57 protein-coding genes and 3 pseudogenes (2 of these 60 running past the window's edge) are annotated in these 57671 nt (G+C 42.7%); 44 read left to right on the plus strand and 16 right to left on the minus strand.

Annotation, left to right across the window (positions count from 1 at the left end; genetic code table 11):
• The 7 genes from KNQ08_RS16825 to KNQ08_RS03580 form a co-directional block, all read left to right on the plus strand.
• On the plus strand, positions 1-598 hold the 3' portion of the coding sequence (locus KNQ08_RS16825) for a DUF2716 domain-containing protein (protein ID WP_251133609.1). 407 nt of this gene lie to the left of the window's left edge; only the last 598 of its 1005 coding nucleotides appear in the window; its start codon lies off the left edge, out of view; its stop codon occupies positions 596-598.
• A 5-nt stretch (positions 599-603) separates the two neighbouring features.
• The gene (locus tag KNQ08_RS03555; RefSeq protein ID WP_251133610.1) at positions 604-1368 is read left to right on the plus strand and encodes a hypothetical protein; all 765 of its coding nucleotides are present in this window, start codon (positions 604-606) and stop codon (positions 1366-1368) included.
• A 57-nt stretch (positions 1369-1425) separates the two neighbouring features.
• Entirely contained in the window at positions 1426-1836 is a 411-nt protein-coding gene (locus tag KNQ08_RS03560) for a hypothetical protein (protein ID WP_244290126.1), read from the plus strand.
• 175 nt (positions 1837-2011) lie between these two features.
• Complete coding sequence (locus KNQ08_RS03565; protein ID WP_214804746.1) at positions 2012-2626, plus strand: hypothetical protein; 615 nt, start codon at positions 2012-2014, stop codon at positions 2624-2626.
• A 57-nt stretch (positions 2627-2683) separates the two neighbouring features.
• Positions 2684-3301, plus strand: coding sequence for a hypothetical protein (locus KNQ08_RS03570; RefSeq protein ID WP_214804748.1), 618 nt, complete (start codon positions 2684-2686; stop codon positions 3299-3301).
• A gap of 31 nt (positions 3302-3332) precedes the next feature.
• Positions 3333-3728: a hypothetical protein gene (locus tag KNQ08_RS03575; protein ID WP_214804750.1), complete on the plus strand. Its 396-nt coding sequence runs from the start codon at positions 3333-3335 to the stop codon at positions 3726-3728.
• A gap of 45 nt (positions 3729-3773) precedes the next feature.
• On the plus strand, positions 3774-4154 hold the full coding sequence (locus tag KNQ08_RS03580) for a DUF5412 family protein (RefSeq protein ID WP_214804752.1): 381 nt from the start codon (positions 3774-3776) through the stop codon (positions 4152-4154).
• Between the two features lie 95 nt (positions 4155-4249).
• Here the strand turns inward: KNQ08_RS03580 and KNQ08_RS03585 are convergent, their stop codons facing one another.
• Positions 4250-4672, minus strand: coding sequence for a hypothetical protein (locus KNQ08_RS03585; protein ID WP_214804754.1), 423 nt, complete (start codon positions 4670-4672; stop codon positions 4250-4252).
• An 86-nt stretch (positions 4673-4758) separates the two neighbouring features.
• Here KNQ08_RS03585 and KNQ08_RS03590 point away from each other — a divergent pair, with 86 nt between their 5' ends.
• Entirely contained in the window at positions 4759-5466 is a 708-nt protein-coding gene (locus tag KNQ08_RS03590; RefSeq protein ID WP_251133611.1) for a hypothetical protein, read from the plus strand.
• Positions 5467-6169: 703 nt separating this feature from the next.
• Here the strand turns inward: KNQ08_RS03590 and KNQ08_RS03595 are convergent.
• Positions 6170-6769 (minus strand): DUF624 domain-containing protein, encoded by a 600-nt coding sequence (locus KNQ08_RS03595; RefSeq protein ID WP_035408312.1) that lies wholly within the window; start codon positions 6767-6769, stop codon positions 6170-6172.
• A gap of 30 nt (positions 6770-6799) precedes the next feature.
• Complete coding sequence (locus KNQ08_RS03600; RefSeq protein ID WP_047395681.1) at positions 6800-7924, minus strand: GntR family transcriptional regulator; 1125 nt, start codon at positions 7922-7924, stop codon at positions 6800-6802.
• 372 nt (positions 7925-8296) lie between these two features.
• On the opposite strand from KNQ08_RS03600, the gene KNQ08_RS03605 reads away from it, so the two are divergent.
• The 13 genes from KNQ08_RS03605 (at position 8297) to KNQ08_RS03665 (ending at position 23051) form a co-directional block, all read left to right on the plus strand.
• Positions 8297-9640, plus strand: coding sequence for an ABC transporter substrate-binding protein (locus KNQ08_RS03605; RefSeq protein ID WP_156358989.1), 1344 nt, complete (start codon positions 8297-8299; stop codon positions 9638-9640).
• 67 nt (positions 9641-9707) lie between these two features.
• Positions 9708-10604 carry a carbohydrate ABC transporter permease gene (locus KNQ08_RS03610; RefSeq protein WP_214804756.1) on the plus strand — a complete coding sequence of 299 codons (897 nt, stop codon included), beginning with the start codon at positions 9708-9710 and terminating at the stop codon, positions 10602-10604.
• 72 nt (positions 10605-10676) lie between these two features.
• The gene (locus KNQ08_RS03615; protein WP_082478680.1) at positions 10677-11519 is read left to right on the plus strand and encodes a carbohydrate ABC transporter permease; all 843 of its coding nucleotides are present in this window, start codon (positions 10677-10679) and stop codon (positions 11517-11519) included.
• Positions 11520-11592: 73 nt separating this feature from the next.
• Positions 11593-12990 (plus strand): arabinan endo-1,5-alpha-L-arabinosidase, encoded by a 1398-nt coding sequence (locus tag KNQ08_RS03620; RefSeq protein WP_035408304.1) that lies wholly within the window; start codon positions 11593-11595, stop codon positions 12988-12990.
• 278 nt (positions 12991-13268) lie between these two features.
• Entirely contained in the window at positions 13269-14960 is a 1692-nt protein-coding gene (gene araB / locus KNQ08_RS03625; protein ID WP_056060963.1) for a ribulokinase, read from the plus strand.
• Complete coding sequence (gene araD / locus KNQ08_RS03630; protein WP_214804758.1) at positions 14954-15655, plus strand: L-ribulose-5-phosphate 4-epimerase; 702 nt, start codon at positions 14954-14956, stop codon at positions 15653-15655. Before araB ends, araD begins: the two co-directional genes overlap by 7 nt.
• Positions 15656-15685: 30 nt before the next feature.
• The gene (gene araA / locus KNQ08_RS03635; RefSeq protein ID WP_047395662.1) at positions 15686-17173 is read left to right on the plus strand and encodes an L-arabinose isomerase; all 1488 of its coding nucleotides are present in this window, start codon (positions 15686-15688) and stop codon (positions 17171-17173) included.
• A gap of 43 nt (positions 17174-17216) precedes the next feature.
• Positions 17217-18743 (plus strand): alpha-N-arabinofuranosidase, encoded by a 1527-nt coding sequence (locus KNQ08_RS03640; RefSeq protein WP_214804760.1) that lies wholly within the window; start codon positions 17217-17219, stop codon positions 18741-18743.
• A gap of 1 nt (position 18744) precedes the next feature.
• Complete coding sequence (locus tag KNQ08_RS03645) at positions 18745-18984, plus strand: DUF6171 family protein (protein ID WP_158513336.1); 240 nt, start codon at positions 18745-18747, stop codon at positions 18982-18984.
• Positions 18985-19001: 17 nt separating this feature from the next.
• A complete protein-coding gene (locus KNQ08_RS03650; protein ID WP_214804762.1) occupies positions 19002-20000 on the plus strand; it encodes an aldose epimerase family protein in 999 nt (332 codons plus the stop codon).
• Positions 19997-21166, plus strand: a complete 1170-nt coding sequence (locus KNQ08_RS03655; protein WP_214804764.1) for a sn-glycerol-1-phosphate dehydrogenase — start codon at positions 19997-19999, stop codon at positions 21164-21166. Before KNQ08_RS03650 ends, KNQ08_RS03655 begins: the two co-directional genes overlap by 4 nt.
• On the plus strand, positions 21163-22110 hold the full coding sequence (locus KNQ08_RS03660; RefSeq protein ID WP_214769668.1) for a glycoside hydrolase family 43 protein: 948 nt from the start codon (positions 21163-21165) through the stop codon (positions 22108-22110). The genes KNQ08_RS03655 and KNQ08_RS03660 overlap by 4 nt, the downstream gene beginning before the upstream one ends.
• Positions 22107-23051 carry a glycoside hydrolase family 43 protein gene (locus tag KNQ08_RS03665; protein WP_214769672.1) on the plus strand — a complete coding sequence of 315 codons (945 nt, stop codon included), beginning with the start codon at positions 22107-22109 and terminating at the stop codon, positions 23049-23051. The genes KNQ08_RS03660 and KNQ08_RS03665 overlap by 4 nt, the downstream gene beginning before the upstream one ends.
• A gap of 152 nt (positions 23052-23203) precedes the next feature.
• On the opposite strand, the pseudogene KNQ08_RS16830 reads toward KNQ08_RS03665, so the two are convergent.
• A pseudogene (locus KNQ08_RS16830) lies at positions 23204-23338 on the minus strand (methyl-accepting chemotaxis protein); the annotation flags it as partial.
• A gap of 87 nt (positions 23339-23425) precedes the next feature.
• On the opposite strand from KNQ08_RS16830, the gene KNQ08_RS03675 reads away from it, so the two are divergent.
• From KNQ08_RS03675 to KNQ08_RS03695, 5 genes are all read left to right on the plus strand, one after another.
• Complete coding sequence (locus KNQ08_RS03675) at positions 23426-23611, plus strand: hypothetical protein (RefSeq protein ID WP_035408297.1); 186 nt, start codon at positions 23426-23428, stop codon at positions 23609-23611.
• 788 nt (positions 23612-24399) lie between these two features.
• On the plus strand, positions 24400-26073 hold the full coding sequence (locus tag KNQ08_RS03680; protein ID WP_214804766.1) for a DUF6044 family protein: 1674 nt from the start codon (positions 24400-24402) through the stop codon (positions 26071-26073).
• A 24-nt stretch (positions 26074-26097) separates the two neighbouring features.
• The gene (locus KNQ08_RS03685; protein WP_231496861.1) at positions 26098-27054 is read left to right on the plus strand and encodes a glycosyltransferase family 2 protein; all 957 of its coding nucleotides are present in this window, start codon (positions 26098-26100) and stop codon (positions 27052-27054) included.
• A complete protein-coding gene (locus KNQ08_RS03690) occupies positions 27051-27428 on the plus strand; it encodes a GtrA family protein (RefSeq protein WP_052169496.1) in 378 nt (125 codons plus the stop codon). Before KNQ08_RS03685 ends, KNQ08_RS03690 begins: the two co-directional genes overlap by 4 nt.
• Positions 27429-28208: 780 nt before the next feature.
• A complete protein-coding gene (locus KNQ08_RS03695; RefSeq protein ID WP_214804768.1) occupies positions 28209-29444 on the plus strand; it encodes an MDR family MFS transporter in 1236 nt (411 codons plus the stop codon).
• Between the two features lie 222 nt (positions 29445-29666).
• On the opposite strand, the pseudogene KNQ08_RS03700 reads toward KNQ08_RS03695, so the two are convergent.
• The 3 genes and pseudogenes from KNQ08_RS03700 to KNQ08_RS03710 all read right to left on the minus strand — a co-directional run.
• Positions 29667-29825, minus strand: a pseudogene (locus KNQ08_RS03700) (ATP-binding protein); the annotation flags it as partial.
• A 154-nt stretch (positions 29826-29979) separates the two neighbouring features.
• Entirely contained in the window at positions 29980-31023 is a 1044-nt protein-coding gene (locus tag KNQ08_RS03705) for a Fic family protein (RefSeq protein WP_251133613.1), read from the minus strand.
• A gap of 283 nt (positions 31024-31306) precedes the next feature.
• Positions 31307-32146 carry a helix-turn-helix transcriptional regulator gene (locus KNQ08_RS03710; RefSeq protein WP_214804770.1) on the minus strand — a complete coding sequence of 280 codons (840 nt, stop codon included), beginning with the start codon at positions 32144-32146 and terminating at the stop codon, positions 31307-31309.
• A gap of 118 nt (positions 32147-32264) precedes the next feature.
• Here KNQ08_RS03710 and fabF point away from each other — a divergent pair, with 118 nt between their 5' ends.
• Positions 32265-33503 carry a beta-ketoacyl-ACP synthase II gene (gene fabF / locus KNQ08_RS03715; protein WP_214804772.1) on the plus strand — a complete coding sequence of 413 codons (1239 nt, stop codon included), beginning with the start codon at positions 32265-32267 and terminating at the stop codon, positions 33501-33503.
• 220 nt (positions 33504-33723) lie between these two features.
• Here the strand turns inward: fabF and KNQ08_RS03720 are convergent, their stop codons facing one another.
• On the minus strand, positions 33724-34599 hold the full coding sequence (locus KNQ08_RS03720; RefSeq protein ID WP_214804773.1) for a LysR family transcriptional regulator: 876 nt from the start codon (positions 34597-34599) through the stop codon (positions 33724-33726).
• A gap of 149 nt (positions 34600-34748) precedes the next feature.
• Here KNQ08_RS03720 and KNQ08_RS03725 point away from each other — a divergent pair, with 149 nt between their 5' ends.
• Positions 34749-35879 carry an NADH-dependent flavin oxidoreductase gene (locus KNQ08_RS03725; protein ID WP_251133614.1) on the plus strand — a complete coding sequence of 377 codons (1131 nt, stop codon included), beginning with the start codon at positions 34749-34751 and terminating at the stop codon, positions 35877-35879.
• Positions 35880-36798: 919 nt separating this feature from the next.
• Here KNQ08_RS03725 and relB read toward each other — a convergent pair.
• From relB to KNQ08_RS03740, 3 genes and pseudogenes are all read right to left on the minus strand, one after another.
• The gene (gene relB, locus KNQ08_RS03730) at positions 36799-37017 is read right to left on the minus strand and encodes a type II toxin-antitoxin system RelB family antitoxin (RefSeq protein ID WP_251133615.1); all 219 of its coding nucleotides are present in this window, start codon (positions 37015-37017) and stop codon (positions 36799-36801) included.
• A gap of 500 nt (positions 37018-37517) precedes the next feature.
• Positions 37518-38177, minus strand: a pseudogene (locus KNQ08_RS03735) (DUF2268 domain-containing putative Zn-dependent protease).
• Between the two features lie 533 nt (positions 38178-38710).
• Positions 38711-39262 (minus strand): hypothetical protein, encoded by a 552-nt coding sequence (locus tag KNQ08_RS03740; RefSeq protein WP_214804774.1) that lies wholly within the window; start codon positions 39260-39262, stop codon positions 38711-38713.
• 76 nt (positions 39263-39338) lie between these two features.
• Between KNQ08_RS03740 and KNQ08_RS03745 the strand changes: the two genes are divergently transcribed.
• From KNQ08_RS03745 to sstT, 12 genes are all read left to right on the plus strand, one after another.
• Complete coding sequence (locus tag KNQ08_RS03745) at positions 39339-39671, plus strand: hypothetical protein (protein WP_023468073.1); 333 nt, start codon at positions 39339-39341, stop codon at positions 39669-39671.
• 250 nt (positions 39672-39921) lie between these two features.
• A complete protein-coding gene (locus KNQ08_RS03750; RefSeq protein ID WP_214804775.1) occupies positions 39922-40179 on the plus strand; it encodes a hypothetical protein in 258 nt (85 codons plus the stop codon).
• Between the two features lie 43 nt (positions 40180-40222).
• Positions 40223-40867 carry a hypothetical protein gene (locus tag KNQ08_RS03755; RefSeq protein WP_214804776.1) on the plus strand — a complete coding sequence of 215 codons (645 nt, stop codon included), beginning with the start codon at positions 40223-40225 and terminating at the stop codon, positions 40865-40867.
• The gene (locus KNQ08_RS03760) at positions 40839-41525 is read left to right on the plus strand and encodes a hypothetical protein (protein ID WP_214804777.1); all 687 of its coding nucleotides are present in this window, start codon (positions 40839-40841) and stop codon (positions 41523-41525) included. The genes KNQ08_RS03755 and KNQ08_RS03760 overlap by 29 nt, the downstream gene beginning before the upstream one ends.
• 134 nt (positions 41526-41659) lie before the next feature.
• Positions 41660-42679 (plus strand): LacI family DNA-binding transcriptional regulator, encoded by a 1020-nt coding sequence (locus KNQ08_RS03765; RefSeq protein WP_214804778.1) that lies wholly within the window; start codon positions 41660-41662, stop codon positions 42677-42679.
• A gap of 115 nt (positions 42680-42794) precedes the next feature.
• Positions 42795-45008, plus strand: a complete 2214-nt coding sequence (locus KNQ08_RS03770; RefSeq protein WP_214805700.1) for an alpha-galactosidase — start codon at positions 42795-42797, stop codon at positions 45006-45008.
• Positions 45001-46248 (plus strand): extracellular solute-binding protein, encoded by a 1248-nt coding sequence (locus KNQ08_RS03775; protein WP_069940528.1) that lies wholly within the window; start codon positions 45001-45003, stop codon positions 46246-46248. The genes KNQ08_RS03770 and KNQ08_RS03775 overlap by 8 nt, the downstream gene beginning before the upstream one ends.
• Positions 46249-46267: 19 nt before the next feature.
• Positions 46268-47140 (plus strand): carbohydrate ABC transporter permease, encoded by an 873-nt coding sequence (locus KNQ08_RS03780; RefSeq protein WP_029341502.1) that lies wholly within the window; start codon positions 46268-46270, stop codon positions 47138-47140.
• Positions 47141-47150: 10 nt separating this feature from the next.
• Positions 47151-47978: a carbohydrate ABC transporter permease gene (locus tag KNQ08_RS03785; RefSeq protein ID WP_058705285.1), complete on the plus strand. Its 828-nt coding sequence runs from the start codon at positions 47151-47153 to the stop codon at positions 47976-47978.
• A gap of 146 nt (positions 47979-48124) precedes the next feature.
• Positions 48125-48433, plus strand: a complete 309-nt coding sequence (locus tag KNQ08_RS03790; RefSeq protein WP_214804780.1) for a hypothetical protein — start codon at positions 48125-48127, stop codon at positions 48431-48433.
• Positions 48434-48744: 311 nt separating this feature from the next.
• Positions 48745-49986, plus strand: coding sequence for an MFS transporter (locus KNQ08_RS03795; RefSeq protein ID WP_214804782.1), 1242 nt, complete (start codon positions 48745-48747; stop codon positions 49984-49986).
• Between the two features lie 302 nt (positions 49987-50288).
• On the plus strand, positions 50289-51560 hold the full coding sequence (gene sstT / locus KNQ08_RS03800) for a serine/threonine transporter SstT (RefSeq protein WP_214804784.1): 1272 nt from the start codon (positions 50289-50291) through the stop codon (positions 51558-51560).
• A gap of 77 nt (positions 51561-51637) precedes the next feature.
• Here sstT and KNQ08_RS03805 read toward each other — a convergent pair whose 3' ends face one another.
• The 3 genes from KNQ08_RS03805 to KNQ08_RS03815 form a co-directional block, all read right to left on the minus strand.
• Positions 51638-52024, minus strand: coding sequence for a hypothetical protein (locus KNQ08_RS03805; protein ID WP_149427223.1), 387 nt, complete (start codon positions 52022-52024; stop codon positions 51638-51640).
• Positions 52025-52184: 160 nt separating this feature from the next.
• Positions 52185-52961, minus strand: a complete 777-nt coding sequence (locus KNQ08_RS03810) for a phosphatidylserine decarboxylase (protein ID WP_214804786.1) — start codon at positions 52959-52961, stop codon at positions 52185-52187.
• Positions 52962-53091: 130 nt separating this feature from the next.
• Complete coding sequence (locus KNQ08_RS03815) at positions 53092-53403, minus strand: DUF2834 domain-containing protein (protein ID WP_214722968.1); 312 nt, start codon at positions 53401-53403, stop codon at positions 53092-53094.
• Between the two features lie 206 nt (positions 53404-53609).
• Here KNQ08_RS03815 and KNQ08_RS03820 point away from each other — a divergent pair, with 206 nt between their 5' ends.
• The gene (locus tag KNQ08_RS03820) at positions 53610-54434 is read left to right on the plus strand and encodes a hypothetical protein (RefSeq protein ID WP_214804788.1); all 825 of its coding nucleotides are present in this window, start codon (positions 53610-53612) and stop codon (positions 54432-54434) included.
• An 81-nt stretch (positions 54435-54515) separates the two neighbouring features.
• A complete protein-coding gene (locus KNQ08_RS03825) occupies positions 54516-55076 on the plus strand; it encodes a TetR/AcrR family transcriptional regulator (protein ID WP_214804790.1) in 561 nt (186 codons plus the stop codon).
• Positions 55077-55100: 24 nt separating this feature from the next.
• Here KNQ08_RS03825 and KNQ08_RS03830 read toward each other — a convergent pair whose 3' ends face one another.
• Positions 55101-55679 carry a LysE family transporter gene (locus KNQ08_RS03830; RefSeq protein ID WP_214804792.1) on the minus strand — a complete coding sequence of 193 codons (579 nt, stop codon included), beginning with the start codon at positions 55677-55679 and terminating at the stop codon, positions 55101-55103.
• A 129-nt stretch (positions 55680-55808) separates the two neighbouring features.
• On the opposite strand from KNQ08_RS03830, the gene KNQ08_RS03835 reads away from it, so the two are divergent.
• Positions 55809-56690 (plus strand): LysR family transcriptional regulator, encoded by an 882-nt coding sequence (locus KNQ08_RS03835; protein WP_214804794.1) that lies wholly within the window; start codon positions 55809-55811, stop codon positions 56688-56690.
• Here the strand turns inward: KNQ08_RS03835 and KNQ08_RS03840 are convergent.
• Positions 56682-56933, minus strand: a complete 252-nt coding sequence (locus KNQ08_RS03840; RefSeq protein WP_251133317.1) for a hypothetical protein — start codon at positions 56931-56933, stop codon at positions 56682-56684. The genes KNQ08_RS03835 and KNQ08_RS03840 overlap by 9 nt on opposite strands.
• A 76-nt stretch (positions 56934-57009) precedes the next feature.
• Here KNQ08_RS03840 and KNQ08_RS03845 point away from each other — a divergent pair, with 76 nt between their 5' ends.
• Positions 57010-57671, plus strand: the 5' portion of a protein-coding gene (locus KNQ08_RS03845) for an alkaline ceramidase (RefSeq protein WP_214804796.1). Its footprint extends 610 nt past the window's final position; 662 of the gene's 1272 nt are visible here — the first part of the coding sequence; the start codon lies at positions 57010-57012; the stop codon falls past the right edge of the window.

Below are 57671 nucleotides of genomic sequence, written 5' to 3' on the forward strand. Positions count from 1 at the left end.
AGCCATTGCACTAATTTTTGAAGAAATGAAAGCACGCGATGTACAAGACGAACCAAAAATTGCAGTACAAGAAGGAGAAGCGTACACCGTTCTATACCCTGAAGGAGCGACGTTCGATTTGATTGGTGAAGGTAAACCATGGAGCTGGGTTCCGATGACGCAAGCGGAGGATGAGAAGGTATGGCATGTCATTGATCAACAATTTCAGTTCACACCGAGCACGACAGTTTTCCCCTCATACCATGCCCCGAGTCCGTTCATTACATACGAAGTGGATTATGAGAAACGCGAAGAAATCGAGCAAACGTTAAAACTTATTCTGACCGAGCTGACTGTTGAAGGGGAACGTGTCATGGCACTCGATTGGAATCATCAAGGGTACTGGATTGATCCAAGACGTCCGTTTCTTCGAGACGAAGAAGGAGACTGGATGATTCCAGCAGTTCCAGATGGCGATTATTCCTTTTTCATAGCTCGTGATTTCCGTTGGGGATACCTCGGTCACCCGTGGGAGGGTAGCATCACGTTATTTGGAGAAGATCTGATTTCTGCGTTCCAAGGGACGGAGAGTTTTACGAATGAAATCCGAAGAGGGTGAGTAAGATGAAAATGACATTTCGACGAAACGACTGGATCGATGTGTTCCGGGAACTGCTACCACGCGACGATTGGCAAGACCTCGTCCGTCTTCAAGTGAGTCAGTATTCGTATCCGGTTGAAGTAAAGTTTCTGGAACGACCACTCAAGCAGAATCCACATATCGACGATTTTTCAGATTGGACGGTCCGATCTCACATGATTATGACCGACGACTCACAGCTTGAAAGATTTCTCGAACACCTTGTCATCGAACAGCAGGAAATGGCGATTGAAGCAGAAGTGACGCTCATCATCCAAAAACAAGGACAAGGAATCGTCCGAGTCACGAACGATTGTGTCTCGATGTATGGAGTCGCATATGAAGAGCTCGATAATGCAGGGACAGAATATGAGAACTTTTTCGATGCGATTTTACCGCATGCCACGTTTCCGGTCGAAGTCGTTTTTTGTGGTCGGGATGTTTTAGAAAATGATGATTCGATTCACGTGATGACGTTGCACGATTCCAATTGGCAAGCGGTGTTGGAAGAACATGTATTGCATTTGCTGAATCGCAAGGAAGTGACGTCAGGATTATTTTCGAAAGATGCACGTCCCGCACGGCAAACGCTTGAGGACTTCATGTCTGAATTTTCATTATTGATGCCCTATAACTTCATCGTGACCCGCGATGCAACAAATCGATTTGGCATGCTCGATCACTTTTGTACGAATGGAAAGATCGCGCATTTTGGGAAAATGGACGATCGAAAGACGTTTTTCAACTAACGATGGAAACATCATACATAAGGAGGAAGCACAATGAGCTTAGCATCATATATTTGTATGGAGAGACAAATTCCTGAACAGTATCTCAATTTAGATGAAAAAGATGAAACTGTTCCTTTATATATCGGTCCCTGTTTTGCGGATGAAGACTGTCTGTATGAAGTAAAAACGAAGCATTTTCATAAATGGTATGTATATGAAATTTCGAGTCACTGGGGCATCGAGATCGTTGAACCTTTTGATTCCGAAATTGCACTGGAATCGAAAGAAAAGCTGCGTTATTTGTTTACGCTCATGAACGAGTTCTTAGACGAGGGTGAATCGTTTGAATTGTATACCTGTTGGATTGGGGAAGAATCCGATCCGCAAGTGAAAAGTATGAAGTTATCATTGGCACTTGATCAGTTAGAAGACATTGAGATTCCTGAAAGAACGCATATTTTGATCACGAAACAGAGTGAAAACTAAAAAGCCGCTGATTCATAGCGGCTTTGGTTTAAGAGGTTCACTTTGAAGTTTGAAATGACAAAAGTAAGACGGTGGTTAATTAAAAAAAGAGAGTAGTGCCAGTAATCGAATAGAAGCACTGTTTCCAGAAGATGAAATCGAGCGGTAATAAAGTGATTGAGGGAGGAGTGGAATCGTGTTATATGTCTATTTTGAGAAGCATATGAATCACGCACAAGTGTTTAAGGATAGATACTTGTACGTTGATCGACCAGAACGTATCGACTTCATCTATTCAATAGGTTGTCTACCGGATATGGAAACTAAAAGAGACTATCAAGGCGATTCAAATCGAGTCTTAAAACAATTTTTGACGCGTCTCAATCGCTACCCGATTTTCGTCACGTTCGGTGGAGGTTTTACGGACGAGGAGGTCGAGCCGTTTTTTCAAAAGCACGATCTATCGTATACAAAGGTTCGACCAAATAAGAACTTATACTATAGCGTTCAGGTGCATGATGCGAGCGAACTTGAGCTGTTGCTAGATGAGACCTATTGGTATGGGGCTGTGAACGAAAACTTCTTTATATCGTTTACGAATCTCTTGACGTTTGAGCTGAGAATGGTCAAAGGATGGTTTTTCAAAAAAGAACGTACCGTTCCCGTCATTCGTGCGACGAAAGAGATGTCGTTCATCACGATGGAGCATGATTTCATGGGCTATTATCTGTTTTCGAATGAAGCCTGTTTTAATACCGAGGACAAGGTGAAAGCCATCTTTCCTGACGATGGTACCATTGAATTCTATTGATGAAACAAGCAGTTGAATTATGTAGATGGATCTAGCAGAATACGTGGAGGAATTTTTATGTTATATATCTATCTCGATGAACATACGAATCATGCAAAAGTGGTCAAAGACCACTATCTCGATATTGATCCACCAGGTGCTGTTAAGTCGATTTATTCGATGGGATGTATTCCGAATGACGAGAAACGTGACTATCAACATGACTCCAATGAAGTACTGAAGCATTTTTTGACGCGTCTGAATCGCTTTCCACTATTCGTTACGTTCGGCGGTGGTTTTACCAATGAAGAGGTGGAACCATTTTTTCAGAAGGAAAACCTATGCTATACAAAGGTTCAACCAGATAAGAGCAGTCCTTATTATAGCGTTCAGGTAAACTATATAAGCGAACTTGAGCGTCTGCTGGACGAAACGTATTGGTATGCAGCTGTGAATGATTTTTACTTCCTATCCTTTACGAATCTCCTGACGTTTGAACGGAAAATGGTCAAAGGATGGTTTTTCAAAAAAGAACGTATCGTTCCTGTCATTCGTGCGACAAAAGAGATGTCATTCATCACGATGGAGCATGATTTCATGGGCTATTACCTGTTTTCGAATGAAGCTTGTTTTGATACTGAAGACAAGGTAAAAGCGTTTCTTCCGAAAGGAGACGGCATCGACTACTATGATTGACATCCGGTCGGATGATAAAAGGGAGGACATCATGTTTGGAATTAGTACAAGTTTAAAAGAAATGCCAGAAAATGAAAAAGAGATTCTCTGGTATCCGAGTAACGTCCAACGCTTTTTGAAAGAAGACTTCGCAAGGATATCTAATCGTTGCGATCTCTTGATTAATCTCGATCCTTACACTGATAAGTTGTTTGGAGCGAGAGAAGTGAATGAGTTGATCAAAGTTTGCGAACTACTTATTCAACGCTATTGCACACCGAAGGAAGCGTGGATGATGAATCAAGCGAATTATTATGCGAATGAGCCGTGGGTGATGCATCAGTCAGACAAACGAGTAATGGAACTGCATCAATTTTTAGAGTTGCTGAAGCGAATGTGTATCGCATCTGTCTATCAGAACGCATTGATTTGTTTTTGGGGCGACTAATCGTTTAAATTTTGATGAATATATAAAAATTGGAGTTTTTGAAAAGTGAGAAAAAAGCTGAAAATAACTGGAATAGTAGTTGGCATAAGTTTGGCTGTATATATTGTATGGATGATCTATCGACTATTTTTCTTAGTTGATATCAATGTTGTTCCAAAAGAAGAATATATCTCAAAAAGTACATCGCCCGATCAAGCGTATACGGTTCGCTTTTACCGCGCAAATGGTGGTGCGACGGTGGATTATGCAATGCTCGGCATTATGGAAAATAAGAACGGAGAAAAGCGTAGAATGTACTGGGAGTATCCTTGTCGCGAAATAAAAGAAGTGAAGTGGACGAAGGATACGGTGACAATCAATGGCACTAAAATCAAGATATGGAATCAAGTGTACGACTTCAGAGAGGGCATATACGAAGCAGACTAAGAGGAACATGAGGATGATGATATGCATTCAGCAAATTTTGGCGTACGACCACGTGACGTAGTTGTTAGAAACCAAGCATGGATGAAAGACGATATTTACCGATTGCTTGGTTTCTTCAATAAATAGCGAGGTGGTGGACCGAAAGATTGCTCCGCTTCGAAATACGCTAGTTCGCCTGGAATACAGGAAATGATCGAGGCGAATCCAAAGCCGATAGCGTGTTCGAGTGCTTCACGGAGAGGTAACGTTTTCCCGCTAATCAGCTCGTTTTCTGATAGGCAATAGCACATATCCGGTGCATCGTACTGCTTCAATAAATCATACGTATCTTCAGGCCATGAATTAGGTGGTTTGATTTCAATCAAATAATCATTCTTCAGCATGCTTAAATACCGGTGATCTAACCGCTGGAGCGCCATATCTCGTTTTTTTGGCGTGAACAATTCATGTAGAACGCGCTCTTGAACGCGCTTGACAAAAAATGATTGGACGAGCACTCTTTCTTGTTCTTTATCCATGTTTTCATTTCCTTTCTACTCAATTTAGCGAATCGATCCATTACATACACTCATTGAATTCATTTTATATAACAAGGAGTCAATTCATGCACTACCTATCTGCAGGGTATTACCTTATATTGCCTACTCCTCGGAAAGAATACATGGACAAGGTGATTGTTCCTGAGTCCGTTCTATCCGTAAGTGAATGCATCTGTACACACTATCCTGACATCAGTATCTTATGGGGAAACTCGGAAGTAAAGAAAGATCGTTATATGGAGCAAATCGGTCTTTCACCTAACACCTTTCAGTTACTTGAACAATGGATAGAGGAACATCGGGAAACCGGAGATGTATTGTTTCCTCAAGTGTTCTCTAACTTAAATGCTGCGCAAATGTTCGTAAATCATTTTTTGAATCATCTTCCTGACATACGCATCATCAGCATCGGTTTGCCTGAACAGTATAAAGTAGATTTTCTTGAAGATGTAGCGGCTTATAGTAGTAAAAATCCTGAGCCTTACGGAGTAGAAAAAATCTTGCAGCGGCAACTTGCAGTTAACATGGAGGGATTCCAGAAAATCGGGTACGAAGTGTTGGGATTTGACTCGGGATTGTTCCATTCCTATTTATGTAACGGGCTAGAGCATGATTTCAGTCAACAGTTTAACTTTTCGATAAACAGTCGCGGATTGATCCATACGTTCGAGGAAGCAGATCGTTACTCGAATTACTGCAATGAATTAGGTGAGGCGACAGAAGCAGTTTTATGGTTTCCATGGGGAGTCTTTGAATACAAACGTAGTAATTAAAAGTATTTGATAATGCATTTTGGATTTTAATCTAGCATCGTCCTTGTACGAATGATTCTAAATTTGAAAAAAGAGGAGAACCACTAAGTGAAGTTATATTATGTATGGTACTATCGACAATATGTTTGCCATAAACCTGTTATCGTGGAGGTCTAAATCCAAGTACTTATCTTAAGAGACACGACATGTGAAGCAAAGCGCAATGCGAACTTACCTTTAGCATATAAGATTACGATCGACGTTTGATAACAAAGATTTTTTCGTACTGGAGATTAGACCTTTAAATATTCCAAATGAAATAAGGTTAGTCACAAGATAATAGATAAAGCTAAACACAGTCATTTTTAATATTTGACTATGTTTAAAAAGACGATGATCATGATACTTTTATAGTTCAGACCGAGAGAATGACGCTTAGGAATTGATTGAGCGGGACGGTCTCGATTTTGAGATTTCGTTTGACGTGATAGGCATCCTCTTACACATTTTCGAGTTTTTCGACCAAAACATCGAAATAATGCGTTAATAGATGGACCGTTAAGTGCTGTTATCGTAACGATATTTGCATCCGTTCAATACGTTTTCGGATCGTCCCGTCGAGCGGTCTTTCGGTAACCTAGAACTTAATAAGAAGCTCACGATTAAAATGAGATTTATACCGAAGTAATTGCATGCCTTCATTTATATACCTTGTCAACAACGATTAAGATTCAAGCATCACGCGATCCAATTGATGCAAATACAGTTTGGTAGTAAGAAAAATAACAAATGAAAAGCCGAACAGTAAATAAAGTGGTGATTGATATGTTAAGACACTCAATGTTGCTAGTAGAAGAAATGAAAACAATAAAATGTATCCATAGCGTACTAGACTAAAAAGGGCTAGCTTAAGGGCATCCCTTTTTTTCAAGTCGTAATGCGAGAGAATCGGAAATAAGAAAACGGAAATAGCCAAGAAGAACAGACTGACGATTGAAAGACTCGTAAATAAGAAGGTCTGTCCTGTCTCTAAGTGACGAATTATTAAAAAATCAAAAAGTAAAAACAGTAAGATGAAGGTCCACAAAATGCCGAATTTAAAATGGGATTGCATCGCTTCTTTAAAAAAACGAATGTAGGCTCGAAAAACACTGTAATCTTGATGAACTGACCACTGTCTTGTGACGGCAGTTAGTGCATAAAGAGCTGGGAAAATCGTGATGACTGGTAAAAGGGTGATAAAAAAAATGAAGTTCAACTGTACGAGTCCAGTAGTGAATTCAAGTAGCTGGAATAGTTTGTTTTGTTCATGTCTTAAGTTCATAAGTACCTCCCCCGAAGTTCTGCTCAAAAATTAACTAGATTTAGATTCGAGACGATTAAATGGTGCTGTTGAGTTACGAATAATTAATTCCGGTTCATAAATGTGAGATGGAGGGGCTTCTTTTTTCTCCACCGCTGCAATAATCCGTTCTGCTGCAGCGCGTCCAAGTTCTTGTTTCGGGTGAATGATCGAAGTCAATTTCACTTCCGTTGCCACTGCAAGTACGGAATCATCATAACCCACGAGAGAGACATCTCGAGGAACAGATAGATGTAGCTTCCGTAACTGATCCAAGACACTTAATGCCAATTGGTCATTGTAACAAACCACAGCACTTGGTCGATGCTTTCCATTTTCAAAGAGACGTCCAATCGAATCATAAAAACTTGGAATTAACTCTTCCGTTGTATAGGTAATGATTAATTCTGGCTCTAAGGGAATGTTGTACTCACGAAACGCACGAAGGAATCCACGCATTCGATAAACACCCTGTAAATCATCTGTCTTAAACAAGCCTATGATTCGTTCATGACCAAGGTTGATTAGATGTTCCGCTGCTAAAAATCCACCTCTTTCGTCATCCATCATAAGATGAGGAGGCATTAGTTGAGAGTAATATTGGTTGATCATCAAATAGGGAATGTTTTGCTGCTCAAGTTCTAGATAGTATTTGATGTTCGGATTATAGTTACTACTTTTGGTGGGTTCAACAATTAATCCATCAATTTGACGATCTAACATCATTTCGAGGCATTGACGTTCTTTGTCTACATCATTGTTTGTGCACGAAAGTGTCAGCGTGTACCCTTTTGAAGCTAAATGCGATTCAATTCCTCGAATGATAGATGGAAAGATGTAATCAGACATATACGTTGTAATGACACCGATGTTTTTTCCATTATTAGCACGTTCAGTTATCTCAGCTTCTAGTGTAGGAAGTACTTGGGAGCAGTAAGTTCCTGATCCTTGTTCGCGGTACAGGTATCCTTCATTTACAAGTTCTCCAACTGCTTGACGAATCGTGTGGCGACTAACTTTAAAGGATTGTACAAGCTCACTTTCAGGAGGAATTTTTTCGCCCGGACGTACTGTGCCATCTTTAATCCAATCGAGAATATGATCTTTAACGATACTATATTTTGTCCGTTGTGCCATGAGGCGTCCCTGCTTTCTTTCTTGTAACAGCAAACTTATCCGTACAAGATGTGATAGTACTTACATATTAGCAAATATTTGTCCGGTTTGCTATGGATTTAAGAGAAAATCAATAGATATACTAATTAAATGTACGTACAAAAAAGAAATAAATGACAAAAAATCGAATTGACATGTCCGAATGTGTGTAATAGACTCAAATTGTGCAGAAAACGCTTTCATTGTTCATTTAACTCGTTTTAATTGTCTTTCTTATAGCGTTGTGTGGGCTTCGCTATAAAAAACATTGTTTTTACTTAAATAAATATGTACGTACATCTTAATTCCGCTTTGACACTGAAAACTAAATCAATGGAGGAATTCACAATGAACATTAAATCAAAGAAAATGTTTGCGCTAACCATGACTGCCTTGATGACTACATCGATAGCATTAGCTGGTTGTTCGGGAGATGGCAAAAGTGCTGATGGGAAAGTCGAACTCACATTCATGTTTCGCGGGAATCCTGAAGAATTAAAAGCGTACAAAGCAACAGTAAAACGGTTTGAAGAAGCCAATAAAGACGTTAAAGTGACAATGGTACAAACAGCTCCAGATCAATATGATACGAAATTAAAATCTGCAATTGCAGGACGGAAAGTGCCAGATGTCTTCTTTTACAACCCGGCTCAAGTCAAAGCTTACGTGAACTCAGGTGTACTACTAGATATTACAAAGAACGTCGAAGGATCGAAAGACATCCAGTTAGAAGACATCTGGAAAAAAGGGGTTGATAAGTACCGCTATGATGGAAAGGTACTTGGTAAAGGGGCTATATATGGTTTACCAAAAGATTTAGGACCATTTGCGCTTGGCTATAATAAAACGATGTTCGAGAAAGCGAAGGTACCGCTTCCAGATAAGGACAAACCGTACACATGGGACGAATTCATTCAAGTAGCTAAAAAGTTAACGAAAGATACGAATGGCGATGGGAAAATGGATCAGTACGGTACAGGATTTAATGTGAACTGGGCATTGCAACCGTTCGTTTGGAGCAACGGAGCAGATTGGATCAACGAAGAGGGAACGAAAGTAACGATTGACGATCCAAAATTCATCGAAGCTCTCCAATTTTTCGTAGACCAGCAACTAAAGCATAAAATCACTCCATCAATCGGAGAATCACAAACACTCGATACCTATCAACGCTGGATGAAAGGACAACTTGCGTTTTTCCCTGTTGGTCCTTGGGATATGGCAGCTTTTAAAGATCAATTGAAGTTTGAGTATGACCTTCTTCCGTGGCCAGCGGGATCAACAGGTAAACCAGCAGGGTGGGTCGGCTCACTCGGGATTGGTGTAGGATCAACGACGCAACATCAAAAAGAAGCAACAGAACTGGCTATGTACTTATCTGCTAACCAAGAAGGGCAACAAGCTTTAGTGGATGCGCAAGTTCAGTTACCAAACAGCATGGAAATCGCAAAAACTTGGGTGGAGGATACATCAATCAAGCCTGCCAACAAACAGGAATTCCTTGATTTGATTAATGATTATGGGCGTGGTCTCCCGGCAGAAAAAACGTATACTGCTGAATGGTATGACGAGTTCTTCAAAAACATCCAGCCTGTACTCGATGGAAAAACATCAGTTGAAGACTATGTAAAAAAAGAGCAACCGAAAATGCAAAAGTTGCTAGATGATGCCATCGCACAAGAGAAACAGGCGAACTAACTAGAGATGATGATTTAGGTGGCGTAAGTTGCCACCTGAATCTCTAGCGTAGAAAGGATGGAAGACAATGAAGACAAAACCAATTTCCAAGTTATATCGTACGGAGCAACGGTATGCCTATCTATTCGTTGCGGCTCCGGTGATTGGGTTCTTTCTATTTGCGTTAATTCCGTTAATGTATTCCTTCTATGGTGCATTTACGAACTGGAACGGACTCGGACAAATGAAGTTCATCGGACTAGAAAATTTTATTAATGTGTTTCAAGATGAGTATTTTTATAAAGCCATGTACAACACGCTGTTCATGATGATCGGAATTCCAATTGGCATCGTATTAGCACTTCTCCTTGCCCTCGCGTTGAATCGAGGGATTTTTGGTACTAATACGTTCCGCGTCATCTATTACATTCCCGTTATCTCTTCCATCGCGGCTGTCTCGATTTTGTGGCAGTGGGCATATAACGGTGATTATGGTTTGGTGAATCAGTTCTTGGACTTGATTGGTATTGATGGTCCGAACTGGCTCCAAAATGCCAATACCGTTAAGCCGGCATTGATCGTTATGGCGATTTGGAAAGGTCTTGGCTATACGATGCTCTTGTATTTGGCAGCCTTGCAGAGTGTACCGCGTTCGTATTATGAAGCAGCAAAATTAGATGGTGCGAATGCCTGGCACTGCTTTTGGTATATTACGCTCCCAATGGTTAAACCGGTCACCTTCTTCATCATCGTGACAAATATTATTGGTGGGGCGCAAATCTTTACGGAAATCAACGTCATGACGCCGACAGGGGGACCGGAGTATTCCTCTGCTTCTGCCGTCTTCTACATTTGGCAAAAGTCCTTCGGAAACTTCCAGTTGGGCTATGCTTCAGCGATGGCACTCGTTCTCGGTCTTTTCATTTTCATCGTTACCTTGTTCCAATTCCGTATGAACGAAAAATCATCATTTGACTTGGATTGAGACATTCATACCTTAGAAAGGAGAATGACCATGCAGTTAGCCCTTACCCGTAAAAAAGAAAAAGTAGAGACGATGTCCGTGAAGAAAAAAGATCGAATTACTGATATATTCGTCTTCATCTTTCTGACGATGGGTGCAATCGTCATGATCGCACCATTATTGTGGATGGTATCGACCTCTCTGAAGTCAAAAGATGAAGTGTTTTCCCTTCCACCGGTTTGGATTCCCACAGACATATCGTTCAATAAGTATATGGAGATTTGGAATATGGGTCCGCTGTTGTCTGGTATATCGAACAGTCTGATCGTCGCGTTATCTGTCACGATCGTTGGAACGTTCACCTCGAGTCTTGCGGCATTCGCGTTCGCTAAGTTGAATTTCAGAGGAAAAAATAAAATCTTTCTTCTTTTGTTCGCATCTGTCATGATTCCGTATCCTGTCCTGATGATTCCGCAGTTTATGATGTTCTCGGAAATCGGGTGGGTCGATACCCTTCTTCCGTTGATCGTACCTGGTTTGTTCGGGAATATCTTCATGATTTTCTTCTTACGCCAATTCTTGAACAGTATTCCGAATTCTATCATCGAAGCGGCTAAAATTGACGGTTGTTCCTATTTTCAAATCTTTTATAAAATCGTCTTTCCATTGATCAAGCCCGCTGTAGCTGCACAATTGATTTTATGGTTCATGGCGATTTGGAACGATTATCTCGGTCCGATTCTTTATCTCAATTCTCCCGAAAAACAAACCCTGCAATTGGTCATCGCCAACTTCAATGCATCCTATGCTATTCAAAGTGATTATCCATTAATCATGGCAGCATCTGTTGTCGCCTTATTACCAATGCTGATCGTCTTCATGATCTTTCAAAAACAAATCATCGAATCGATTGCCATTTCTGGCGTTAAAGGTTGAGCTGTAACGAAAAGATGAAACACCCGTCTTAAGTAAAGGCGGGTGTTTGTGATTAAAGGAGGAAAAAAACAATATGAAAAAAATGATGATGGGGATCATTGTCTTATTCATTGCAGGGTGCTCTTTTTTTTGGTGGTCTACGAATGCGTCTCTCGAAGATTTGGAATTACCGAAAGCGCCATTCGATAAGGAAGTCGCAGACGTACAACCTGATATTTTGAATCAGGAAAAGAAATGGACTACAAACTTTGCGCATGACGGAGCGATCATAAAAGAAGGTGATACCTATTATGTGTTTTCGACAGATTATATGGTAGGAGGTCCACCGACACCAGGCATCCAGATTCGAAAATCAAACGATCTCATTAACTGGCAATTTACAGGACGTGTATTTGACGAAGTCTCTCAAGAAGCATTCAAATGGACAGGAGGAAATACGTTTTGGGCCCCTTCTATTACGAAGATCAAGGATACATTCTACCTTTACTATTCTGTCTCAAAAGTCGGGAGTCGTACCTCGTATATTGGAATGGCGAGCGCTTCAAATATTGAGGGTCCATGGCACGATCAGGGAGTCGTCATCGCCTCAAAAGAAGGAGATGGAAAAACGGTCAACGCGATTGATCCTCATGTGCTCCAAGATAAAACGGGGAAATGGTGGATGACGTATGGTTCCTATTTTGGCGGTATCTTCTTGACGGAAATCAATCCGAATACAGGAAAGCTGATGAAAAAGTCATCAGAAGGGGAGTTACTGGCTAAGCGAAAAGATATGACGATGGGAATTGAAGGCCCAGAAATTCTTTTCAACGCAAAGACAGGTTACTACTACTTGATGGTTTCATACGGTTGGCTAGAAGATTCGTATAATGTAAGGATTGGGCGCTCGAAATCAATCAATGGACCTTACGTTGATTCACGTGGTCGTGATTTGCGTGATACTTCAAATGAATCATTTGATACTGGTGTAAAAATTGTTGGCTCCTATCGTTTTGAAGGAGACGAGGGATATGTGGGGACTGGTCATTCTGCATTTTTACAGGATGGAAAAGATACCTTTATTATTCATCAAGCTCGACCAAGCGAAGATATCTACTGGTCGCAATTGCAGGTGAGGAAAGTGTATTGGACAAAAGATGGATGGCCAGTGGTTTCGCCCGAACGATACGCAGGTGAAAAGAAAATCAATGTTCAAAAAGAGCAGATCGTTGGAGAATGGGAGATCATTGCTTTCCCGCGCTTTGATGACGGTCAGCAACAATCAAGAAAGCTAAAGTTGCAAAAGGATGGCAGTCTTTTGGGTAAGAAGGGTTCATGGCAACTAAAGGGAAGCATCCTTGAATTACGCATAGGACAGGAGACATACGAGTTACAAGTTGGTGCAGCATGGGATTGGGAAAATTGGAAATCAACGATCATCATGACAGGTCTTAGTAAGGATGGAACAGCAGTTTGGGCAAAAAGACGTTGAACCCATCATTTGTACGGACAAATGAATGTATTAAAGAAGGTTGATCATCTGATAGATAGAAAAAAACGTCAAAAAATGCGTATTTTTCTGAAAAATGATTGCATATTCTTAAATAATTGATACAATCATAGTGTAAGTTATACGTACAAATTTATTGTTTATTTAAATTTTCTGCATGGATTTTGATTATTTGTCCGGATGAAAACAAGAGAGTGCCCACACACTTTATTTTTTCTTCTGAAATGTAAGCGTATTCTTTTTGGGAGTAGGGTGATGAAATGTCGAAATATACAATCGGAATTGATTATGGCACGCAATCAGGTAGAGCCGTCTTGATTGACGTCGAAACAGGTCACGAAGTGGCGACTGCAGTCAAACCATACACACATGGAGTGATGGATCAATTTTTGCCTGATGGAAAAACACGGCTTGAACATGACTGGGCACTCCAACATCCGCGTGATTATTTAGAGGTCCTGGAAATGACGATCCCGGCAGTTGTCAAAGAGGCAGGTATCACGAAAGAACAAGTCATCGGGCTCGGCATCGATTTTACAGCTTGTACGATTCTACCGATCGATGCCGATTTAAATCCGTTGTGCTTCCATGAAGAGTATCAACATAATCCGCATAGCTATGTGAAGTTGTGGAAGCATCATGCAGCTCAAGACGAGGCAGACGCTTTGAACCGTATTGCGACTGAACGCGAAGAACCTTTTTTAAAGCGTTACGGCGGGAAAATCTCATCCGAATGGATGATTCCAAAAGTCTGGCAAATTCTAAACGAAGCACCCTCCATTTACGAGGCTGCTCACGAAATTTTAGAGGCGACGGATTGGGTCGTTTCTCAATTGACTGGAAAAGTGGTACGCAATAGTTGTACGGCTGGCTATAAAGCGATCTGGCACAAACAGGAAGGCTATCCTTCAAATGAGTTTTTTAAAGCGTTAGATCCACGACTTGAGAACGTAGTTGAAGAGAAGCTTTCCAATGACATCGCACCAATCGGGGCCAAAGCAGGAGAATTAACGATATCCTTTGCAGAACGAATCGGTCTCCTTCCGGGAACTGCCGTTGCAGTAGGAAATGTTGATGCGCATGTTGCAGTACCTGCCGTTGGAATCACGGAACCCGGTAAGTTGTTGATGGTGATGGGAACCTCTACTTGTCATATCCTGCTTGGTGAAGAGGAGCAGGTCGTACCCGGTATGTGCGGGATCGTCGAAGACGGAGTCTTACCAGGGTATATGGGGTACGAAGCTGGTCAGTCCTGTGTCGGAGATCATTTTGAATGGTTCATCGAAAACTGTGTACCAAGTGACTATTTGCAAGAAGCAACTCTTCAAGGAGTTAGTACGCATCAATTATTAACCGATAAGGCAACGATGCAACGCGTCGGTGAACATGGATTGATCGCACTTGATTGGTGGAACGGAAATCGTTCTACACTAGTGGATACAAATCTGACGGGTGTACTTCTAGGTGCAACATTACTGACAAAACCAGAAGATATCTACCGCGCATTGATCGAAGCGACGGCCTATGGCACGCGAACGATTGTCGAAGCGTTCCGCACAAGCGGTGTTCCCGTCCACGAAGTATACGCTGCAGGAGGAATTGCGGAGAAGAATGCCTTGATGATGCAGATTTATGCTGATGTTCTAAACATGGAAATCAAGATTTCAGCCTCTTCTCAAACCCCCGCTTTAGGATCTGCCATGTTCGGTGCCGTAGCCGCAGGAGCAGAACGAGGCGGTTATGCCACCATCACGGAAGCAGCGACGAAGATGGGACGTGTAAAAGAAAAAACATATCTTCCGATTCCAGAAAACGTTGAAGTGTATGAGGCGCTGTTCGCTGAGTATACGAAACTATACGATTATTTCGGTCGTGGAGAAAACGATGTGATGAAGCGATTAAAGAAAATCAAAGCTGAAGCGTCGCGTCAGAAGGGAGAACCTGTATGGTGAGTCGTCAATTAAAAGAAGAAGTGCTTGAAGCGAACCTAGCATTGCCAAAGCATGACTTAGTCACCTTTACGTGGGGAAACGTCAGTGGGATTGATCGAAATGCGGGTTTAGTCGTTATCAAACCGAGTGGTGTCCCCTATGACGCTTTGACGATAGATGATTTAGTCGTAGTCGATTTAGAAGGCAATGTTGTCGAGGGTGATCTACGTCCATCTTCTGATACGCCAACACATTTGGCTTTGTATCGTGCTCTGCCTGAGATTGGAGGCATTGTCCATACGCATTCCCCTTGGGCGACAAGCTGGGCGCAAGCAAAACGAGCAATTCCTGCATTCGGAACGACACATGCCGACTACTTTTATGGAGAAATTCCGTGTACACGTGAACTCTCTGATGAAGAGATCGAGACGGCGTACGAGTTAGAAACCGGAAACGTCATCATTGAGACGTTGAACGAACTACACTTGGAAGCTGTTGCTGTACCAGGTGTGCTGGTCGCAAATCATGCACCTTTTTGTTGGGGGAAGCATGCGGATGAAGCCGTGCACAATGCAGTCGTACTTGAGGAAGTAGCCAAGATGGGTATTCATGCCTTGAATCTGAATCCAGGATTAGCACCCATCAAACAAAGCATCTTAGATAAACACTACTTGCGCAAACACGGAGCAAACGCCTACTACGGTCAGAAACGATAGGTGCACATAGCTAGATGAGGGGGATTTTAAATGTTGACAGCAAACACACACGAATTTTGGTTCGTGACAGGAAGCCAGATGCTCTACGGTGAGGAGGTAATTCGTCAAGTCGAAACACATTCAAAAGAGATGGTCTCAGGATTAGATGCAGCGGACGTCTTCCGGGATCGAATTGTTTACAAGGGAGTCGTCAAAAATGCAGAAGAAATTCGGCAGATGATGTTGCAGGCGAATGCTGATGATGCCTGTGCCGGTGTGATCACATGGATGCATACCTTCTCACCATCGAAAATGTGGATTAGTGGGATGCGTGTCTTACAAAAACCATTGCTCCATTTTGGGACACAGTTCAATCGTGACATCCCGTGGGATGCGATCGATATGGATTTCATGAACCTCAATCAGTCGGCGCATGGTGATCGTGAACATGGTTTTATCACAAGCCGGATGAACGTGAAGCGAAAAGTGCTCGTCGGTCATTGGGAAGATGAACTCACACGTCAAAAGATGTCATCTTGGATGAATGTAGCGCATGCGTTAGCGGAAAGTAAGAACTTAAAAGTCGCTCGTTTCGGTGACAACATGCGGAATGTAGCAGTGACAGAAGGTGACAAAGTCGAAGCTCAGATTCAACTGGGCTGGACGGTTGATGGGTATGGTGTCGGCGATCTCGTCACCTACATGAATGCGGTATCGGAGTCAGATTTAGATGACTTGATGGAAGAATATCGCACGCGATATGAAGTGACGAATACTGGAATGGAAGAAGAAGCATTCCAGGAATCCGTTCGCTATCAAGGTCGCATCGAACTCGGCATGAAGGCTTTTCTTGAAGCTGGTGGATACACTGCCTTCACGACAACCTTCGAAGACCTACATGGCATCAAGCAACTACCTGGGCTAGCCGTTCAACGATTGATGGAGCAAGGGTACGGGTTTGCTGGAGAAGGAGACTGGAAAACCGCAGCGCTTGTTCGTCTTATGAAAATCATGGCGAGCAACGAACGGACATCTTTCATGGAAGATTATACTTATCACTTTGAACCAGGCAACGAAATGGTCTTAGGGGCGCATATGCTCGAAATCTGTCCGACCATTGCGGTCGATAAGCCTAGAATCGAGGTACATCCTCTCGGAATCGGAGATCGTGAAGCGCCAGCGCGGATGGTATTCGAAGGACAGAATGGCAAGGCATTGAACGCTAGTTTGATTGATTTAGGACATCGCTTCCGACTCTTGGTAAACACAGTCGAGGGCATCCAACCGGATGAAGCAATGCCGAATCTTCCTGTGGCACGTGTTCTATGGAAAACAGAACCATCGATGGCTCAAGCTGTCGAAAACTGGATCCAAGCCGGGGGAGCGCACCATACTTGTTACTCCTATGAAGTGACAACTGAACAACTACGCGACTTCGCAGAACTTCTGAACATTGAAATTGCTGTCATCGATAAAGAAACGGAGACGGTTCGATTTAATAATGAGTTACGTTGGAATGAACTGTACTATCGACCATAATTTATAGGGACCTTCCTAGGTCCCTTTTCTTGGAGGAGATATTATGAATAACCAACTCGTCACATCAACACTAAATACAAAAGAAGCTGCAACACAACTAATCGTCAATGTAGATTTACCAAAAGGTAAAATCAGTAAGCATATCTATGGGCACTTTGCGGAACACCTTGGACGTTGTATTTATGAAGGGCTTTGGGTTGGTCCAGAATCATCCATACCGAATACAGATGGCATTCGGAACGATGTATTGACAGCATTGAAGAAATTGAACATTCCGGTTTTACGATGGCCGGGTGGATGCTTTGCAGACGAGTATCATTGGAAAGATGGTATTGGACCAAATGAAAACCGAAAGCGGATGGTCAATACACATTGGGGTGGCGTCGTCGAAAACAATCATTTCGGAACCCATGAATTTATGCGCCTTTGTGAATTACTAGAGTGTGAGCCTTATATTTGTGGAAACGTTGGAAGTGGGACCGTCCAAGAAATGTCTGAATGGGTCGAATATATGACGTTCAATGGAGAATCACCGATGGCGAACTGGCGTCAGGAGAATGGCCGTACAGAGCCGTGGTCGCTTACGTATTTCGGTGTTGGTAACGAGAACTGGGGTTGCGGTGGGAATATGCGTCCGGAGTATTACGCCGATCTATATCGTCGCTATCAGACATATGTCCGCAATTATGATGGCAATCAACTCTATAAGATTGCTGGTGGTGCAAACATTGATGATTACAAATGGACTGAAGTTCTCATGCGTGAAGCGGGTACGATGATGGATGGTCTTAGTCTGCACTATTATACGATTCCGGGCGATTTTTGGTTAGGTAAGGGATCAGCGTTAGATTTTACGGAAGATGAATGGTTCATCACCCTAAAACGTGCTTATTACATGGATGAACTGATCACAAAGCATGGGCAAATCATGGACCAGTATGATCCAGAAAAGCGCGTCGGTCTCATTGTTGATGAATGGGGAACGTGGTTCGACGTTGAACCAGGAACAAACCCAGGCTTCTTGTATCAACAAAACTCAATCCGAGATGCACTTGTCGCAGCGATTCACTTCAATATCTTCCATAAGCATAATGACCGCGTTCACATGGCGAACATCGCACAAATGGTCAATGTGCTTCAAGCAATGATCTTAACGGAGGGTGACCAGTTCATTCTTACGCCAACGTACCATGTCTTTGAGATGTATCGCGTTCACCAAGATGCTGAACGAGTCGAGCTAGCAGCCATCACGCGTGACTATGTAGCTAAAGAAGAATCGATTCCTTCTGTAAACGCGACAGCTTCTCGCGATGCTGATGGTGTATTGCACATTAGCCTCTGCCAGCTTGATCATCAAAATAGCGATAAAGTAGAAATTGATTTGCGGGGATTGGGGACGATTTCTAACGTATCGGCACGTATTTTAACAGCAGATCATCTCAATGCCCATAACACGTTTGAACAACCAGATGTGGTTGCGCCGCGTGATCATGAGGTCCAGGTGACAGAAGACGGAAAGCTCATCATGGATGTTCCGGCGATGAGCGTCATCACAGTGGCGGTTCGCTAAGATGAAAGTCGTCGAGACAAGACGGTGTCGTACTTGTCCACCGACAAAAGTAGACACTGATTGGTTATTAACCATCGACGCGGAAGTCATGCCGCAAGTCACGGACGCTGAGTATCAGGAACGTCTTCGTCAATGTGCAGTCTGTCCGTTTTATCAGGACGATACCTGTTTGAAGTGCGGGTGCTATGTATCTTACCGGGCACGCCTTGCAACAAAGCATTGCCCGGTGAAGGTTTGGTGAAAAAGGAGCGACTTGAGATGGAGCGACAAGAAGTAGTAAATCAGACGGCGTTTACGCTCGAGAACGATATGTGTCGTTTACGCATTTTGACATATGGAGCAACCCTGCAAGAGTTTTCGATTCAAGATGAGGGATGGAAAAATCTCATTTTGTCATACGATACGGTTGAAGAATACAAGACAGACACGTATTACTTGGGAGCGACTGTCGGACGTGTCGCTGGTCGAATCGAGGACGGGACATTCGATATGGACGGTGCAACGTACCATCTGCCTCAAAACGAAGGGAAGCATCATCTTCACGGGGTAGACGGTCTCCACTGTCAATTCTGGAAAATGGAAGACGTATCCAATACTCATCTCGTTCTTCGGTATGTAAGTCCTGATGGTGAGAATGGCTATAAGGGTACACTCGATGTCAGAGCATCGTTTGAATTGTTAGCTGACGGTGTCAAAATTACGTATGAGGCAATCAGTGACACGGATACGGTATGCGATATGACAAATCATACGTACTTTAATCTAAGTGGTGGAAGTCGTGATATTTTAGGACATGAATTGACTTTACCGGCTAATCAATTTGCTGAGCTGCGAGATGATTTGATTCCTACAGGACGCCTATTGGATGTCGATCAGACCCCTTTTGACTTCCAATCAGGACGAATGCTAGGAGATGGTCCAACTTCAAGCCATCCACAAAATCAACTCGTCAATGGTTATGATCATCCATTTTTATTCGACGACCAACGAAAAGCGACGCTGTACGATCCTGAAAGTAAGCGTTCCTTGATGTTGTCTACGACTGCACCAGCTCTTGTGCTCTATTCAGGAAACCAGATGAATGAAGAAACGATCTTACGTGAGGGACGCTCTCGAAAATATTATGGTGTTTGTCTCGAGCCGCAACATCTTCCGGACGCCGTTCATCACAGTAATTTTCCATCTATTAGATTATTAGCAAGAGAGACGTATCAGTGGGAAACGGAATATCGCGTTGGGAAAGGAGTCAGTCGATGAACCTCGAACAGATACAAAAGCAGGTTGCTACTTGTTCGTGTGGAAATCTACATTACCCCATTACGATTGAACAAATCAGTGCCTCTGAAAAAGTATGGCAATCAGTGGTCGAGTTTGTGCAGCAAAAAGAGTGGCGGCACCTCCTCGTCATTGGTGATGTCAATACGCAGATGGTCGGTTATTCTCCACTGAAGAAAGCATTAATGACAGTAGGAATTGACGTATCAATAGTCACGCTCTCGCCGAACAAGCAAGGGGATGTCTTAGCTGATGAACTATCAGTTGTACAAGTAATGCTCGAGTTGGACGATAGTGTGGATGCGTTGATCGCACTCGGAGCAGGGACGATTCATGATGTGACGCGGTTTTGTGCTGCGAAAGCAAAAATCCCATTTCTGTCTGTTCCTACCGCTCCTTCAGTGGACGGGTTTACTTCGAAAGGAGCTCCCTTAATTATAAGAGGGAAAAAAATGACCTATCAGCTCGTCTCACCAATTGCCGTATTCATCCCAAGTGACATTATCCGTGATGCACCTCGTGCGTTAATAGCAGCAGGTGTCGGGGACATGCTTGGGAAGTACACCTCCTTACTGGATTGGCGTTTTGGTGCCTTTGATGGACAAGAACCCTTTTGTCCTGTAGTTGCTCGATTGACCGAAATTGCTTTATCCGATTGTGTAAAAGCTCTACCAGATATCTATGCAGAAAAAGCGGAAGGTTTGGATCAACTGATGGATTCATTGATCTTATCAGGAATTGCGATGTTGATTTTTGGGCATTCACATCCTGCATCTGGTGGAGAACACCACCTCTCTCATTATTGGGAAATGGATTTCTTAACGCATGACCGTCCAGCCGTCTTACACGGTACAAAAGTAGCGATTGCGACGATGGAACTTATCGATACTTATAGAGCGATGATCCAAGAACAATCTGATGTACCAAAGGAGCTAGGTGATTGGGTCACTCAAATGCCAACAAGACAGAAGTTGGAGTCCATTTTTAATTCGTTACAAGCACCTCTTCAGCCAGAGGAAATCGGTATTTCGTCTCTTCTCCTAGCGAGTAGCAAGAGAGAAGCATATCGTCTTCGAGAGAGACACACGCTGTTAAAACAGATGAGCTTACAGACGAGCCACTTTGAAACAGAGGAGCGTTCATTATGACAGAGACAATCGTAAATCCAATCGTAGAACAACGCGCGGATCCATGGATCATGCGGCATACAGATGGCTATTACTACTTTACGGCGTCCTTACCTGACTTTAGCGGTATTCCGCTGCGTCGTGCTCAGACGATCGGAGAGTTGACTAAAGCAGAAGAGAAAGTCGTATGGCAGAAGCGTTCGACCGGAATTATGAGCGCTAACATTTGGGCACCAGAATTACATCACATTCAAGGGAAATGGTACCTTTATTTCGCGGCGGCACGTGAAGATGCTATTTTTGATCATCGCATGTACGTTCTCGAAAATAGTTCAGCCAATCCGCTGGAAGGTCAATGGACGGAAAAAGGACAAATCGAGACATGGCAAGAATCATTCGCCCTCGATGCGACAACGTTCGAGCATGAAAACCGGTTATATTACATCTGGGCTCAGAAAGATCCAAAAATTGAAGGAAACTCGAATCTCTATATTTCTGAAATGGAGAATCCTTGGACATTGACAGGACCGCAAACGATGATTGCGACACCGGAATATGCTTGGGAAAAAGTCGGCTTTCTTGTAAACGAAGGACCTGCTGTCTTAAAGCGAAATGGCTATATATATGTCACGTTTTCAGCAAGCGCGACGGATCATAATTATTGTGTAGGTTTTCTTCGTATCAATGAAAAAGAGGATGTGTTAGATGCTACTCATTGGGAAAAATACCCGCAACCCGTTCTTACGACGAATGAGTCAATCCGTGAATACGGACCAGGTCATAACAGTTTCACGACACTCGCAGATGGGACCGATATGATTGTTTATCATGCACGGAACTATAGAGAAATCGAAGGGGATCCATTATGGGATCCGAATCGTCATACGTATGTACGACCATTTTCTTGGCAGGGAGATGTGCCTGTTTTTGAAAACAGGATGGTCAACGAGGAGGTCACACGATGAACCAGACAGAGGATCGAAATCTTGTTTTAGAGCAACGGGCAGATCCATGGATGTATCTGCATTCTGACGGTTATTATTATTTTACAGCGTCTGTTCCTGAATACGATCGAATCGAATTGCGTCGTGCTAGATCTCTCCATGAACTAAGGGATGCAGAAGCGGTGACAGCATGGATTAAACCAGAAACTGGCCCTATGAGTGATCTGATTTGGGCACCCGAATTACATCGTATTCATGGGAAATGGTATCTTTATTTTGCGGCTGCGAAGTCACGCGAGATTGTAAACGGACTCTTTGATCATCGGATGTTCGTTTTAGAGAATAGTTCGGATAATCCTCTAGAAGGCGAATGGTTAGAACGCGGACAAATAAAAACGCAGTGGGATTCATTTGCTCTTGACGCGACCGTCTTCGAACATCAAGACGTTCATTACTTAGTGTGGGCACAAAAAGATCCTTCCATTGAAGGAAACTCGAACTTATATATTGCAACTTTAAAGAATCCATGGACCATTCAAAAGCCACAAGTCATGTTGACGAAGCCAGAGCTTGATTGGGAGACAAAGGGTTTTCTGGTGAACGAAGGACCGGCAGTCCTGAAGCGTCATGGACAAATCTTCATTACGTATTCCGCTAGTGCAACGGATGAGAATTATTGCATGGGTATGTTGAGTGCCTCAGAAGACGCAGACCTATTGAATCCGGATGCTTGGGAAAAATCATCGTCACCCGTATTTGCGACGAATGAAGAGGTTGGTCAATATGGACCAGGGCACAATAGCTTTACAGTAGATGAACAGGGACAAGATGTCATTGTATATCATGCACGGACCTACACTGAAATCGAGGGTGATCCTCTGTACGATCCGAATCGCCATACACGGGCACAGATCTTTACGTGGGGCATGGATAAAAAACCAAACTTTGATAAGCCAATCTGATTGCGAACAGAATCAACTTTTTTTATAAGAAAACGTAATTAATCTTGTACAGTTGATAATTTTTTGTTTAATAAACTTGAGGTCACAAAAAGCATCTCTTATGTAGATTTACTCTACAGAAGGGATGCTTTATCGCAAAAAGACGTTACTCTTCAATCTGGATTTTCACCTTCGTTTTCAGCGACATGCATAGAGGGATTCTTGACATCAGAGGCGACAATGGAAAATCCTTTTTCTTGCTCAGCAGCTCGTGCTGGTTCAATCGCTACATTCAAGGCAGGTAGATTGGTTTGTTCAGAATATCATGAATGATAAAATAAGATTGAATTAGATGTAAATTACTTTATAGACAATATTTATTGGGGGTACTTTAAATGGAAAATAAAATTTGCTCATCATGCGGAAGTACTAATTTTCAAGAGGCAACAGATTATATTCCACTAAAGCCATCTAAAGGGTCATTTCATAGTGCTCAAAAAGTATTTTCGTTTTGTATGGATTGCGGTATCGTAGATGCGATTCGTATTGAGAACACAGAAATCTTTCAAAATAAAGAGTAAATATTCAATCTACAAAAAGAGCGTCCGATATGGATGCTTTTTTATAGAGAAAAAATGTAGTCGATCATGAAAAATAATTAGTTTTGTAAATAAGGAGTAATGTAGTGCCTATCTTTTTCTTAAATGGCACTGTAAATGCATATCTAACCAATGCAACCAGTCAGATGCACTTAACCAGCCAAGTTCATCATAATAAATCTTTTTTGAAGCATCTATAGTTTGAATATGCATTTTAACGCACTCCATTTGAGTAATTAATTATTTTGTGCTTTTTAGGAGAATAGCGTAATCCAGGTTACTTTCTAGTTCGATCTTAAAATCATTTTTAAATTTACACGTACCTATGGAACTTCGTCATATAAAAAACAAAGTCTCCAAATCTTGTTCTCCTTTTCGAAGGCTGATGAAGTAAATTTAAGAACCCAAAAGCATCGTATCTTTTCTTAACAGAAATGGTACGATGCTTCTTTGTAGTTCCTCGATAGAATTAAAAAAATCTATAGTTAGTCATTCATAAAAGGGAAAAGTAGAAAAAGAAGAAGAGATCTGGTCAAGATTGATTAATTCTTCTAATCTCCATTTAACTAATTTTTTAATTGAATTAACTTTAATTCTGAAAAGTAAATTTAATAAATGTCACCTATCCTATTGTGATATAAGGTATCATTGGAAATAGTTTCTTAGGGAGTATATACCATAAAGAAAGTTATAAGAGGGAAAGAACAGGCAATTGATTTCTTGAAACTACTAACAAAAGAATTAAATCTTAAAGTAGATGAAGGAGAGGTATGATGAGAGAAAAAACTCGCATATTAATAGGGCTGCTACTAGCTTGCCTCTATATTTTACCGATGGTCTTACTGGGGGAACATGCACATGTCCGTATTCATGATAATCTAGACTCAAACATCACGTGGTATAAAACATTGGTCGATACCAATAGTATTTACGCAAGCCTTCATGCAAATGTTCCTGACTTATTGAATGGGGTCGTCTCGAGAAATGCTTTCGTCAGTGAGTTTACAGGTATCGTGTGGCTATATCAATGGTTCCCACCATTTACGGCATACGTGATCAGTCAAACGTTGGTCCGAATCTTTGCTTTCTTAGGAATGTACTTATTACTACGTGATTATGCGAAAGGGGTTATTCCTAAATCATATGCGCTGTGGGTAGCAGTTCTATTTTCTTGGACACCATTCTGGCCATCGGGCATGCTCAGCACGCTTGGGATGCCACTCTTATTGTGGGCTTATTGGAATATCTGGCATGGACGGAAAATAAAATCGAGTGCATTCGTATTGTTAGTGGTTCCGTTCTATTCGAGCTTCGTGCTAGGAATCGTTTTCTTTTTAGCAACGCTTGCCATTTACCATATGGTGAAGGAGATACGCGCACGTAGTTTTCATAGCCGTTTTTGGATCGCCTATGGCCTTCAGGTCCTTTTATACTTATTAATTGAATATCGACTGGTCTTCTCGATGCTGTGGGAAGAAGAGCCTACGAGTCGAAATGACTTCGAAACAGGGAATAACGGATTTTGGGCAAGTATTCGTTTATTTTTTAAGAATTTGGTGTTTGGTCATACACATGATCGCGCAGTACAATCGCCCATCATCCTCCTAACACTTCTGATTGTTGGATTTCTAGTATTTCGTCAAAAAGATCATGCAGCAAGACGAATTCGAACTTTGATGTGGTTTCTATTTGGACTATCGCTGTGGTATGCGTTTTGGTTTTATGAGGGGTGGAATCCGTTAAAGCAACATGTCTCTCTCATTAGAACTTTCAATTTCTCACGATTCCACTTCCTTCAACCGATGTTGTGGTATGCATTGTTTTACTTGATGCTCGACTGGCTATGGCGAACTGCCAAACGAAAATGGGTGACTTGTTTGCTCGTAGCCCAAACCCTTGTCTTGCTTGCATGGAATCCCGAGTTCCTCTATCGTCATCATCCATCCTATGAAGCGTTTTATGCGACTTCTCAGTTTTCTGACATTAAACGCTTTATCAACCAACCAACGAAAGACTATCAGGTCGCTTCTCTCGGATTGCACCCTGCGATCGCACAATACAATGGTATGCAAACCGTGGATGGTTATGTGAACTTTTATCCATTACGCTATAAAGCATCTTTCCGAAAGGTGATTGCTGGAGAATTGGATAAAAGTAAGCTATTACAACGTTATTTTGATACGTGGGGAAATCGAGTCTATGTGTTTTCATCTGAACTCGGTAAGGAATACGAGTACACAAAGGAGCATCAAGTACCGGTTCGACATTTATCTATCAATACAGCACAGTTGAAGCAAATCGGTGCGACATATCTTTTGTCTACTGTACCAATCAAAAATGCTGCAGCCATTGGATTGCAGTACGAAAAAACGTTTGAAGATCAACATTCTGCTTGGAAGATTAGGTTATACCGTATCCAAGCTACTACAGAGAATACGAAGTAAGTTCATTTAAGGAGGAGTAATGGTATGACGATGACGACAATCCCTACGCTAGGCGTAATTATTCCGTGTTATAACGAGACGGAAGTATTACGCTTGACGGTCCATACGATGCACCGTTTCTTAACAGAGTGGCGAGAACGACACCTCATTTCTGAGGACTCCTTTGTCTTGTTCGTAGATGATGGAAGTCAGGATGATACCTGGTCCCAAATTGAAGATGTACACGCACAAGATGGTCGGTTTAGAGGATTAAAATTAGCACATAACGTAGGACATCAAAATGCTTTGTTCGCAGGTCTTGTCGAAGGACACACCGATGCGGATTGTGTTGTGTCAATGGATGCGGACCTTCAGGATGACGTAAAAGTGATTGAACAGTTTTTAAGTGAATTTGCGAAAGGGAATGATATCGTCTATGGGGTAAGAGAAGATCGTCAGACCGATAGCTGGTTTAAACGGTCGACTGCTCAAGGCTTTTATCGCTTCATCGACTGGTTGGGTGTAGAGACCATCTTCAATCATGCAGACTATCGTCTCATGAGCAAACGAGCTGTCGAAACACTTTGTGCACATCCGGAACGCAATCTCTTTTTGCGGGGGATGGTACCTTCGCTTGGTTTTCAAACAGCAGAAGTGACCTATACACGTCAATCACGTCCAGCAGGCGAATCAAAATATCCATTACGAAAGATGATGGCACTCGCATGGGATGGGGTGACCTCGTTTAGTGTTCGTCCGATTAAGTTGTTATTTTTAGTCTCACTATTCATGCTCATCGTCTCGATCGGTTTTGTCGGATATGCTCTTTATCGTAGATATGAAGGAGAAGCGATGGATGGGTGGACGTCTTTAATGATGTCGATCTGGTTCATCGGCGGACTTCAATTACTAGGTATTGGACTGATAGGAGAATACATCGGTAAAATCTATCAGGAAGTCAAACGACGTCCTCGTTATGTCGTCGAGAAAAAACGAGAATGATGACCTTTCTTCGTTTCTTATTAGTAGGAGTTCTTAATACGCTGGTTGGTCTGACGCTGACACTGATTTGTTTTCATGTCTTGCATACTGGTTATTGGGGAGCGACGGCGATCGGGAATGCATGTGGTGTTTGGGTCAGCTATATGCTAAATCGTCGCTTCACCTTTCGTCAAGAGGCTGGAGGATGGCCCTATTGGATACGTTTTTTGATCGTCGTTTCGATTAGTTATCTCATCGCTTATCGTCTTAGTTTATGGGGAGTGCATTACGTATTGCCAAATCTACAAGAGACTGGAGCGATTCTGATCGGGATGATTATCTATACGGGGTTAAATTATCTAGGTCAGTCTTATTGGGTATTTCGCAAATCATGATGATAAAACAAGCTATCTATAGAGGTAGCTTGTTTTTTTTATCCTCTCAATTGCACTTGCAAAAGCACAGTAGCAAATCAAAAGACTGACAAATGAATTTTCAAATTATAGAAATCAACCACTCAGATTAGAGTGAGGAAAGTCATTTACAATTTGATAAGATGACGCATTCAACGTATGCATCACATAGTTATATGGGTGGATATGCTATTTCTCATGTAATCGACCATGCCTATTCCTTATTCATCGACTCCCTTCAGTCCACCACATTAAATGATCGTTGATGAACGAATCCCAAAAGAAGAATGAAAGTAAAGTATCCGTGAAATCTAATTTACAGACTTAAATTTATTACAAACGACATCAATAAATCGCAATTTCTTCTTGTAGTAAATAATTCTGTTAAAAATAAGAAATTTTTATTTTTTAGTTGGTCCGTTATTACTCCTTCTCGATAAAGTAAAAGTCTATGAACTTAAACGATAAGAAGCAGTTCCTGTCATGTAGAGACAGGAACTGCTTCTTATCGAACCATTATATCGTCGGTAATTCTAAAATTCTTAAGAGATAGAAAAAAGTAAGACAGAAAGATATGTCACTTCGTTTCAAAACAAACATACGTTCGTTTTACGTGACAATTTAAATAAAAGTGTCCTTACTTAATTTTCATAATATTAGTATAATCCATATCAAAATATAAGTCTATATCTTGATAACTATCTTCTCTATAGTAAAGCTACGAAAAGAAGACGCTATTCGTTAACTATGAGAGGAGTTATTATGAACAAAACTACATGGAATCCTAATGTGAAAGTCAGACTGATAGGAGAAGGTCTTTTCAATCTGCTATTTTGGATGTACTTTCCTTTTCTAACGGTCTATTTTGGTAAAGGACTAGGGTTACAGACTGCTGGATTAATAATGGCACTGCCCCCCTTAATAAGTATTGTCGGAAGTTTAACCGGAGGAAGCTTTGCGGATACGTTAGGGAGACGTCCTGTGATGCTGATCGGAACATTTTTGCAAATGACCATGTTTATTCTATTTGCTGTCTCTTCTTCTCCTTGGATTAATTATGTTGCCTTTATCGGAATTAATATAGGCGCAGCATTTTATCGTCCTGCTAGTTCAGCGATGATAGCGGACACAGTTCCAAAAGATGAATTGCGACAAGTGTATGCGACATTTATGACCGTGAACAATATTGGTGCCGTTTTAGGACCAATCATTGGAGCAGTCTTCTTTTTTCAACATCGTCAACTGTTATTGTGGACCTGTGCAATAGTTCTCTTTCTTTACTTCATAACGATCTATTTTATTGTTAGTGAAACCTTACCTGTCCGATCCAAGCAAAAAGATGTAACGACCCCACTTAAATATGCGTTTCAGTCTAAGTGGTCTGGCTATCGACTTATTCTCAAAGATCGTATTTTTCTGCTATACGTAATTGCGGGAACCTGTTCACTCTTCCCAGTGATGCAACTCGATCTCTACTTACCAGTTTACGTGATAGAGAATGTGCCTAAACAACCTCTCGTACCGCACTTGCTGGATTCTTTTCAGCTCACGAGCCAATCCATTTTTGGCTATCTGGTAAGCTTTAATGGTCTTTTGTTTGTCATCTTGATCCTTCCCGTAACGAATCGACTTAAAAATTGGTCAGAAAGACGTCTCTTCGTCGTTTCGACCTTACTTGCAGGAGGAGGTACATTTTTAGTCGGATGGAATAACAACATCTGGTTTTTGTTTGGTTGTACGCTCATCTTCACGTTAGGTGAGATCATGCGTACACCAGTCACGCAGAGTTTCATCGGTCATTATGCTCCAGAGGAGGCAAGAGGTCAGTATCTAGCTGCTGATAGTCTTCAAAACACACTTGGTAAGACGCTAGCACCTCTCGCTATCTACGCATCAGGATGGATCGCCCCGCTTGGTATCTTCACTATCATTCTCCTTTTTGCTATCATTGGAGCTTGTTTATATCTGCAATTATTTAGACTGTATTCTCCCACTTGACAATCAGGTTGATAATACAAAGTGTACGATTACAAATAAAATATTAATTTAGGCTTTAGAATGATTTCACAAAAATAATAATTACTATAGATAATTAATATCAGATAAATGCTATCTAAAATATCTTAAATCAGCATGAACGAGATGATTTCGATTTCAACATTTCGCGACAATGAGTTGTCGACGTCAAGTAGAAATTGACGTTTTCTGCTCGATTGATATTTACACTTCTGTTGAAAATAAATTCTTACGATTTCTCATGCGATGACTGTCGTCATCGCTATGAATCACTTCGACACGATGTAAGAGACGGTCTAATATTGCAGTTGTGATTCCTTGATCACCAATTAGTTCGCCCCATTGATCCGGACTTTTACTAGAGTTCTAAATAAATTGAGCAAAAGTGTAAAGCGTCATCGAGCAAAAACCGTCAACTAAATTCTAGCGGTTACATACGTGTAAGTGAATTGGTATTGGAATCTTCTCGCATGATAAGTTATTTATTCTTCACGGATGTTCTTGATACCATGTAGTGTTATTGTTTCGTCCATTTCGCACTCCGACCAAGACCGGATGGGGCAATGATCCCCTCGTCACGTAAGTCACGCAATACGCGATTGATTGTCGCCTCACTGATGTCGGGACAAGCCTTCCTTACGTCTGCTTTCGTGAACGGTGTGATTCGTCCTTCAACGAAACGACGAATCCGATTGTTCTTGTTCTGACTACCCGTCGTGACCAATCCGACGCAATCTTCAAGCTCCTTATAAGCAGCAAGAATCGTGCTCAGCAAGTAGTTGATCCATGGAAACGGATCTTGTTGGTTTTGGTGCCAACGCACGGAAGAGAGACGGAGTGACTCATAATAATCTTCCTTCCGCGATTCGACGATCTTCTCAAGACTGATGTAGCGTCCGACCTCGAAGCCATACTGATAGAGCAGTAAGAGGGTCAACAATCGTACCATTCGACCATTCCCGTCATTGAACGGATGAATGGATAGGAAATCGAGGACGAACAAGCTCGTCAGGATGAGCGGGTCGACGTCCTCTTGTTGCCGACGCTCTCGTAGGCTGTCGCATAACGCCTGCATCGCTGCCGGTGTCTCGAACGCAGGGACGGGGATGAAGCGAGTCCGGCGCGTGCCATCCGGGAACGTCTCACTAATCTCGTTATCGACGTTCTTCCACCGCCCACCTTCGACGGGGACGAACTTATAGAGTTCCTTGTGGAGTTGCAACAGAATATTCGCATTGACCGGGATGTCCTGGGCTGAAGCGTTGATCAGGTTAAGTACGTCGCGGTAACCAGCAATCTCTGCTTCTGAACGGTCGGCAGGGTCGGCTGACTTTGACATGATGGTCTGAAGACGACTTTCCGTGACGATGATTCCTTCGATCGCATTCGAGGCTTTCGTCGACTGGATGACGGCGACATCGCGTAAGGTGTTAAGGATTTGAGGCGCTTGCTGTTTATAGAGATCCTGTTTGCCTTTATACTCATTGATCCGTCCAATCAAGCGGACGGTCTCCATCGGCAGGGCGAGCTCTTTGAGATAGGTATATGTATAGTCGCGCATTCGTCGAACTCCCTTCGCAAAATAGATCACTTTAGATTAAATATACTCATTTTTATATTATTTGACTATGTTTAAACTCATTATAATGTATTTAAAGTCGTTCAAACACATATAAACATAGTCAAATTATCATATTTAGACTATGTTTATTTATTTATGACCATGATTACTTGTCAATCCGAAAGTCGGACAATCCTGACTGATTTGAACGGAACAATCCTGACATGGAAAGCGTCTCGTCGATTGTTTTCAAGTTTTCACCAGTTTTTGAATTCATTCAAATTCACTGAGCTGAAATCAATCGTTTCAGTTTTTCTTCTGTACCGGATTCCTCGACAGGTGTATAGATGCTACATCGCAAGTCGTCTTCTCCCTGCACTTGAAGAGAGGTCAGGTCGAATAGCATCTTGCCAACTTTTCCATGACGGAATTCAATCAGGATTTCCGGAGCCTTACTGACCTGACTCTCCATCCAGAGTGATTTGAATTCAGGATACGTATTACTCATCTCCTGTATGAAGGACGTATACCATTCATCACCAGAGTATTGACCGTAGTATGTACGGAAAATGGACAAGAATCCTTTGGCGAAGTGTTCCCAATTCCCGGCAAGTACTTTAAATTCTTTCTGTGAGAACAAGAGGCGAATGAGGTTACGTTGTGATTCTGGAATGGTCGCAAAATCTACGAACACATGGGCCGCTGCAGGATTCCAGCCGACGATATGGCAGTAACGATCCGTAATGATCGTCGGACACGTCGTCAAGGCAGAGAGAATTTTTTCGAGTGACGGACTGATAGTCATAGGGGAAGCTTGAATTTTCATACTGACGACCTGCGTCCCTAATGCTAAATCGTTCAAATATTCGTGTTCATCCCTGTTTAAACATAACGCCTGGGCGATACAGTCTAAGACGCTTCTAGATACCTTAATATCTCTTCCTTGTTCTAACCAGGTGTACCATGTCGTACTGACTCCTGCTAATTGAGCAACTTCCTCTCTTCTCAAGCCAGGCGTTCTCCTTCTTGATCCAGGCGGTAGCCCCACTGATTCCGGTTTGAGCTGTGCTCTTTTCGTCTTCAAAAAATAGGATAGAGCTTCTAATCGATTCGAGTCGTCCATATACGTTCCTCCTGATTTCTCTCCATCCAAGTAACAATTATAATAGGATAAATGAACACTTGTAATAGGATATATGACACGTATGATTATCTCATACTATTACAAGGAGTGAAGAAAAATGGAGCGTGTAGTAATTACAGGAATGGGTGTCGTCTCACCAATCGGAAACGATGTGGAGTCCTTTTGGAATAATATGATTGCTGGAAATTCAGGCATCACGGAAATCGATACGTTTGATACGACTGATTTCAAAGTAAAGATTGCAGGGAGTGTAAAAAACTTTGATGCGGAAAAGGCGATTGGTAAAAAAGCCTCTCGTAACCTGGATCGCTTCGTTCAGTTCGCATTAGCGGCTGCTGACCAAGCCTGGAACGATTCTAAACTAGGAGAATCTGATCTGGATCGGGAAAGACTCGCTGTGTATGTGGGATCAGGTGTAGGAGGAATTGAAACGTTGATTGACGGTGTTCATGCTTTACACCAAAAAGGTCCGAGAAGGGTCAGCCCGAGTCTCGTACCTTCGATGATGTCTAACGCAGCAGCCGCTCAGATTAGCATCAAGTGGCAAGCGATGGGACATTCCATGTCACCTGTATCCGCGTGTGCGATCGGAAACACGGCTATTGGTGAAGCATATCGACTCATTCGAATGGGAGAGGCTGATGCTGCATTCGCTGGTGGAACGGAAGCGGGCATCACGGAATTGTCCATAGCAAGCTTCGGTAATGCGACGGCATTATCTACACGAAACGAGTCACCTGCTCAAGCGAGTCGCCCTTTTGACGCGACACGCGATGGTTTCGTGATGTCGGAGGGTGCAGGAATCTTGATCCTAGAATCGTTATCACATGCAAAGCAACGAGGTGCGTCCATCTATGCGGAAGTCGTCGGATACGGGGCAAGTTCAGATGCCTATCATATAGTGGCGACCCATCCAGAGGGTCAGGGAGCCTACCTCGCCATGAAGCGTGCCGTTCAACAGGCAGGGATCGAGACGAAGGACATCGATGTGATCAGTGCCCATGCGACGAGTACGATCGTCGGCGATCAGTCCGAGACACGTGCGATTAAAAAATTGTTTGAGGAACATGCACACACACTCCCGGTGACGGCGAACAAATCAATGTTGGGTCACATGCTCGGTGCTGCCGGTGGAGCGGAAGCAATCGCGCTTGCGAAATGTTTACAGGAAGGAATCATTCCACCGACGATTAATCTTGAAGTTGATGATCCTATGTGTGATCTGGATTACGTAACAGAAGGAGCTCGCTCGATGGAGATGCAGTATGGACTATCTAATTCTTTTGGATTTGGTGGTCATAACGCCGCTATCGTCTTGAAAAAATATATGGATTAAGCATCAGAGTTCGGGTTCGGACAAGAGAACTTAATGAGTAAATACTTTCTGAAAATAGATTGTATATATTTCGATATAGAAATGTATACAATCTTTTTTTGTATCCAGTTCTTATTAAATGTTAGCGATTCGGGAACCTTCAGCATTACTGTATCGTCATTCATCCAACGATTCGTGACACGTTCTATCTTTTTTATCACAACGCGAGTCATCAGTTTAATCAGATTCCACAACTTTCGAAATGCGCTTTCACGATCTTGACAAATTCTTTGGAAAGAGGCGTCATTTTGTCTGAGGACTTGACAATTAATCCGAGATGTCTCACTACAGGAGGATGTAAGGATAACAAATGAACATGAGTCTCTCGTTTAGAAACTGCAAGGTTTGGCATAATACTAATACCTAATTTTCCTTTCACCATAGACAGTACAGTTTCATTCTCCTTGCTACTATAAGAGGTATGTAATGAAAGACCAGCTTTACGACATTCATCCTCGATAAGGACTTCACATCCAGAACGTAACATGATGAATGATTCCTCTTTAAAATCAGCTATCGTAACAGTATCTTTTTCTATAAAAGGGTGTCCATCATATACGACAGCAGACAAAGGATCTTGTGTCAGTGCTATACTCTCGAAACCCTTAACTGGTAATGCTGTGAAACCGAAATCCACAGTACCTTCCTCCACCCACTTTTCAATATCATCGTAGCCACCCTCATATAACACCAATTCAACATTCTGGAACCGTTCTTTGAATATAGAAAACAGGATCGGTATAAATGCAGCAGTAAAGCTCGGAAAACTCCCAACAGCAATCTTTCCTAATTCTAATCCTTGTAAAGAAGAAACTTTTTGCTCTATATGAGCCATATTTGTCACAATATTACGTATGTGTGGAATAATGTATTCCCCTGCAGTAGTTAACGATGTACCACCTCGTCCTCGATTCAAAAGTGTTACTCCTAGTTCAGATTCCAGTGTTGTAATGTTATGACTTACTCCAGATTGTGTCAGTCCAATCTTTTGACCTGCTTTCGTAAAACTACTACATTCTACTACGTTTAAAAGCACTTCTAGTTGAAATAAATTCAATGTACTTCACATCCTTTTCTACATTTTACATGAGAGATACAAATAATTAGAATGAAAAACATTCATTTTACTTATTTTATTTTTACAAATACACTAAAAACAGACAGATTGAATCAAAAAAATAAAAGAATTGGAGAGTGGATGTATTGATGAATCAGAAGTATGAAAAGATCCTTTCACCTTATACGCTTTCAAATGGAGTAACTTTGGCGAATCGAGTCGTTGTTGCACCGATGACCACTTATTCAGGAAATATAGATGGAAGTGTCTCTTCCGAAGAATTGGACTATTACAGCAGAAGAGCACAAGGACCAGCTATGTTTATTACCGCGGCTGCAACCATATCATCACTCGGAACTAGTTTTCCTCGTCAAATGAAAGCATATGGGGAAAACAATGTACCAGGTCTTACGCAGTTGGCAAATAAAATAAAAGAAAAGGGAGCAAAAGCAATCCTTCAGCTTCATCATGGAGGAAGCGAAAGTCTCATCGGATACATAAGTGAAAGGCGAATGGTAAGCCCGAGTGGTATCGTGGCATGCCTTTACAAGGATTCAAGTGATGATTACGTTCCTCGTGCGTTAGAACACGAAGAAATCCTATCTACTATTCAGGATTTTGGACGAGCAACGGAGATGGCTATACGTGCAGGGTTTGATGGTGTGGAAATTCATGGAGCCAATGGATATCTGATTCAACAATTTCTTTCGGGATATTCCAATCTTCGAACAGATATGTGGGGAGGAACATTAGAAAAACGGATGTCTTTCCCGTTAGCTGTTATTGAAGAAGTAAAACGAGCCCGAGATCAATATGCGAACAAAAATTTTATTATTGGATATCGCTTCTCACCAGAAGAACCAGAAAAGGATGGTTTGAATATGGAGGAAACGATCACTTTTGTAGATCAATTGTCTAATCAAGGCTTATCGTACTTACATCTTTCAGTCAAAAACGTTTGGTCCATGCCTCGAAGTGGTTCGAATCAAACAAAAACAAGAGCAGAGATTTTTCGTGATGTAATTGCAGATAGAACAAGTTTTCTGTCACTCGGTTCTATATACACACCAGATGATGCCTTGGACGTATTAGAACAAGGCATCCCTTTGTTCGGATTAGGAAGAGAGTTATTAATGGAGCCTGATTGGGTTTCAAAACTAAAAGCAGGAAGAGAAGGAGAAATTCACACGACCTTGTCACGCGATGATCAACAAATGCTCTCCATTCCGGATGAAATGTGGAAAAATATTCTTACGCGTGATGGATTGCCTATAAAATGATAATTAGATAATTATATGTTGAGTTTTTCTGAGTAAAGAGGGGGAAATGATCGCGAATACACTAATGCGAGGTTGTACATTTGGTGCTACCGATAGAGCGAAGGCGATTGGGCTTGCTAAGATTTTACAACAAAAACTCATTTCACTAACGAATAGTCTGAAGTAATGTGTAGAATTAGCAGCAGGACAGCCACTCAGTGTAAACTTGTCGCATTGCAATAAGTTAAAAAATAAAAAAATAGGATTACGTGTTGTTTTTTAGAGAAGTCGACGGTAAACTCCAAATCATTTAAATTGTAGCGATCGTTAAACGGGATAAAGATGAAATTTATAAAATGGCTGAACAACGATTAGACGGATAATTAAGAAAAGGATCAACGCGCAGATACTTGAAGGTATCTATACGTTGATTCTTTTTGTCGTGTTTTTTGTCAAAGTGTGCACGCAGTTATTTTGTCTTTTTTACGTATGAAAGGACTATTAAAAATATATTGATAAAAGATGAGTTTATAGACGTCAACATTATAATTGATCCACTAGATTCAGTTTTGTGAAAGAATAATCATTACTGTATAAATAACGCTTGTTAAATAGACATAATCAAAAACTCATACGCTTACTTGTATATGAGCAATAAATGCTTTATTTATAAATATCACGACGATACTCTATCTCAAGAATCAAGATCACGACTTTTCCATCTTGAATGTCAGCAATCAGACAATAGTCGCCGATGCGATACCGCCATTTACCTTAGTGATTCGATATGAGTCCTTTACCATGACGACACGGATTATCCGTTCCAACAAGGTTCTTCTTGATCCAGGACATGATGATCCGCGCCTTTTGGGGGATTCATCTTCTTGAGAGACCTTTGAGCTCCGCGCTCAAATTCTACTGTATATGCTGTCATCCTAAATCAAGTTCCTTCATCATGTCGTCGAAAGAAAGAGATTACTTCTGATTTTTTACGGTGTGCTGACATAGAATCATGATAGAGTTGTAAATCGATTTCGCCTTCGATGCGGTCGAGGACGGCATCACGAACAAGTGTTGAAATCGTAATGTTCTTTGCCTTCGCATATTCCTTGATGAGTCGTGCATCCTCTTCATCCAGACGTATAGAAATGGTACTCATAACTATCAGCTCCTTTGTAATACATTGAAATACAAATTGAGGTTCTAGTATATAGAATTGGTCGATAATCTTGAATAATGACTCCTTGAAGAGCTGAAATTCGAATTGTAAATGTTTCAGATGGGTACGATTAAATCTAAAAAAGTGGATGAAATTATGTTCAAATTGAAGTAAACATAGTCATTTGTCTTTTTTTGACCATGTTTAGGGAGGCGATGATCATGATATGTTCTTTCATTCTCCTCGTTTCCGACAACAGGATATGCATCCAAACGCTACTCCGTATCGATTACAGAAAGACAAAAAGTATTTTAAATTGAAGAAAAATCAAGGTACGGATCTGTTTAAAGCATCCGTACCTTGATTTGTTTTTGTTATATGTATTGGCTTATATCAAGATGTCATTGAGTTCGACAGAGAAAATTTCAGTACGATACGTAAACTGATATTGTTATTTCATCTGTCTGTTTTTTATGGAATGTATCAAAAATATAGTTCTCTCACTGAAGTAACTTTTGGTATTTATATCCTTTCAAAAGATCAGCTTCACCTTTAAAGGACCATTCCTCTATTTTAGAATCTGGATGTAATTTAAAATAATGATCGAGGATATCGTGTCCTAAATTGTAGTTACTCCAGCGGGGGATGTCTTTTTGAGGACTACCGCCTACAAGGTCCTCGTAAGTAGCTTCACCAGTTTGAATCAACTTTGCGACATGTTTGATTGTCGTATCATCCATGGGTTCATCCCACGGGGCCTTCACATTTTTTAAGACTCGATCAGCAAAAGCATCTGCTTTTCCCTCAACAATGACCGAATCGAGTAATTTATTCATCTAATATTCTGGTCTATCTTGAAGGATTAAATGATAGTATTCATGTGCAACGGTATAGGCGAGAGCATCCTTATCGAAATCTTCCGCCAGATAGAGCACGACCGCATCTTTGTACGTTCCTGCTGCTACTCCACCCATCGGTTCGGTCATCGTCGTATATTCCGAGTTGATCGGTACGATGAAAATCGTACTCTTTTTCTTTGGAAGGACTTTATGCGCAGCAGTGTAGTTTTTTGTGATGATTTTTTTAATCTCGTCTTGTCGTTCTTCCAGAGCATCGATTCGATCAAGCAGTGCTTGCTGATAAGCAGTCGATTGCATCATGAAGAAACCTTTTAAAGAAGTAGTATCAAAATCTTCTTTTCACCCGTTTTATCGATATCGCTAAGGACATATTGTACGTAATTTTTTTTACTCATTTCAGTATCATTATCTTTGAGTGAAGCATTTAAGTATTTTGATAGGGTGAATAAAGAGGTACGATATTTACTTCACCGTCATTGTTGATTTCAATGGACTCGGATTTGTATTTTTCGCTTTGCCTCTCTTCCGAGCATGCAGTTAAAACAAGTAATGGAACACATAACAAAGGTCCAAATATTCTTTTCAAAATATGATCATCCCTTCAACACATACATGAATAACCTGGAAGATTATTTAAAAAATAAATAATCACTAAAATAAAGATAGCATCCCTTCTCTTTACAGTCAAAATATGTAATTTTAGAATAAGAAATGCTGTTTATTTATTCCCTACACGTAATAATTGAAGAGACTAAAACTAGTACTAAGGATTAGTAATTAATTTCTTAAAATTAAAGAAACCCGCCATTATTTTCTTTAGCACAGTTTCACTTTTATTTTGTTGCCTCTGCTTCATACTTTTCTAAAAATTCATCAACAGAGACCTTTTCATTTACTTCACTCGTTGATTTACTCGAGGAAATGGTGTGGGACGGTCCTTTTAAATCATCTGGACTTGATTGGATTTCGAGCACTAATGTATCACCTAAACCCGTTTCAAGCCCACTTCCGAAGCTAAAAGTTCGTGTTACATAAGCTTCAGCATAATTTCGTTGATTTTCGGAGTACACTTTTACGTTAGAAATCTTATAACTAAATGAATGTAGCTGTTGTTTATCCACTTTTGTACTAGATAGAAAAATTAATACAGCCTCGTCGCGAGAAGATAATCTCGATTGATTGGTGTGTGCCAACGGCGTATTGTTTAAAAAATCCGCTTTTTGTTGTTCTAGGACTTTCGTGAAAAAAGTGAAGGCTTGCTCCTTTGAAATCGCGCTTTCAGATTTTTCCTGTGAAATATTAGAAGTTGCTATTGCGTTACTGATCAAAAAACCAGAAGATAGAAGTACACCTAAAGAGAGTGATAATAAAATAGTTTTCTTCAATATCAAAACCTCTTTCTGTTGTATGGATAATGTTACTATATAACAAAAAAAGCCAATAAAGGAAAGGTTGAAAAAGATGGGTAAATCGAATTCTAAGAAAAAGAACAGAAAGAAAATAGTCCTGATCTGTTTCGGAACGCTAGCCATCATCGTACTACTCATGCCGATCCTATCACCGGTTCTGTTTACGGATGCTTCGCCGAGAGGTGCTCTAAGACACGAACTTTATAAAGAAGGCTATTTCTATCAAAGTTACTTTGCAATCATTACGGAACAAGATCCACAAGCGGAGCGCTACCATATGTTTTGGTACCATTGGAAAAGTGAAACAGGCGGAACTCCTTTTGTCTGTTATTCGAAGAAGGTGAGTGAAGAAAAGTATGCGGTCTCTTGTGGTACAGGTCCATGACCCTATTTTTCGGAGAAAAATCTTACATAAGAAAAGTAGATACATCATGCGAAATAGGAGTGCAGACTGGTGCGATGGAAGCGTACATAGTGCTGCACTCCTTTTGTAAAAAAGAAGATATAAAAGAAAAAATCATACATAGAAAATTTTTCAATGAAACTTATTAAAGGAAAATATCGTAATTAATAGTTGTATAATAACTTCATGAAATAAACATATTCAAAGAATACATATGTCGGAGGAGACGTCGATGGTGGTACCGTTTCTTGGTCTTGGTGTCGGGATATTCTTGTTGACGTTAGGCATCTATTTTATCCGCTCAAAGCATGCGAAAAAGACACCGCTAGCGGGACATGGGGATAGCGTCGACACGGTGGATTCATTCGTACTCAGTATCATTCTGTCAATTGGCGTCATCTTATTTTGTTCGTTGACCGTCAGACATTATGGTTACGTCTGTGTCTTAGGTGGACTGTTCATACTATACATGGTCAGCGCAGCATGGTGAGACCTATAAGAATGTAGAAGGTAAGATAAAAGGAGCACAAATCATGATTCAATTAGTAAAACAAATCGGCGATCGTGTTCATCACATCGTCTTTCACCAAGAGGGGCGCACTTTATTCTGCCGGGAAGGTGTTGCCCGAAAAGAGCAAGCAGTCGATAGCGAGGACATGATGGAAAGGAATGAAGAGTCCGCAACGAAGCGGATCGTCTTCAAGAATCCGTTCCTTGCGTATCGGCAGAAAAAAACGTGGGTTCGTGAAAAATTAGACAATGGATACATCCGGTCACCTTTTGCTCTGTCTGAAGCGATGGATTTTCGAGCCGACCGACGAATCATAAAGTTGCGTATTTTTAGCGCTTTATTGATCATGTTCAGTGGATTACTGACGCTGACAGGTAGCTTACCGATTCCAGGATATGTGACATTCGTTGTTCTGACTCTGTTCTGGCCGCGTGATTTCGAAGGAAAATCAGCACGTGCTCGCTTCTATTTTTGGTCTGGTGGACTCTTCTTATTCGCGTTAGCGGGCTCATCAAAAAACTATTTATCACCAATCAATCTCTCGATTAACGGAGCGGTCTGTCTCATCTCAGGATTCATTCTCCTGTTGTATGCGTCAGAGCAATTACAGGAACTTGCGACGAAAGGAATCACATATCATGACGAATCAACAAACGAAGGTGATTGAACTCAAGCGCGACAATGGTCAAGCGACCGACTACTGGGTCAGTTACCGGATGGGGCGCACGCTGTATCAGGTATCCGTGCAAGAACAAGCCGATGGTCAAACGGATGAAGGGGAGGTCGTCAAAGAACGTTTTCCGTTTTATTTCGGGATGAAGAAACGAATGCTTGAGTTAGCGGAAGCGAAAGAAGCCCTTGGTTTTCGACCGTTGACTGAAGCGGAGAAAGCAACGCCCGTCATCGAGGAAGAGGAAGCGCAGCTCGATCCTGCTTTCTTTAAGCCTGCGATCCGATACGCCTGGTTGATGCTCGGTCTCGGCATTCTGCTCTTCCTTCTTCCTTCGCCGATCCTGAACGGACTTGCGTTCGGACTCGGCTTATACGTCTGGTATGAGACATTCGGGCAGCCAGGAATGCCGCGCAGCTATCAACGGTATTTCCACGGGATGCTCGCGGGATTGACGATCTTACAGGTGCTATCAGCGTTAGAGTTCGAGCGCGTCGCGCAACCGTACTATGCGACGATTTCTGTGATTTCTGCGATCGTACTAGTGCTGCTCGTCGTTCAGCACCGCTTGAAAGAGACCGATCAAATCGGTCAGGAGGAAAGTATTCGGGTTAGGAAAATGAAAGACATCGATCTCGATCGTTTAGATGATTGAACACGATTAAAAAGAATCGTTGGATGAACGAAAGCAGGCAGAGATTCGCCTGCTTTTTTCTTTGTGTTGAAACAAGTCTATTTGTTTAGTAAAATGAGTTCACATTTTACTACTGTTCAGAGGAGTGAGGAAACATGGCAAGTATTCGAGAGGTGGCAAAATTAGCTGGTGTGTCGATTGCGACGGTTTCGCGTGTGTTGAATGCGGATGAAAAGTTATCAGTCAGTCCAGAAACCAGAGATAAGGTATTGCAAACGGCAAAACAACTGAACTATAGTCCGCGGCAAAAAAAATCGTATAACCAGCGGATTGCGACCGTCGGCTTAGTGACGACGGTCAACGAAATACAAGAAATCGATGATCCTTATTTCAGGGCAATTCGTCGCGGCATCGAAAGTGAAGCGGAACGCCAAAAAGTAAGTGTCAACAAAATTATTCGTCTATCTGAGAAAAAGACGGACCTCGAAGGATTGAATCATCTAGGTGCGATTTTAGTACTAGGTACCGTTGCGCCAGACATGCTAGAAGTCTTATATCAAAAAAATCCGAACATCATCGTGATTGACGATTCCCAAGCAGATGCACGGTTTGATGCCGTCTATTCTGATTTTAAAAGTGCGACGATTGCGAGTCTCGAGCACTTTTATGAGCTCGGTCATCGACAGATCGCGTTCATCGGTGGTCATCGTGTCATCATGAATCAGAACGGTGAGTCGTTCATGAGTGAAGAAGAGGATCGCTATCAGACGTACGTCTCTTGGATGAAACAAAAAGAATTGTCTGAGCATATACACGGTCTGCTTGGGGAATGGAAGACACTCGAAGGACTTCGTCTAGGGGAGCAGCTGGCTGAACATCAGGATGTCACCGCGGTACTCGTTGCCAGTGATCCGATGGCAGTCGGTGTGTACCGGGCATTCCAGCGAAACGGTCATCAGATACCGGAAGACATCTCCATCTCGAGCTTTGATGATATCGAAATCGCTGAATTTTTAACACCTTCCTTAACGACGGTGAAGGTTGAAACAGAAGAATTAGGAAAGTTCGCTATCAAAATGGCTTTGGAACGAATTCGTGGCGAACGTCATCTGCCCATCCGTCTCATGATTCCCGCGCAACTGATCAAACGAGAAAGTGTATCTCCTAAAAATTGAAAATAGTGTTGACAAAGTGTTTACTAAACTTTAAGTTATAGATATGTTTAGTAAACGCTTTTTTATTTTGCCTCAAAATGAAAGCGTCATCAATTGAGGGGGTTGGGTTTTGGAACTGATTCATGTTAACGAAACAGAAGGTATATTTCACTTAACAAATCGTCATTACAGCTATATCCTTCGGATCGAAGAAGGACAGGTCGTCGCCCAGGAGTATTTCGGTCAACCCATCAAAACGTATCATGGAGCACGAAAATACCCACGGATTGATCGATCGTTTTCACCTAACTTTCCGGATGCTACGGATCGATTGTTCTCGCTCGATACGCTACTGCAAGAGTATCCCGGTTATGGGACGGGGGATTATCGTTCACCAGCGCAACAGATCAAACACGAAGATGGGTCAGATGTAACAGACTTTCGCTATCGCTCATATGAGCGAATCAACGGAAAACCGAAGCTGGATGGTCTTCCCGCCACCTATATCGAAATGGAGGAAGAGGCGCAGACACTCGTTTTGATATTAGAAGATGCAAAGGAAGAACTCGAGTTGCGTCTAGCATATACCGTCTTTCGAGATCGACCGATCTTATCGCGATCCGTCCAGTTGCATAACGTCGGTACGAAAACACATGACATCCAAAAACTGATGAGTCTGTCACTGGATCTCCCGTCTCAAGAATTAGAATGTCTGACGTTGAATGGTACGTGGGGGCGTGAGCGGATGATGGAACGAGAGACGATTACACGAGGCATTAAAGTGTTTGACAGTAAACGTGGTTCGAGTAGCCACCAAATGAATCCGTTTCTTGCGATCGTCTCACCGGAGGCGACGGAGTACAGCGGGGAAGTCGTCGGGTTCAGCTTGGTCTATAGCGGGAGTCATCAAATGACGGTCGAGAAGGATCCGTATGGACAGACGCGGATTCAACTCGGGATCAATCCATTCGGTTTCCAGTGGCAACTGAATCCAGGCGAGTGTTTTCAAGCGCCCGAAGTCAACATCTCCTACAGCCAACACGGCATGATGCAGATGTCACAAGCCTTTCACGCACTGTATCGCGAGCGCTTGGCGCGAGGAAACTTCCGTGACGCTGATCGTCCGGTTCTGATCAATAACTGGGAAGCGACGTACTTTGATTTTGATGAAACGAAAATCAAGCAAATCATGGAGGAGAGCGCGGCTCTTGGCATCGAATTGTTCGTGCTGGATGACGGCTGGTTCGGACGACGAGATGACGATTATTCCTCACTCGGAGATTGGTTCGAATATCAAGAAAAGATACCGAACGGGCTGAAACATCTCGCGGATCATGCCCATGCTCAAAAGATGCAATTCGGATTATGGTTCGAGCCGGAAATGATTTCAAGAAACAGTCAACTTTTCAGAGATCATCCGGACTGGACGATACATATTCCAGGTCGTGGACGATCCAAAGGACGAGATCAGTACGTCCTGGATTTCAGTCGAAAAGAGGTGCGAGACAATATCATCGAACAGATGACAGCTGTACTTGACGAAGTCGAGATTGATTACATCAAATGGGACTTCAACCGGAACGTCACGGAAGTCTTTTCGACCGCGTTACCAAGCGAGTTGCAAGGCGAACTGTTGCATCGCTATGTACTCGGACTCTATGAAGTACTGGAGTTCTTGACTGCGCGTTATCCGCATATCCTGTTCGAGAGTTGTTCCGGCGGTGGCGGTCGTTTTGATCCCGGGATGTTGTATTACATGCCGCAAACATGGACGAGTGACAACACGGATGCCGTCGCGCGTCTGAAGATCCAGCACGGAACGAGCATGATCTATCCAATCTCGTCGATGGGCGCACACGTCTCTGCGGTCCCGAACCATCAAACGCATCGCAAGACGAGTCTTGAAATGCGAGGTCACGTTGCGATGGCGGGTGTATTCGGATATGAACTTGATGCGACACGGTTATCGGAACAGGAGAAGGCGATCGTCAAACAGCAAATCGCGTTTTACAAAACGCATCGGCGTACACTTCAATACGGAACGTTTTATCGGTTGGAGAGTGCGTTCACGAGCAATCATCCAGCTTGGATGTTCGTCTCACAGGAGCAAGATGAGATCATCGTCTGTGATGTCACCGTCTTGAGTGAAGCTGCGGCACCGATTCGGACATTGAAATTGAGCGGTCTCGATCCTCAAGCGATCTACGAACTAGAAGGAGCTCGTTACGGCGGAGATGAGCTCATGTACGTTGGGTTATATGTGCCACCAACCGTCAACGGAGATTTTGACAGCCGGTTATATGTCTTGAAAAAAATACAAGAGCATTCAGGAGGCAATCATGATGAATAAGTCGATGAAATTAGGAATGGCAGGCATTCTCTCGTCTTCGTTATTGTTTGGAGCAGGCTGTACGATGGGAGCGAATTCGGATCAGACCGAGATTGAGTTCTTTTCACAAAAAGTCGAGATGAAAGCAACGTTAGATCAAATCATCAAGGATTTCGAGAAGAAGAATCCCGACATCGATGTGAAGCTGACGAGCGTCAGCAATGCCGGTACCGTTTTAAAAACGCGGATTGCTGGTGGTGACGTCCCGGACATCGTTCATACCTATCCACAAAACGCGGATTTCAAAGGGTGGGCAGCAGACGGGAAGTTCGTTGATTTATCGAAGGAGTCGTTTTTAGGAAATCTCAAGGACGGTGCTGCCGAGTCGTATGCTGTTGATGGGAAAGTCTACTCGTTACCGCTGAACTCGAACGCTTGGGGCTTCTTCTACAATAAGACGAAATTCGATGAGCTCGGTCTACAGCCACCTAAAACGTGGGATGAGATGAAGGAAGTCGTCGCAAAAATCAAAGACGCGGGCGAGACACCATTTGCGAGCGCATTGACGACAGAGGACTCGTGGACAGTGAACGGATATCATCAACTTGCCTGGGCGACGGTCACAGGTGGATTCGAACAAACACAGGATGCACTCAAGAACAGCCCGAAAAATGGCATCAAAGTCGGAGATCCGAACTTTGAAGCAGTCGCGGACGAACTGAGTCTCGTCAGTGGAAATACGCAAAAGAATGCGAACGGTGCTTCGTATAGCGATGCGGTCGCTGTATTTGCGAATCAAGACGCGTTGATCTTCCCGAACGGCATCTGGGCACTTCCAGTCATTCGGGACCAACAGCCTGATTTCGAAGTCAGTATGTTCGCATACCCGGGAAAACAAGCGGGAGAAGAGATGACGGTCGGAGCAGCCGACTTGGCGTTATCCGTCTCAGCGTCAGGATCGAAAAAAGAGCAGGCAGCTTCGAAGAAGTTCTTGTCGTACTTAACGGAAGGGGACGTCATGCAGAAATACTATGATAAGGATGGCTCACCAACGTCCGTCAAAGCCGTGAAAGCAGACGGATCCTTCAAAGAAACAAAAGCCGTCTCGGATCTCGTCTTCTCGGATAAACAAATCATCTGGTTGCATTCCGAGTGGCCGTCGGAAGAAGAGTTTTGGCATTTGACGGTGGATTATATGAACAAAGGGGATAAGAAGAAGCTTTCGAATGATCTCAACACGTTCTTCAATGAAATGAAATAATCGAAAGGGAGTTGCCTCCATGAAAGAAAAAGGATTCGTCAACCGCTACTGGCCCTATCTCTTCATCATCGTGCCGCTCTTACTTCAAATCATATTTTTCTTCATTCCCTTGGTTCAAGGTGTCATCTTCAGCTTCACCGACTGGACAGGGCTGACTAGCTCCTATCACTTCATCGGAATTGATAATTATATCTCGATTTTATCAGACACACGTTTCCGGGATAGCATCGGCTTTACATTACTCTTTACGATTGGTCTCGTCGCTGGTCAAATCGTACTCGGCATCGCGATTGCTAAATTATTGAACCGTAAGATCAAAGGAGTCGGGCTGTTTCGGACAGCCTACTTCTTTCCTGCTGTCATCAGCACCGTCACGCTCGGCTTGATTTTTAAGCAGTTCTTCAACTACGGTCTCGTACCGCTCGGTGAATACTTACAGATTGAATGGCTGTCGCAAAGCTTGATCGCAAACGAAGGAACTGCCTTCTGGGGTCTACTCTTCGTTGCGCTTTGGCAAGGGGTCGCGATTCCTGTCGTCATCTTCTTAGCGAATCTCCAAAGCATTCCGAACGAGATTCGTGAAGCGGCGTCCATTGACGGAGCAAATGCATGGCAGACATTTAAAAAAATTGAACTACCTTTCCTATCGCCAGCGATCAGCATCGTCTTGATCCTTGCCATGAAGGCGGGTTTGACTGCGTTTGATTTAATCTACGCGTTAACGGGTGGAGGACCAAGTGGCTCGACGACATCCCTCGGACTACTCGTCTACAACTATGCGTTCAAAAATAACCAGTTCGGTTATGCCAGTGCGATTGCGATCGTACTGTTCATCATCATCGCGATCGTTTCGGTCATTCAAATCAATTCGTCCAAACGGTTCGAAGTTTAAGGAGGGCATCATGAAAAAAGATCGCATTCATATTCCGACCTATCTATTTTTATCCATCGGACTCGTATTGATTGCACTACCGATGTATCTGACGATTTTAAATTCCTTCAAAGAAACGCGTCAAATCACCGGCGGTTTCTTTGAGTGGCCAGATCCATTCACGTTCAATAACTTCCAGCGTTTATGGGAGGATGGTGTCGTCCAGTACTTCGCGAACTCGATGCTCATCACGACTTCGGCGATTGCGTTAATCATCCTGATTGTACCGATGGCTGCTTTTGCGTTGGCACGTACGATGGATCGGAGCCGTGTGTTTCAAGGCATCTACATCTTTTTAATCATCGGGATTTTCGTTCCGTTTCAAGTCATCATGATTCCGATCACTTCGATGATGTCAGGACTCGGTTTATCTAGTAAATTCGGCTTGATCCTGTTGTATTTGACGTACGCGGTGCCACAATCGCTATTCCTTTACGCAGGATATGTAAAAACCGTCATTCCGAAAGAACTCGATGAAGCGGCAGCGATTGACGGGAGCGGGAAGTTCAATACGTACTTCAAGATCATCTTCCCGATGATGAAACCGATGCACGCGACTGTGTTGATCTTGAATGCACTCTGGATTTGGAACGATTTCCTCTTACCGTTGCTTCTGCTGAATCGCGATGAGTCAACTTGGACCTTACCTTTGTTTCAATTCAACTACCAAGGGCAGTACTTTAGTGATTTTGGTCCTTCGTTCGCGTCGTATGTGGTCGGTATCGTATCGATCCTCGTCGTGTATCTCTTTTTCCAGCGCCATATCATTGATGGGATGGCAAACGGATCAATTAAATAAGGAACTAGGGAAGCATGTATTTGACGCGTAAGTCGAATACATGCTTTTTGTATGAGGAAATAAAAGGAAAACAGAATTGGAATGAAGAATAGATTACCGTGTTATAGAAGCGAAACAACAAAACATTGAAAAGAGGAAAAAGAGACATGGAAGTACAGTGGAACGATAAGACTATCCTTGAACTCATACTCATCGTCTGGGTGATCGGAGCCATCGTCATCATCGTGAGTCAGGCGCGGAGTAAGAAAAGTTTGAAAGCGAGCTTGATTAGCGGAACGATCATCAATCTTCTTTATACGACGGGCATTTCATTACTGTGGTTTTACACGATCGCAGTCGATGGGATCAGTCAGGTGTTAGTCGTCTTTTTCTTCGTCGGCATCTTTACGGTCCTTGAGTTTCTGTTTGTGATCGTTCTTTTGATCGTCAAACGCAAAAAAACAACTGTTTCTTGAGGAGTGTAATTTCAGTATTTCAACGCTTATTTCGAGAATCATCCGAAATTCAAGCGGACGATAGAAGGATTAGAGGCGATATCGTGTTGAATCGGAATAGATCAAAGAAGGAATCGTTTTTATGTACGACGCAAGGACATCTTCTACATAGTAGTAAACGTGCTTTTTCGTAAAGGCTCTATTTACGAAGAAGCATTTTTTCAAGGATCTAGTTAAATTAAATTGAACTTATTGCTTTACATTTTTCTTCCAGTCCTTTACGCTACAATAAAGTTCAATAAAATTTAACTATTGGAGAGAGGGGAAGACGATTGAACAAGCAACTAGTCATCTTGCTACTTGGTAGAATTCTGATGAACATATCAGACAGCTTTTATATGATTGCCATCGTTTGGTTCGTCAAGACGACGACGAATTCGCCATTTCTGGTCGGATTAACGAGTACGATTGCTGTGTTACCTGTGACGCTTCAATTTTTGTACGGTCCGATCATTGATCGCTATTCGAAAAAGAAAATCCTCTTTTTCTCAGGCGTCGGGCAAGCCGTTTTGGTCGGAATCATCACCTTGCTTTATTTAAACGAGACACTCTGGATTCCATTGCTGTTCGTCATACTGTTTTTAGCGTTAACATTAGCGGAAATCTCGTATCCAACCGAAAATACACTCATCGAGCGGCTGGCATCAAAAGATCAGTTGACGAAGGTCAATTCGGTGTTCGCCTTTTCTTATCAAACGCTTGATTTGATTGCTGATGCGTTAGCAGGCATCGTGATTTTGTTTGTCGGCGTCGGAATCGTATTCGCTGCGAATAGTATCGTACTGCTAGGGATCGGGTTCTTATTTTTGCTCATACTCAAAGTACCATCTTCGAAAAAGGAACAACCCATTTCCTTACGAAACTTTTGGCAACAGTATAAGCATGACTTCAAGGAAGGGTTCTATGTCGTCCAAAAGCAAAAAAAGCTCTTGGCAATCGTATATGGCATCATCGGGATGAATTTTCTTGCGACGATGGGACTTGCGGTGTTACCGATCATTTCTGAGACATCAGCGGAGTATGGGTTTTGGTTAGCAGCGATTTCACTCGGAACGATGATCGGGACATTGGTATCAAGTCGTTTAGAGACATTTGCCCTCAATCGTGTCATACCGATTGCGGCGCTTCTATCCGGCCTTTTTTGGGTCAGTGCGTTTTTAGTGAAAGATGCCAGGGTACTACCCATCGTCTTATTTGGAATCGCTTGGATCGGAATTGGGGTGATTAGCATTTACCTGTATACGCTCATCCAAGTCAATCTTCCCTCGGACTATTTAGGAACAGGTTTTTCGTTTATCTCTTCTCTACTCGGATCCTTAAGTCCGCTCGGATATTTCGCGGGAGGCATGTTCGGAGAATGGTTTTCTAGTACGACGATCTTATTGATCTCTGGTATCGGCTATTTTGGCTTCGCTGGCTATTTCTTACTTCATCCGACACTTAGAGCGTTAACGACACCTGTCAGCACGAGATTCGAGAAGACTGCTGAAGAAAGAATAAAAGTCAATCAATAAATTCAAATAAAGTTAGTTTACATAATGAAGTAGGGGAAGGTACGCGTCTTCTTCTACTTTTTTTTGTAATTATGCAATCGATTGCATTCGTATGCCTGTTTAACATCCAGGAAAAGGAATCATATTTCTTGCAAAAAACTAGTTTTTATTTCACACGATTTATGCAAAAATAGAACACAACAAACTGCGAGAATTTTTAGAAAAGTGAATGACTAGACTATTCATCCTTTTGAGTAGAAGAGAGAAGTCATCGTTTTTCGAATTCTAAATAACTTATTTTTTGTAAGCCTGGAGGGGAACGTATGAAATTGTTGAAGATGTGGAACCAAATCAGTTTAGTGAAACAAATCGCGATTGGCTTAATCGTAGGGATTGTTTTAGCCGTCACGATTCCTGAAGTAGCGAGTTCTTTGACCATCTTTGGAACATTATTTGTTTCCTCACTAAAGGCAGTCGCGCCGATTTTGGTCTTTTTCCTAGTTATGGCTTCGATTGTGCAACACAAAAAAGGTCAGCAAACGAACATGAAATCCATCGTCTTCTTATATCTGCTCGGTACATTTTTAGCGGGTGCGATTGCGGTCGTCGTCAGTTTCTTGTTCCCGGTCACGATTACACTGTCAGAAGGCGCAGAGAAGCTGTCAGCTCCTGGGAACGCCATCGAAGTCCTTAAGAAACTTGTCTTGAACATGGTCGACAACCCCGTCAATGCGCTCATTCAAGCGAACTACATCGGAATCCTGACATGGGCGATCGTCTTAGGACTCGCATTAAAAAATGCTTCCGACACGACAAAAACGTTCATCTCGAATTTCTCAGATGGTATCGCTAAGATGGTCGGCTGGATCATCAAACTGGCACCCCTCGGAATCATGGGTCTCGTCATCGGTTCAGTCACAGAGAATGGACTTGGTTCTCTCGGTAAGTATGTAGGATTATTGGGCGTATTGATTGGTACGATGCTTATCGTCGCACTCATTGTTAATCCATTGATCGTATTCATCAACGTCCGTCAAAATCCATATCCGCTCGTCTTTAAATGTCTACGTGAAAGTGGCATCACGGCATTCTTCACACGTAGTTCGGCAGCGAACATCCCAGTCAACATGGAATTGTGTAAGAAGCTCGGTCTCGATAAAGAGACATACGGCATCTCGATTCCGCTCGGTGCCACGATCAACATGGCGGGGGCGGCGATTACGATTACGGTTCTGACACTTGCTGCCGTCAATACGCTCGGGATTCAAGTCGATATTCCGACAGCCATCATCTTGAGTGTACTCGCTGCGGTCTGTGCATGTGGAGCGTCAGGTGTCGCTGGCGGATCACTTCTCTTGATTCCACTTGCATGTAGCTTATTCGGAATTCCGAACGATGTCGCGATGCAAGTCGTTGCCGTTGGTTTCATCATTGGAGTGTTGCAAGATTCATTTGAAACAGGACTCAACTCTTCGACAGATGTTCTGTTCACAGCTACAGCGGAATATCGCAAACGCTTGAAAGAAGGCGAGCGTTTCTCAATCAATCGTCAGTCGATGAATGAAGAAGTAGCTGAAAAAGTCGTTAACGGCTGATCAGATGCGGCTATTATCGTCGTGATCTAAATCAGAAAAGGCATCCTTAGCTGAGGATGCCTTTTCTTATAGACAAATTAACCTTCTCCTAAAGCAACGTACTTTTTTAATTTCCCGTTGAAGCTGACTATCAGAATCTCATTTCTTTCTTTAGTAGAGTATAGGGCGGTACCCTTAGAGAGTTTCGTAGCAGTCCCATTATCAAAATCGTCTCTATCCGAACTTCTTCTTTTAATTTCTCCGACTTTTTCCTTCTGAGTGACTTCGGTTTTTTCTGCCCATGCTACATCTGATTGGTAGATCGTATCATTGAATTGAAAAATGTCTGCTTTAGAATCTTCGCTCAAAACTTCGAATGCCGTCGGTTTTTCACTAGTACTTTGCATTATCTCTTCATTATTGCAACCAACTAATATCCATACCGTCATAATCGAGAAAGCGCATAATAAAACGACTTTTTTCATGATATAACCTCTTTCCCGTTTTGTAAGTTATTGCATTTCGATACACGTTAACGTCAACTGCTCTTCACGGTTACCATCCCATTGAACAGTGGTTTCCTTTAGTCTAGCAAATTCAAATGTTTTTCTTAGTCAGGAATCTTAACAAAAAGGGAATCCATTTTTATGGGATCCAGCGTCCAATCTGCTCCCCCATCTTGACGCGACGTTCGATGCCTGGTGCGAGTTCGACGGTGTCCGGTGGCAAGACGAGGATGACGGTCGAACCGAATGAGAAGTAGCCGAACTCTGCACCACGCTCCAGCAGGCGTCCTTGATGTGTCTGAACGATCGTATTGACGTTCAGCGCACCGACCATGACGTGCTCGATCGTTCGGTGATCGACTTGCAGACGCGTGACCCGACGATAGTTGCGTGTCAGCGGACGTTTGCTGAATCGTAGTCCCATATCATTGACGGGTGCTGATTCTCGCCCTAGTGTATAACTCGTCGTGATTTCGCCCGTGACTGGCGAATGGACACGGTGATAGTCGGTCGGACTCAAATAGAAAATCAAGGCGACACCGTTCGCGTAATCCTGGGCGCGTTCGCTCGAGCCGATCAGCTCAGTAACGGTATAGTCCTGTCCTTTGATTGTAAACCGACTATCTTGCGTTAATGCTGGGACGATGGAAAGTACGGCGTCACTCGGACTGACGAAGGCATCCGGCGCGGTTGCGATTGGTCGCATACCGGGACGTAACTCGCGTACGAAACAATCGTGCAGCGAGGTAAACGAATCAACGGACTTCAGCGCTTGATCCGTCTGAATGTGATAGGTGCGAATAAAAGTTCGGATGAGCGGTTTACTAAAGCGACTCATCGCAAACCGTTTTAGTGTGTTCGCAACAACGGGTCGAGCATTTAAGTGGACGATCGTATCAAAGATGGCTTTCTTCATGAGGTAAAAAACTCCTTTAAGTTGTAATCTACCTCTTAGGATACGGTCGAATTCTGTTGATAGACGGAGTCGCTTTCTTAAGTTTGTCTTAAGAAAAACACGTACCGAAGATGCGGCACGTGTCAGAACGTCATGATTTTCGAGTCAACAAATAGAGTAGAGGTCCGAACGCACCAATCGCGAGGGTGATGATTGCCCAAAGCGGAAAGCTTCGTCCGGTACGACGTGTATCATGACGGAGCCAAACGATGATGAAGAGGGCGCAGAGAATCAGATCGACGAAAATCTGGAGCGTCGCCGTGTTTTGTGTCGCTTCCGCAAAGATGCCAAGTACACCAAAGTCAATTATCGAAAACGCAGTTAAAACAGCGAATGCGATCGTAATGATGAGCAATAAAGGTTTCGGGATGGTGTCTACAAATGAAGCTTGAGATTCTTTCATGAAGGATCCTCCTTATAAATGTAGTGTTTACTACAAATAAATGTAGCATGTACTACAATCGAACGTCAATCGAGTATATGTAGAAGGAAAGTTATTACCCTGATCCGTCAAATAACAAAATGTGATGCTGTTAAATTTGGTATAATACGGAAAAAGAAACGTAGGATGATGAGAAGGGACGGAGCGAACATATGAAGGTAAAGCGATTGCGAACAATCTTCGCCTGTAGTGCAGCTGTAGCCTTATTGATGAGTGGAGCGAGTATCGGAAGTGGAAGCAGTCTTGTCGAAGCAAAAGTGGTCCAGACGAAAAAAGCATTCGATTATAAAAAATACCGTGCCGATCAATTGAAGGTCATCACGAAGTACGGCAACATCTTATCGGATCTTAGCTCCAAATCCCCAATCAAAATTCCTTCTTATTATCAAAATGAAGCATATCGGACTGCGGTCGAGCAGTATAATCCGAAAGTAGAAAAATACGATTCAGATAACGTGAAGGAGTCAAGAAAAATCAGAGCGATGCGAGTTGATCTAAAAGCAGTCGATACATCGTCTGAGAAAAAAGCGTTCGATAAACGAATGGCCGAAATGAAAAAAGAAGTCAAACGACTCGTTAAGGTCGAGCAGGCATTAGCGAAGGAAAGCAAACCACTCTATCAAGAAGTCATCGATTACGAGCGACAGCAAATGGAAGCGTTCGTCGCCCAATATGGACCGATTGATCCGGTATTGACGTTGATTAAATCACTTCCATATGTACAAGAACTCGAACGAAAACTGATCAAGAAAAAAATCAGTAAGCAAGACCGAATAGAGCGCGTGGATCGCGCAGCTGAAGCGATGGTACGAGAACGTGAGACGTCGAGTGAGCGCGTCGGACCCGAACGTGGGAAAGTGACGATCTTGATTTACGAGAATAAATTCGAGGAAGCAGCAGCTGTCTTTGAAGAAGCGAAACAGCTGACGAAAGACGAGAACGTCCGACTGGATCTTGCTTTTAAGAAGATCATCAATCAATTTTTAAAATGAAGCATCCTTTGTGGATGCTTTTTTGCATGGTGTCCGTTTCTTAAAATCGAGTATGATGGAAAGGGAAGGAGTCGATCGGATATGGATAAGTTTGAACAGAAGCGACAGGACTATACGCATCACATCGCACAAGCGACGTTAGCATCAAGCATTAAGGAGATGAGTCTCAAGAAGATGGCGACCGCTGCCGGGACGAGTGACCGGATGCTGATGCATTATTTCAAGGATAAACAAGACATCGAGACCGCCGTGTTGACTGCAATCAGCCAAGAACTGATCGATTTACTGCAGCAACCGGATTTAAAACTCGAGTTCACGGCATTCGTCCATTTTTTGCGACAAGCAATCGATGAGCCACGAATCAAGCCATATTTGAATCTTTGGTTCGAGATCACCCACCTCGCAACGAGTCAGGGAGAACCGTATACGTCGATCACGCGGACGATTGGAGAATCGTTCGACGATTGGATTAAACAGATCTATGTACCAACAGAGGGGGAAGATGTCGAACAGCAAACAGCGTTGCTCTTCGTCTTCACGGAAGGACTCGTCGTCTTAAATAAGATCGGCTTACAAGAGCGGATGAACGCGGCAGTGGAAGCGATGATCGCATTAACAAAGGACAACAGGCCTCACAATTGAGGTGTGTTGTCCTTTTTCTGCATCTCACTGAAAAATCGTCACAGCTGAATAAAGGAGTAAACCACACATAATGACGCGAAACGCGACATCGTATCTTTGAAATAACGAACGAAACAGGGAGCCGCTTCCTGCCCAAAGCAATAAGGCGATCCAACCGAGAATGATGGCATACGATGTGTATTGAACGATTTCTACAGTAGACGTGCTATGCGGCAGAATGAACGTCGATAAAGCAGTTAAGAAAAAGAGGATACTCTTGACGTTGATGAGTTGGAACAACAGACCGGATAAAAATGTCGCTGGCACGGTATCGATCTGACTTGCCGTCTGTTTCGGGAAACCAATCTTATAGGCAAGGTAGACGAGGTATGCGGCACCGAACCACTGAAGAATCGGTTCAATCATAGGTATGGTCGCTTGTAAAACTGTCGTCCCTAATGCGCTGACCAACCCGAGCATCATGAACCCCAGTAAGATACCGGTATTAAATCGCCAAGCACCACGAAAACCAAAGTGGCTCGATTCATGCATGACTAACAGATTACTTGGTCCAGGTGTGATGGACGTAATGATGACATAAGACAAAAAAGCAACAACATTCATAAGAAAACTCCTTTTTCATTCTATCGAATACTTGAATTCTAGTGTAAGATGACAAAATCGATAAATAAAATTGAAATAAAAAATCATGTCATCATTTTTTTCGATGGATGATGAAAGGAGAGTATCAGAATGGAAATTCGCCATTTAGTCAGCTTCTTGAAGATCATTGAGACGAGGAGTTATACGGCAGCAGCGAGTGACCTTGGATACACGCAATCGACGATCACGTCCCATATGCAATTGCTTGAACAAGAAGTAGGCGGTGCTTTGTTTTTCTATGCCAATCGTACGCTTCAGCTTACACCGCTAGGTCAGGAAATCATCCCGCTTGCTGAAGACTTACTAGCGACACACGAGAAAATCAAGTCGATTCAACAACAGGATCCCTTTGAAGGCGTCTTGAAAGTCGCAGCGCCAGAGTCACTGACGATTTCTCGTCTTGGTTCCGTCTTACAGACGTTCATGACAGCATATCCGAATGTCAACATCATCTTATCGAATGGAACATGTAAGGAAAATCAAGACGAACTCTTACATGGACGGGTCGATGTCGCCTTGATGCTGTATCCGATGTTTTCCGCTGAACGTTGTACGCATGACGTTTTGAGAGAAGAAAAGATCGTCATCATTGGTCATCCGACGATGCCGGATCATTTTGACGCGATTCGATCTTCCGCAGACGCATACGTCTATCTGACGAATGAAGAAGGGTGTAGTTACCGAACGATGTTTGAGGCGTGCGTCAGAAACCAAGACATCTCGTTTCAGACGCAAGAATTGTGGAGTATCGGGGCGATCAAGAAGATGGTGATGAACGGTCTTGGTTTTGCTGTGTTACCGTATGTGACTGTAGCGGAGGAAGTGGAGTCTGGTGCGTTGAAAGTCATTCATCATGATGAGACATTCGAACCGATGTATGCCCATCTGCTTACGAAACAGTCGAAGTGGGGCTCACCCGTGACACGTGCCTTTCAGGAAATCGTCCTGGACCAATTCATGAAGTCAGGGTGAATCGAGTATCTCGACCCAGACTTGATAATAGATCTCTTCATCGAGGTGAACCGTTGCCGAACGTACGCGATAGTCTGGGTTTTCCGCCAGATAAAAAGCAAGAATCGTCGCGACTTTAAAGTCAGGGGTGCAATAACCGGTAATTGAACGACCATGGATCTCATTCGTGATCGAGTCCGCCCAAACTTCGGCTTCACGGAACGTCTCGAACTGAATCATCTCTTCCTTCCAACGAATCGACATCTTCATGTCCTCCTCTACTGTAGTTAATGTTAGTATATGGAAGAAATAGTGTGTTACTCAAGGGGGAACGTTAGACATGAGTCGTTTTGGAATACATCGGGAAGAAATCAATCCGCCGCTCGGTGCCGCCTTCATCGGTTATCACCGAGAAGTCGGTGTCGCAAGCATACACGATCCGCTATATGTCACAGCGAGCATCTTCGAGAGTGAGCAGACGACATCGGTTTTTGTCAGCATCGATAACATCGGTTTGCTCGTCGCAGATACCGATACCATCCGCGAAGGCATCGTGGACCAGCTAGAAGTGTCGAAGGAACAGATTACCGTCGTTTATACGCATACACATTCAGGTCCAGCGACAGCGGGAAACGAACCGTTGACCGTCGCCTATAAAACGATCTTGACGCAACAAGCGATCGTTTCTGCCGTCAAAGCAAGCGAAGCGATGCAGTCGGTCGAGATTGGTTGGGGTGTGACGTCTGGGAAACTCGGTGTCAACCGACGGGAGAAAAGGAATGGTCACGCGGTGATGGGAACGGATCCGCTGGGAGTGACGGATGACCGAATCGGAACACTGTTGGTTCGACGTGCCGATGATGCGTGTCTCGTCGGAGCCTTCGTTTTCTGTACAGCGCATCCGAACGTCTTGAAATCAGACAGTGTCGTCTTATCCGGTGATTATCCGGGTGTCGCTCGAACGATACTCGAACAGGCACTCGGCTGTCCAGTCGTGATCAT

The sequence above is a fragment of the Exiguobacterium sp. s46 genome, from assembly GCF_018618875.1.
GTDB lineage: Bacteria > Bacillota > Bacilli > Exiguobacteriales > Exiguobacteriaceae > Exiguobacterium_A > Exiguobacterium_A abrahamii.

Excerpts from the sequence above, each read along its gene's own strand:
- KNQ08_RS03680 (WP_214804766.1), top strand. The coding sequence starts at position 24,400 with ATGATGAGAGAAAAAACTCGCATATTAATAGGGCTGCTACTAGCTTGC.
- araB (WP_056060963.1), top strand. The coding sequence starts at position 13,269 with ATGTCGAAATATACAATCGGAATTGATTATGGCACGCAATCAGGTAGA.
- KNQ08_RS03780 (WP_029341502.1), top strand. The coding sequence starts at position 46,268 with ATGAAAGAAAAAGGATTCGTCAACCGCTACTGGCCCTATCTCTTCATC.
- KNQ08_RS03710 (WP_214804770.1), bottom strand. The coding sequence starts at position 32,146 with ATGGACGACTCGAATCGATTAGAAGCTCTATCCTATTTTTTGAAGACG.
- KNQ08_RS03835 (WP_214804794.1), top strand. The coding sequence starts at position 55,809 with ATGGAAATTCGCCATTTAGTCAGCTTCTTGAAGATCATTGAGACGAGG.
- sstT (WP_214804784.1), top strand. The coding sequence starts at position 50,289 with ATGAAATTGTTGAAGATGTGGAACCAAATCAGTTTAGTGAAACAAATC.
- KNQ08_RS03695 (WP_214804768.1), top strand. The coding sequence starts at position 28,209 with ATGAACAAAACTACATGGAATCCTAATGTGAAAGTCAGACTGATAGGA.
- KNQ08_RS03690 (WP_052169496.1), top strand. The coding sequence starts at position 27,051 with ATGATGACCTTTCTTCGTTTCTTATTAGTAGGAGTTCTTAATACGCTG.
- KNQ08_RS03755 (WP_214804776.1), top strand. The coding sequence starts at position 40,223 with ATGATTCAATTAGTAAAACAAATCGGCGATCGTGTTCATCACATCGTC.
- KNQ08_RS03785 (WP_058705285.1), top strand. The coding sequence starts at position 47,151 with ATGAAAAAAGATCGCATTCATATTCCGACCTATCTATTTTTATCCATC.
- relB (WP_251133615.1), bottom strand. The coding sequence starts at position 37,017 with ATGAGTACCATTTCTATACGTCTGGATGAAGAGGATGCACGACTCATC.
- KNQ08_RS03790 (WP_214804780.1), top strand. The coding sequence starts at position 48,125 with ATGGAAGTACAGTGGAACGATAAGACTATCCTTGAACTCATACTCATC.
- KNQ08_RS03615 (WP_082478680.1), top strand. The coding sequence starts at position 10,677 with ATGTCCGTGAAGAAAAAAGATCGAATTACTGATATATTCGTCTTCATC.
- KNQ08_RS03665 (WP_214769672.1), top strand. The coding sequence starts at position 22,107 with ATGAACCAGACAGAGGATCGAAATCTTGTTTTAGAGCAACGGGCAGAT.
- KNQ08_RS03760 (WP_214804777.1), top strand. The coding sequence starts at position 40,839 with ATGACGAATCAACAAACGAAGGTGATTGAACTCAAGCGCGACAATGGT.
- KNQ08_RS03765 (WP_214804778.1), top strand. The coding sequence starts at position 41,660 with ATGGCAAGTATTCGAGAGGTGGCAAAATTAGCTGGTGTGTCGATTGCG.
- KNQ08_RS03805 (WP_149427223.1), bottom strand. The coding sequence starts at position 52,024 with ATGAAAAAAGTCGTTTTATTATGCGCTTTCTCGATTATGACGGTATGG.
- KNQ08_RS03600 (WP_047395681.1), bottom strand. The coding sequence starts at position 7,924 with ATGGCACAACGGACAAAATATAGTATCGTTAAAGATCATATTCTCGAT.
- KNQ08_RS03590 (WP_251133611.1), top strand. The coding sequence starts at position 4,759 with ATGCACTACCTATCTGCAGGGTATTACCTTATATTGCCTACTCCTCGG.
- KNQ08_RS03775 (WP_069940528.1), top strand. The coding sequence starts at position 45,001 with ATGAATAAGTCGATGAAATTAGGAATGGCAGGCATTCTCTCGTCTTCG.
- KNQ08_RS03725 (WP_251133614.1), top strand. The coding sequence starts at position 34,749 with ATGAATCAGAAGTATGAAAAGATCCTTTCACCTTATACGCTTTCAAAT.
- araD (WP_214804758.1), top strand. The coding sequence starts at position 14,954 with ATGGTGAGTCGTCAATTAAAAGAAGAAGTGCTTGAAGCGAACCTAGCA.
- KNQ08_RS03745 (WP_023468073.1), top strand. The coding sequence starts at position 39,339 with ATGGGTAAATCGAATTCTAAGAAAAAGAACAGAAAGAAAATAGTCCTG.
- KNQ08_RS03650 (WP_214804762.1), top strand. The coding sequence starts at position 19,002 with ATGGAGCGACAAGAAGTAGTAAATCAGACGGCGTTTACGCTCGAGAAC.
- KNQ08_RS03570 (WP_214804748.1), top strand. The coding sequence starts at position 2,684 with ATGTTATATATCTATCTCGATGAACATACGAATCATGCAAAAGTGGTC.
- KNQ08_RS03840 (WP_251133317.1), bottom strand. The coding sequence starts at position 56,933 with ATGTCGATTCGTTGGAAGGAAGAGATGATTCAGTTCGAGACGTTCCGT.
- KNQ08_RS03810 (WP_214804786.1), bottom strand. The coding sequence starts at position 52,961 with ATGAAGAAAGCCATCTTTGATACGATCGTCCACTTAAATGCTCGACCC.
- KNQ08_RS03705 (WP_251133613.1), bottom strand. The coding sequence starts at position 31,023 with ATGCGCGACTATACATATACCTATCTCAAAGAGCTCGCCCTGCCGATG.
- KNQ08_RS03640 (WP_214804760.1), top strand. The coding sequence starts at position 17,217 with ATGAATAACCAACTCGTCACATCAACACTAAATACAAAAGAAGCTGCA.
- KNQ08_RS03575 (WP_214804750.1), top strand. The coding sequence starts at position 3,333 with ATGTTTGGAATTAGTACAAGTTTAAAAGAAATGCCAGAAAATGAAAAA.
- KNQ08_RS03620 (WP_035408304.1), top strand. The coding sequence starts at position 11,593 with ATGAAAAAAATGATGATGGGGATCATTGTCTTATTCATTGCAGGGTGC.
- KNQ08_RS03825 (WP_214804790.1), top strand. The coding sequence starts at position 54,516 with ATGGATAAGTTTGAACAGAAGCGACAGGACTATACGCATCACATCGCA.
- KNQ08_RS03555 (WP_251133610.1), top strand. The coding sequence starts at position 604 with ATGAAAATGACATTTCGACGAAACGACTGGATCGATGTGTTCCGGGAA.
- KNQ08_RS03585 (WP_214804754.1), bottom strand. The coding sequence starts at position 4,672 with ATGGATAAAGAACAAGAAAGAGTGCTCGTCCAATCATTTTTTGTCAAG.
- KNQ08_RS03655 (WP_214804764.1), top strand. The coding sequence starts at position 19,997 with ATGAACCTCGAACAGATACAAAAGCAGGTTGCTACTTGTTCGTGTGGA.
- KNQ08_RS03750 (WP_214804775.1), top strand. The coding sequence starts at position 39,922 with ATGGTGGTACCGTTTCTTGGTCTTGGTGTCGGGATATTCTTGTTGACG.
- KNQ08_RS03645 (WP_158513336.1), top strand. The coding sequence starts at position 18,745 with ATGAAAGTCGTCGAGACAAGACGGTGTCGTACTTGTCCACCGACAAAA.
- KNQ08_RS03560 (WP_244290126.1), top strand. The coding sequence starts at position 1,426 with ATGGAGAGACAAATTCCTGAACAGTATCTCAATTTAGATGAAAAAGAT.
- KNQ08_RS03815 (WP_214722968.1), bottom strand. The coding sequence starts at position 53,403 with ATGAAAGAATCTCAAGCTTCATTTGTAGACACCATCCCGAAACCTTTA.
- fabF (WP_214804772.1), top strand. The coding sequence starts at position 32,265 with ATGGAGCGTGTAGTAATTACAGGAATGGGTGTCGTCTCACCAATCGGA.
- KNQ08_RS03830 (WP_214804792.1), bottom strand. The coding sequence starts at position 55,679 with ATGAATGTTGTTGCTTTTTTGTCTTATGTCATCATTACGTCCATCACA.
- KNQ08_RS03595 (WP_035408312.1), bottom strand. The coding sequence starts at position 6,769 with ATGAACTTAAGACATGAACAAAACAAACTATTCCAGCTACTTGAATTC.
- araA (WP_047395662.1), top strand. The coding sequence starts at position 15,686 with ATGTTGACAGCAAACACACACGAATTTTGGTTCGTGACAGGAAGCCAG.
- KNQ08_RS03660 (WP_214769668.1), top strand. The coding sequence starts at position 21,163 with ATGACAGAGACAATCGTAAATCCAATCGTAGAACAACGCGCGGATCCA.
- KNQ08_RS03685 (WP_231496861.1), top strand. The coding sequence starts at position 26,098 with ATGACGATGACGACAATCCCTACGCTAGGCGTAATTATTCCGTGTTAT.
- KNQ08_RS03610 (WP_214804756.1), top strand. The coding sequence starts at position 9,708 with ATGAAGACAAAACCAATTTCCAAGTTATATCGTACGGAGCAACGGTAT.
- KNQ08_RS03675 (WP_035408297.1), top strand. The coding sequence starts at position 23,426 with ATGGAAAATAAAATTTGCTCATCATGCGGAAGTACTAATTTTCAAGAG.